This window comes from Actinoplanes palleronii, from assembly GCF_016862315.1.
In the GTDB taxonomy this organism is placed as follows: domain Bacteria; phylum Actinomycetota; class Actinomycetes; order Mycobacteriales; family Micromonosporaceae; genus Actinoplanes; species Actinoplanes palleronii.
On record NZ_BOMS01000031.1, the window covers coordinates 1 to 56,689 of the forward strand.

General features: G+C 70.2%; 51 protein-coding genes, 1 tRNA gene and 1 other RNA gene (1 of these 53 cut by a window edge). 29 read left to right on the forward strand and 24 right to left on the reverse strand.

Annotated elements, in window-relative coordinates:
* Positions 1-493 precede the first annotated feature (493 nt).
* A complete protein-coding gene (locus tag Apa02nite_RS11400; protein ID WP_067689115.1) occupies positions 494-721 on the reverse strand; it encodes a helix-turn-helix domain-containing protein in 228 nt (75 codons plus the stop codon).
* Positions 722-893: 172 nt separating this feature from the next.
* Between Apa02nite_RS11400 and Apa02nite_RS11405 the strand changes: the two genes are divergently transcribed.
* Positions 894-1,424, forward strand: coding sequence for a DUF6912 family protein (locus Apa02nite_RS11405; RefSeq protein ID WP_203825026.1), 531 nt, complete (start codon positions 894-896; stop codon positions 1,422-1,424).
* 151 nt (positions 1,425-1,575) lie between these two features.
* Here the strand turns inward: Apa02nite_RS11405 and Apa02nite_RS11410 are convergent, their stop codons facing one another.
* Positions 1,576-2,565 carry a hypothetical protein gene (locus Apa02nite_RS11410; protein ID WP_203825027.1) on the reverse strand — a complete coding sequence of 330 codons (990 nt, stop codon included), beginning with the start codon at positions 2,563-2,565 and terminating at the stop codon, positions 1,576-1,578.
* A 418-nt stretch (positions 2,566-2,983) separates the two neighbouring features.
* Between Apa02nite_RS11410 and Apa02nite_RS11415 the strand changes: the two genes are divergently transcribed.
* The 8 genes from Apa02nite_RS11415 (at position 2,984) to ssrA (ending at position 9,571) form a co-directional block, all read left to right on the forward strand.
* Positions 2,984-3,508: a PadR family transcriptional regulator gene (locus tag Apa02nite_RS11415; protein ID WP_067688960.1), complete on the forward strand. Its 525-nt coding sequence runs from the start codon at positions 2,984-2,986 to the stop codon at positions 3,506-3,508.
* 55 nt (positions 3,509-3,563) lie between these two features.
* A complete protein-coding gene (gene prfB / locus Apa02nite_RS11420) occupies positions 3,564-4,676 on the forward strand; it encodes a peptide chain release factor 2 (RefSeq protein WP_067688962.1) in 1,113 nt (370 codons plus the stop codon).
* Between the two features lie 140 nt (positions 4,677-4,816).
* On the forward strand, positions 4,817-5,497 hold the full coding sequence (gene ftsE, locus Apa02nite_RS11425) for a cell division ATP-binding protein FtsE (protein ID WP_014688049.1): 681 nt from the start codon (positions 4,817-4,819) through the stop codon (positions 5,495-5,497).
* A 65-nt stretch (positions 5,498-5,562) separates the two neighbouring features.
* Positions 5,563-6,438: a permease-like cell division protein FtsX gene (gene ftsX / locus Apa02nite_RS11430; RefSeq protein WP_067688971.1), complete on the forward strand. Its 876-nt coding sequence runs from the start codon at positions 5,563-5,565 to the stop codon at positions 6,436-6,438.
* A gap of 114 nt (positions 6,439-6,552) precedes the next feature.
* Positions 6,553-7,797: a M23 family metallopeptidase gene (locus Apa02nite_RS11435; RefSeq protein ID WP_203825028.1), complete on the forward strand. Its 1,245-nt coding sequence runs from the start codon at positions 6,553-6,555 to the stop codon at positions 7,795-7,797.
* Positions 7,798-7,908: 111 nt separating this feature from the next.
* Positions 7,909-8,385 (forward strand): SsrA-binding protein SmpB, encoded by a 477-nt coding sequence (smpB, locus tag Apa02nite_RS11440; protein WP_067688976.1) that lies wholly within the window; start codon positions 7,909-7,911, stop codon positions 8,383-8,385.
* Between the two features lie 74 nt (positions 8,386-8,459).
* Entirely contained in the window at positions 8,460-9,164 is a 705-nt protein-coding gene (locus tag Apa02nite_RS11445) for a cellulose binding domain-containing protein (protein ID WP_203825029.1), read from the forward strand.
* Positions 9,165-9,189: 25 nt separating this feature from the next.
* Positions 9,190-9,571: a transfer-messenger RNA gene (gene ssrA, locus Apa02nite_RS11450) on the forward strand.
* A 120-nt stretch (positions 9,572-9,691) separates the two neighbouring features.
* Here ssrA and Apa02nite_RS11455 read toward each other — a convergent pair.
* The 3 genes from Apa02nite_RS11455 to Apa02nite_RS11465 form a co-directional block, all read right to left on the reverse strand.
* Positions 9,692-10,066: a type II toxin-antitoxin system VapC family toxin gene (locus Apa02nite_RS11455; protein ID WP_203825030.1), complete on the reverse strand. Its 375-nt coding sequence runs from the start codon at positions 10,064-10,066 to the stop codon at positions 9,692-9,694.
* Entirely contained in the window at positions 10,063-10,314 is a 252-nt protein-coding gene (locus tag Apa02nite_RS11460) for a type II toxin-antitoxin system Phd/YefM family antitoxin (RefSeq protein WP_203825031.1), read from the reverse strand. Before Apa02nite_RS11460 ends, Apa02nite_RS11455 begins: the two co-directional genes overlap by 4 nt.
* Before the next feature lie 316 nt (positions 10,315-10,630).
* Positions 10,631-13,480: a M36 family metallopeptidase gene (locus Apa02nite_RS11465; protein WP_203825032.1), complete on the reverse strand. Its 2,850-nt coding sequence runs from the start codon at positions 13,478-13,480 to the stop codon at positions 10,631-10,633.
* 602 nt (positions 13,481-14,082) lie between these two features.
* Between Apa02nite_RS11465 and Apa02nite_RS11470 the strand changes: the two genes are divergently transcribed.
* Positions 14,083-15,612 (forward strand): Re/Si-specific NAD(P)(+) transhydrogenase subunit alpha, encoded by a 1,530-nt coding sequence (locus tag Apa02nite_RS11470; RefSeq protein WP_203825033.1) that lies wholly within the window; start codon positions 14,083-14,085, stop codon positions 15,610-15,612.
* 6 nt (positions 15,613-15,618) lie between these two features.
* Positions 15,619-17,037: a Re/Si-specific NAD(P)(+) transhydrogenase subunit beta gene (pntB, locus tag Apa02nite_RS11475; protein WP_067688985.1), complete on the forward strand. Its 1,419-nt coding sequence runs from the start codon at positions 15,619-15,621 to the stop codon at positions 17,035-17,037.
* 16 nt (positions 17,038-17,053) lie between these two features.
* Here pntB and Apa02nite_RS11480 read toward each other — a convergent pair whose 3' ends face one another.
* Complete coding sequence (locus Apa02nite_RS11480) at positions 17,054-17,872, reverse strand: metallophosphoesterase family protein (protein ID WP_239164254.1); 819 nt, start codon at positions 17,870-17,872, stop codon at positions 17,054-17,056.
* Positions 17,873-17,957: 85 nt separating this feature from the next.
* Here Apa02nite_RS11480 and Apa02nite_RS11485 point away from each other — a divergent pair, with 85 nt between their 5' ends.
* Positions 17,958-18,791, forward strand: coding sequence for a hypothetical protein (locus Apa02nite_RS11485; RefSeq protein WP_203825035.1), 834 nt, complete (start codon positions 17,958-17,960; stop codon positions 18,789-18,791).
* 36 nt (positions 18,792-18,827) lie between these two features.
* Here the strand turns inward: Apa02nite_RS11485 and Apa02nite_RS11490 are convergent, their stop codons facing one another.
* Positions 18,828-19,634, reverse strand: a complete 807-nt coding sequence (locus Apa02nite_RS11490) for an S-methyl-5'-thioadenosine phosphorylase (protein ID WP_203825036.1) — start codon at positions 19,632-19,634, stop codon at positions 18,828-18,830.
* Between the two features lie 127 nt (positions 19,635-19,761).
* Between Apa02nite_RS11490 and Apa02nite_RS11495 the strand changes: the two genes are divergently transcribed.
* A complete protein-coding gene (locus Apa02nite_RS11495) occupies positions 19,762-20,310 on the forward strand; it encodes a YqgE/AlgH family protein (protein ID WP_203825037.1) in 549 nt (182 codons plus the stop codon).
* Between the two features lie 85 nt (positions 20,311-20,395).
* A tRNA-Ala gene (locus Apa02nite_RS11500) sits at positions 20,396-20,468 on the forward strand.
* A 132-nt stretch (positions 20,469-20,600) separates the two neighbouring features.
* On the opposite strand, the gene Apa02nite_RS11505 is transcribed toward Apa02nite_RS11500, so the two are convergent.
* Genes Apa02nite_RS11505 through Apa02nite_RS11525 form a run of 5 tightly spaced genes read right to left on the reverse strand, consistent with a single transcriptional unit; the run spans position 20,601 to position 25,689 of the window.
* Entirely contained in the window at positions 20,601-21,221 is a 621-nt protein-coding gene (locus tag Apa02nite_RS11505; RefSeq protein WP_203825038.1) for a GTP-binding protein, read from the reverse strand.
* Positions 21,199-21,699, reverse strand: a complete 501-nt coding sequence (locus Apa02nite_RS11510) for a DUF742 domain-containing protein (RefSeq protein ID WP_239164255.1) — start codon at positions 21,697-21,699, stop codon at positions 21,199-21,201. Before Apa02nite_RS11510 ends, Apa02nite_RS11505 begins: the two co-directional genes overlap by 23 nt.
* Complete coding sequence (locus tag Apa02nite_RS11515; protein WP_239164256.1) at positions 21,696-22,178, reverse strand: roadblock/LC7 domain-containing protein; 483 nt, start codon at positions 22,176-22,178, stop codon at positions 21,696-21,698. Before Apa02nite_RS11515 ends, Apa02nite_RS11510 begins: the two co-directional genes overlap by 4 nt.
* A 12-nt stretch (positions 22,179-22,190) precedes the next feature.
* Positions 22,191-24,602: a sensor histidine kinase gene (locus Apa02nite_RS11520; protein ID WP_203825039.1), complete on the reverse strand. Its 2,412-nt coding sequence runs from the start codon at positions 24,600-24,602 to the stop codon at positions 22,191-22,193.
* Positions 24,589-25,689: a hypothetical protein gene (locus Apa02nite_RS11525; protein WP_203825040.1), complete on the reverse strand. Its 1,101-nt coding sequence runs from the start codon at positions 25,687-25,689 to the stop codon at positions 24,589-24,591. Before Apa02nite_RS11525 ends, Apa02nite_RS11520 begins: the two co-directional genes overlap by 14 nt.
* A 488-nt stretch (positions 25,690-26,177) precedes the next feature.
* Here Apa02nite_RS11525 and hemC point away from each other — a divergent pair, with 488 nt between their 5' ends.
* The 12 genes from hemC (at position 26,178) to Apa02nite_RS11585 (ending at position 40,267) form a co-directional block, all read left to right on the forward strand.
* Positions 26,178-27,095 carry a hydroxymethylbilane synthase gene (gene hemC / locus Apa02nite_RS11530; RefSeq protein WP_203825041.1) on the forward strand — a complete coding sequence of 306 codons (918 nt, stop codon included), beginning with the start codon at positions 26,178-26,180 and terminating at the stop codon, positions 27,093-27,095.
* Positions 27,096-27,408: 313 nt separating this feature from the next.
* Entirely contained in the window at positions 27,409-27,708 is a 300-nt protein-coding gene (locus Apa02nite_RS11535) for a hypothetical protein (RefSeq protein ID WP_203825042.1), read from the forward strand.
* Positions 27,705-28,721: a phosphate ABC transporter permease subunit PstC gene (gene pstC, locus Apa02nite_RS11540; protein ID WP_239164257.1), complete on the forward strand. Its 1,017-nt coding sequence runs from the start codon at positions 27,705-27,707 to the stop codon at positions 28,719-28,721. Before Apa02nite_RS11535 ends, pstC begins: the two co-directional genes overlap by 4 nt.
* Positions 28,721-29,875 carry a phosphate ABC transporter permease PstA gene (pstA, locus tag Apa02nite_RS11545; RefSeq protein ID WP_203825043.1) on the forward strand — a complete coding sequence of 385 codons (1,155 nt, stop codon included), beginning with the start codon at positions 28,721-28,723 and terminating at the stop codon, positions 29,873-29,875. Before pstC ends, pstA begins: the two co-directional genes overlap by 1 nt.
* Before the next feature lie 2 nt (positions 29,876-29,877).
* Positions 29,878-31,578, forward strand: a complete 1,701-nt coding sequence (locus tag Apa02nite_RS11550; protein WP_203825133.1) for a phosphate ABC transporter substrate-binding protein PstS — start codon at positions 29,878-29,880, stop codon at positions 31,576-31,578.
* Positions 31,575-34,040 (forward strand): hypothetical protein, encoded by a 2,466-nt coding sequence (locus Apa02nite_RS11555; RefSeq protein WP_203825044.1) that lies wholly within the window; start codon positions 31,575-31,577, stop codon positions 34,038-34,040. Before Apa02nite_RS11550 ends, Apa02nite_RS11555 begins: the two co-directional genes overlap by 4 nt.
* A 128-nt stretch (positions 34,041-34,168) precedes the next feature.
* Positions 34,169-35,149, forward strand: a complete 981-nt coding sequence (locus tag Apa02nite_RS11560; RefSeq protein ID WP_203825045.1) for a hypothetical protein — start codon at positions 34,169-34,171, stop codon at positions 35,147-35,149.
* Between the two features lie 20 nt (positions 35,150-35,169).
* Positions 35,170-36,747 carry an Ig-like domain repeat protein gene (locus Apa02nite_RS11565; protein ID WP_203825046.1) on the forward strand — a complete coding sequence of 526 codons (1,578 nt, stop codon included), beginning with the start codon at positions 35,170-35,172 and terminating at the stop codon, positions 36,745-36,747.
* A 93-nt stretch (positions 36,748-36,840) separates the two neighbouring features.
* On the forward strand, positions 36,841-37,848 hold the full coding sequence (locus Apa02nite_RS11570) for a WxL protein peptidoglycan domain-containing protein (protein ID WP_203825047.1): 1,008 nt from the start codon (positions 36,841-36,843) through the stop codon (positions 37,846-37,848).
* Positions 37,835-38,443, forward strand: coding sequence for a hypothetical protein (locus tag Apa02nite_RS11575; protein ID WP_203825048.1), 609 nt, complete (start codon positions 37,835-37,837; stop codon positions 38,441-38,443). The genes Apa02nite_RS11570 and Apa02nite_RS11575 overlap by 14 nt, the downstream gene beginning before the upstream one ends.
* A gap of 16 nt (positions 38,444-38,459) precedes the next feature.
* Positions 38,460-39,437 (forward strand): sortase, encoded by a 978-nt coding sequence (locus Apa02nite_RS11580; RefSeq protein ID WP_203825049.1) that lies wholly within the window; start codon positions 38,460-38,462, stop codon positions 39,435-39,437.
* A 14-nt stretch (positions 39,438-39,451) separates the two neighbouring features.
* Positions 39,452-40,267, forward strand: coding sequence for a phosphate ABC transporter ATP-binding protein (locus Apa02nite_RS11585; protein ID WP_203825050.1), 816 nt, complete (start codon positions 39,452-39,454; stop codon positions 40,265-40,267).
* Here Apa02nite_RS11585 and Apa02nite_RS11590 read toward each other — a convergent pair.
* Positions 40,248-40,658: a response regulator gene (locus tag Apa02nite_RS11590; protein ID WP_203825051.1), complete on the reverse strand. Its 411-nt coding sequence runs from the start codon at positions 40,656-40,658 to the stop codon at positions 40,248-40,250. The genes Apa02nite_RS11585 and Apa02nite_RS11590 overlap by 20 nt on opposite strands.
* Before the next feature lie 125 nt (positions 40,659-40,783).
* Between Apa02nite_RS11590 and Apa02nite_RS11595 the strand changes: the two genes are divergently transcribed.
* Entirely contained in the window at positions 40,784-41,626 is an 843-nt protein-coding gene (locus Apa02nite_RS11595; RefSeq protein ID WP_203825052.1) for an LLM class flavin-dependent oxidoreductase, read from the forward strand.
* A 40-nt stretch (positions 41,627-41,666) separates the two neighbouring features.
* Here Apa02nite_RS11595 and Apa02nite_RS11600 read toward each other — a convergent pair whose 3' ends face one another.
* The 9 genes from Apa02nite_RS11600 to Apa02nite_RS11640 all read right to left on the reverse strand — a co-directional run bounded on the left by Apa02nite_RS11600 (position 41,667) and on the right by Apa02nite_RS11640 (position 50,695).
* Complete coding sequence (locus Apa02nite_RS11600; protein ID WP_203825053.1) at positions 41,667-42,260, reverse strand: type 4a pilus biogenesis protein PilO; 594 nt, start codon at positions 42,258-42,260, stop codon at positions 41,667-41,669.
* Positions 42,260-42,964 carry a PilN family protein gene (locus tag Apa02nite_RS11605; protein ID WP_203825054.1) on the reverse strand — a complete coding sequence of 235 codons (705 nt, stop codon included), beginning with the start codon at positions 42,962-42,964 and terminating at the stop codon, positions 42,260-42,262. The genes Apa02nite_RS11600 and Apa02nite_RS11605 overlap by 1 nt, the downstream gene beginning before the upstream one ends.
* A complete protein-coding gene (gene pilM / locus Apa02nite_RS11610; protein WP_203825055.1) occupies positions 42,961-43,986 on the reverse strand; it encodes a type IV pilus assembly protein PilM in 1,026 nt (341 codons plus the stop codon). The genes Apa02nite_RS11605 and pilM overlap by 4 nt, the downstream gene beginning before the upstream one ends.
* 40 nt (positions 43,987-44,026) lie before the next feature.
* On the reverse strand, positions 44,027-44,812 hold the full coding sequence (locus Apa02nite_RS11615; protein WP_203825056.1) for a prepilin peptidase: 786 nt from the start codon (positions 44,810-44,812) through the stop codon (positions 44,027-44,029).
* A gap of 73 nt (positions 44,813-44,885) precedes the next feature.
* A complete protein-coding gene (locus Apa02nite_RS11620) occupies positions 44,886-45,410 on the reverse strand; it encodes a prepilin-type N-terminal cleavage/methylation domain-containing protein (protein ID WP_203825057.1) in 525 nt (174 codons plus the stop codon).
* Between the two features lie 130 nt (positions 45,411-45,540).
* The gene (locus Apa02nite_RS11625) at positions 45,541-46,773 is read right to left on the reverse strand and encodes a type II secretion system F family protein (RefSeq protein ID WP_203825058.1); all 1,233 of its coding nucleotides are present in this window, start codon (positions 46,771-46,773) and stop codon (positions 45,541-45,543) included.
* 2 nt (positions 46,774-46,775) lie between these two features.
* Complete coding sequence (locus tag Apa02nite_RS11630; protein ID WP_239164258.1) at positions 46,776-47,894, reverse strand: type IV pilus twitching motility protein PilT; 1,119 nt, start codon at positions 47,892-47,894, stop codon at positions 46,776-46,778.
* Positions 47,895-47,974: 80 nt separating this feature from the next.
* On the reverse strand, positions 47,975-49,642 hold the full coding sequence (locus tag Apa02nite_RS11635; RefSeq protein WP_203825059.1) for a GspE/PulE family protein: 1,668 nt from the start codon (positions 49,640-49,642) through the stop codon (positions 47,975-47,977).
* 69 nt (positions 49,643-49,711) lie between these two features.
* Positions 49,712-50,695: a GlxA family transcriptional regulator gene (locus Apa02nite_RS11640; protein ID WP_203825060.1), complete on the reverse strand. Its 984-nt coding sequence runs from the start codon at positions 50,693-50,695 to the stop codon at positions 49,712-49,714.
* A gap of 47 nt (positions 50,696-50,742) precedes the next feature.
* Here Apa02nite_RS11640 and Apa02nite_RS11645 point away from each other — a divergent pair, with 47 nt between their 5' ends.
* A complete protein-coding gene (locus Apa02nite_RS11645; RefSeq protein ID WP_203825061.1) occupies positions 50,743-52,032 on the forward strand; it encodes an MFS transporter in 1,290 nt (429 codons plus the stop codon).
* A 188-nt stretch (positions 52,033-52,220) separates the two neighbouring features.
* On the opposite strand, the gene Apa02nite_RS11650 is transcribed toward Apa02nite_RS11645, so the two are convergent.
* On the reverse strand, positions 52,221-52,535 hold the full coding sequence (locus Apa02nite_RS11650) for an STAS domain-containing protein (protein ID WP_067689029.1): 315 nt from the start codon (positions 52,533-52,535) through the stop codon (positions 52,221-52,223).
* Positions 52,536-52,630: 95 nt separating this feature from the next.
* Between Apa02nite_RS11650 and fxsT the strand changes: the two genes are divergently transcribed.
* The gene (gene fxsT / locus Apa02nite_RS11655; RefSeq protein WP_203825062.1) at positions 52,631-55,051 is read left to right on the forward strand and encodes an FxSxx-COOH system tetratricopeptide repeat protein; all 2,421 of its coding nucleotides are present in this window, start codon (positions 52,631-52,633) and stop codon (positions 55,049-55,051) included.
* A gap of 61 nt (positions 55,052-55,112) precedes the next feature.
* Here the strand turns inward: fxsT and Apa02nite_RS11660 are convergent, their stop codons facing one another.
* On the reverse strand, positions 55,113-56,689 hold the 3' portion of the coding sequence (locus Apa02nite_RS11660) for a putative bifunctional diguanylate cyclase/phosphodiesterase (RefSeq protein WP_203825063.1). It continues 103 nt past the right edge of the window; the window shows 1,577 of its 1,680 coding nt (coding positions 104-1,680); its start codon lies beyond the right edge, outside the window; it ends in the stop codon at positions 55,113-55,115.

The following is a 56,689-nucleotide window of genomic DNA, read 5'->3' on the forward strand; positions in this document are numbered from 1 at the left end:
ACAGAGCAGCCGGGCCGGACAGAGCAGCCGGGCCGGACAGAGCAGCCGGGCCGGACAGAGCAGCCGGGCCGGACAGAGCAGCCGTGCCGGACGAAGCAGCCGGGCCGGGCAAGCCAGCCGCGCCAGACGGGCCGCCTCCGCCAGGCGACGGGCCGCCACCCGGCAACCCCGGGCCGCCCTTCCTGCCCACCGGAGGGCCCGCTGGAGGGCCCGCTGACGGCCTTCGCACCGGCCGTGGCCACTCCAGGGCCAACTGCTGCTCCGGCGACCACACCTGAGCCGTCAGCCCGTCGTCGAACGGGGGTTCATACCCGGGGATCGGCCGCAGGTGAATCGCCGGCCGGGACCCGGTGGGTGCACTGTCGACCGCCGATCGCATCTCCACCGCCAATCCTTGCGTTTGGCTTCGTTTGCCTTCGATAGCCTCAGTCTGGCTCCACCCGCGACCGGCGGTCAATCCCGATCGGAGCATCCGAGAAGAGGCACAAAAGGCTCACTCCGGCTCCCGCTCCGCGAGCGGGTTCTCCCGCACCCACGCGGCGGTCTCGGTGTACTTCCCCTGGATGTATTCCTCCAGCTTGGCCCGCTCGACCCGCCACTGCCCGCGCCCGCCGATCTTGATTGCGGGCAGCTCGCCGCTGCGCACCATGTGATAGACCTGCGAGTCCGAGACGTTCAGCTCGGCCGCCACGTCGGACAGCAACAGGAACCTGGCCTCCACCGTCGCCACCCACTCTCGTTGATTACGGCAGCCTGAGTTTGCCACCGTTTGCCCCCGAAAGCCGAGCCCGGCACCATGAAGCCCGGCCCGGCGTAAGCCCGGCCCCACCCGATCCGGAGACGCCTGGTGGAATGGGCTTTTCCCGGGCCGCGGCGGCGGTGTACTGACCGGGATGGCAAAGCTGGAGGAAGACGTGCCGATCACCGACCTGGTCCGGGTATACGTGCCGGCCACCGTGCCGATGCTGGCGGACCTGCGGGCGAAGGGCCGGCTCGGTGACGAGGCGACCGCCGCGCACGCGGTGACCCCCGCGCTCCGCGAGTGGTATGCCGAGGGCGACGAGGAGGAGCTGGAGTACGTGGCCTTCACCCGGGCTGCCCAGGGCGCTCTGCGGCTGCTCCGGCAGGACGCCGAGGCGCCCCGCCGCCGGGTGGTGGTCTCCGCCGACGTGCCGGCGTCCGCGCTGGTCCGGGAGGACGTGGAGCTCGGTTCGAGCACGGTCCGGCTGCCCGAGCCGGTGCAGTTGTCGCAGGTGGCGAGCATCCACGTGGACGGCGCCTCGGTCGCCGAGGAGATCGCGGCGGCCGCCGACGTGGTCGAGGAGGCGCTGGCCGGCGACCCGGACGCGCAGTTCACCGTCGACGGCGCGGAGGACCACGAACTCGAGTGGTACGCGGTCACCGAACTCGACGAACTTCTTTAAAATCAAAATCTGGATGTCGTGCGTCCGCCGGGGTGCGGATCGTCGCTCCCGCCGGGACCCCTGCGGGCTTCGCTGGCCGCTGGCGCGTCCAGAACGCGAAGCCCTCCGGGGCGACGTCCGTGGGTGGGCGCGGTCAGAGCAACGGCAAGACCTAGCTCGTCCGCTCCCCGGTAACCGGCTCCTCGGCGCCTGCCGATAAGGAGGCCGGGGCGTCGTCCTCGTCGTCCGCGGCGGGGGAGAGGGTCCGTCCGACCGCGACCATCGCCGCGAACGCGCCGATGAAGAGCACGATCAGCGCGCTGTTGAGCCGGTTGGTGCTGAGGATCTGCTGCACCGACGTCTCCAGCTCGCTGACCTTGCCGGCCAGTTCGAGCACCTGGGCGCCGGCCGTCCGGGTCAGGATCTCGGAGATCACCAGCATGATGCCCGGCCCGGCCCCGGCGATCAGGTAGAACGGCCACCGCAGACCCGGCCCGCCGTCGGCCGCCCGGCGCCCGGCATGCCGCAGGACCGCGAAGGCGATCAGACCGGCGGCGAGCCCGCTGAGCGCCGACTGTCCGTACGAAAACATCTGGTTGGCATTGGCGGCCGCCTCGGTGGAACCGTTGCCGAGAAGGTCGAGCACCGGGCTCTGGACGTGCTTGTTGTTCAGCACGAAGCCGACCAGGAACGTGCCGAGCGTCGCCCAGCCAGCCGCGGCGACCACCGGCGGGATCCGGAAGCCGGCCAGCGCGCCGCCGATGGTGGCGGCCGCGGCCACCGTGCCGCCGACCGCCGCGTAGATCGTGCCCTCGGTGTTGATCGTGACGATCGGCACCGCGCAGAGCACGCCGACCAGCAGGCCGCTGGCGGTGGCGACGGCGAACCGGACGGTCGCGCCGACCACCCGCCACCCGCTGAGCAGGGTGAGCGCCAGCAGGGCCACCACCGCGCCGGCCACCATGGCGGCGGAGACCGCACCGGGCATCGCGTACGCCGTGGACGTGACCTCCATCGCGACGTCCGCCCGGCCGGTGATGCTGGCCCGGGCCGACTGGAGCATCGCGGCCGTCCACGCGAGCGCGGCGACGGCCAGCAAGATCACGGTGAGCCGCGAGACCTCGCGGGTCTCCGGTGCGGACTGGCGCTCGGGGTCGGTCATGGCGTCAGGGTAACCGGCGAAGCTGCGGGCCCCTGACCTGCCGTCGGTGGAGTGTGACGATGGACGGACGGGTGTTTCGGCACCACCGTGGAGTCGTCCGGCGGCGTCACCGGGTCACTCCACGCACGATCGAGGGGCGGGCCCCTGCCCCGGAAATGGGCCGCTGGGGTGGTTGTACGAGATTGTCCGAATGCGCGTGGCGACTCGCCCAGGAATGGGCGTTTCCTGCCTCCGCCTGCCTGTCTGACCGATTGAGTGCTCCATTTTAGCTGGTCAACTACGTCGCGGGGCGCGAAACGCCCGAGCTGCGCGCTCGTTGTCGGACTGTCTGTGCGGGACAGTCGTTTGTGGAGGCGCAAACTGGACGGATCGTGCGAAATCCTGGACGCCGGACCGACAAAGTGGCAGCTTAGAAGGCATGCCCGACTTGCAAATCAATCCGACGGCTGCCGCCTTGCTCGGCCTGCTTCACGAGGGGCCGATGACCGGCGGACAGCTCATGGCGGCTGCCGAACGCCGCCTCGGGCCCTACTGGTCGATGACGCGGAGCCAGGTTTACCGCGAATTGCCGGTTCTGGCCGAGATGGGGTTCGTGCGCCTCGGGAAGCCGGGCCCGCGGTCCAGCCAGCCCTACGCGATCACCGCCTCCGGGAAGCGGGCCTTCAGCCGCTGGCTCACCGAGACGCCCGGTCGCGATGCACTGCGTAATCCCGTCGCGCTGCGAGTCGCCTTCGGCCAGCAGCACAACCCGGACCAGTTGCAGACGCTCTACACCAACGCCAGCCAGTACCACGCGGAGGCGCTGGCGATGGTGAAGGAGCAGGCCAAGGAGGCTAAAAAGAACGACGACCCGTACGGCGCGGCCGCGCTGGAGTTCGCCGTGGCCTATCACAAGGCGGCGCTCAGCTGGCTGAAGACCGTCCCGGCCGAAGCGGCCAGATGACCAACTGTGACCTGCCCGGCCAGTATTCTGGCCGGGCGGCGTACTGTTGAGTGTCGTGACCGCTGCCGACTTCCCTGAGCAACTCAAAGCGCTCGACGCCACCCTTCGCAACATCGAGAATGTCCTGGACGTCGACAAGCTGCGCCGCGACAAGGCGGATCTCGAGGAGCAGGCCTCCGCTCCCGACCTCTGGGACGACCAGGCGCGGGCGCAGGACGTCAACAGCCGGTTGTCGTACGCCGCCGGTGAGATCTCCAAGATGGAACGCCTGCGCTCCCGGATCGACGACGCCGGCCTGCTGCTGGAGATGGCCGAGGCCGAAGGCGACGAGGGTTCGGTCGCCGAGGTCGCTGCCGAGATCGTCGCGCTCGGCAAGGCGATCGAGGAGGTCGAGGTCCGCACCCTGCTCTCCGGTGAGTACGACTCCCGTGAGGCGCTGGTGGCGATCCGCGCCGGCGCCGGTGGTGTTGACGCCGCCGACTTCGCCGAGATGCTGATGCGGATGTATTTGCGCTGGGCCGAGCGCCACGGTTACCCCACCGAGGTCTACGACACGTCGTACGCCGAGGAGGCCGGGCTCAAGTCCACCACCTTCGCGGTCAAGGTGCCTTACGCGTACGGCACCCTGAGCGTCGAGTCGGGTACCCACCGGCTGGTCCGGATCAGCCCGTTCGACAACCAGGGCCGCCGGCAGACCAGCTTCGCCGGTGTCGAGGTGATGCCGGTCGTGGAGGCCATCGACCACATCGAGATTCCGGACAATGAGCTCAAGACCGACGTGTACCGGTCGTCCGGCCCGGGCGGGCAGAGCGTCAACACCACCGACTCGGCGGTGCGGCTCACCCACATCCCGACCGGCATCGTGGTGACGTGTCAGAACGAGAAGTCCCAGCTGCAGAACAAGGCGTCCGCCCTGCGGGTGCTCCAGGCCCGGCTGCTCGAGCGCCGGCGCCAGGAGGAACGGACCAAGATGGCCGGTTTGAAGCAGGACACCACCGGTTCGTGGGGCGACCAGATGCGTTCGTACGTCCTGCACCCGTACCAAATGGTGAAGGATTTGCGCACCGAGTTCGAGGTGGGCAACCCGACGTCGGTCTTCGACGGCGATGTGGACGCCTTCATCGAGGCCGGTATCCGCTGGCGCAAGCAGAATCAGGTCTCGGCCTAGGCATATTCATCACGGTGAGCGACCCTGTCTGAACGCTCGGTCAGGCTCGGGTCGCTCCGTTTTGCCGTTCCCGCAGGTAGTCAAGATTCACGACCCCGGCGGGCTTGGCGTTTCCGTTACACCGCGTAGACTCCAGTCCCGTGATTCAGCTCGAGAACGTGACGAAGACGTATCCGAAGGCGTCTCGGCCGTCGTTGGACAATGTCAGCGTCGGGATCGAGAAGGGTGAGTTCGTCTTCTTCATCGGCCCCTCCGGTTCCGGTAAGTCGACGATCATCAAGCTGCTGTTGAAGGAGGTCCAGGCGACTCGCGGCAAAGTGGTCGTGAACGCCAAGGACGTCACCTCGCTGCGCTCGTGGAAGATCCCGCACTTCCGCCGCTCGATCGGTTGCGTCTTCCAGGACTTCCGCCTGCTGCCCAACCGCACCGCGTACGAGAACGTCGCGTTCGCTCTCGAGGTGATCGGCAAGACCAAGGCCGTCGCCCGGCGCGTCGTTCCCGAGGTGCTGGAGCTGGTCGGCCTCGGCGGCAAGGAACACCGTTACCCGCATGAGCTGTCGGGTGGTGAGCAGCAGCGTGTCGCAGTGGCCCGGGCCTTCGTGAACCGCCCGCTGATCCTGCTCGCCGACGAGCCCACCGGTAACCTCGACCCGGACACCTCGATCGAGATCATGCGACTGCTGGACCGGATCAACCGGACCGGCACGACCGTCGTGATGGTCACGCACGACTCCAACATCGTCAACCAGATGCGCCGCCGGGTCATCGAGATCGAAAGCGGACGAATCGTCCGTGACCAGGCCCGTGGTGTCTACGGCTGAGACTGGCTCCGCCCACCCGAGCAACGCTGAACCAGTGACACGCGGAGTCCCGGAAGGATCCCCCGATGCGCGTGAAGTACGTCCTCAACGAGGTCCTGGTGGGCCTGTGGCGAAACGTCACGATGACGGTCGCCATGATCATCACCATGTCGGTCTCGTTGACCATGCTGGGCGCCAGCGTGCTGATGTACATGCAGGTCGACCGTATGAAGAACTTCTACTACGGAGAGATCGAGGTCTCGATCTTCCTGGCTGACAACGTCACCGACGGGCAGCGCCAGGCGATCAAGGCGAAGATTGACGAGAGCCCGCTGGTCAAGGAGAGCTCGTACGAGACGAAGGAGCAGGCTCTCGAGCGCTTCAAGGTGCTCTACGCCGACTCCCCGGACTTCGTGGCCGCGGTCAACGTGAGCAGCCTGCCGGAGTCGTACCGGGTGAAGCTGACGAATCCCGAGGATTACGACAAGTTCGCCAAGCAGATCGAGGGCGAGCCGGGAATCCAGCGGATCATCGACCAGCGCGAGTTGTTGCAGAAGGTCTTCAACATCTTCAACTCGGTCCAGTTGATGTCCCTGGTGGTCGCGGCGGTGATGGCCTTCGCCGCGTTGCTGCTGGTCGGCAACACCATCCAGGTGGCCGCGTACAGCAAGCGCCGAGAAGTCGCGGTGATGAAGCTGGTTGGCGCCTCGAACTGGTTCATCCAGGCGCCGTTCGTGCTCGAGGCGGTGGTCGCCGGCCTGATCGGCGCGCTGCTCGGGTTCGTCGCGCTGTTCATCGGGAAGATCGTCCTGCTGGACAACAAGCTGCAAGCCCTGACCGCGATCCTGACACCCGTGCCGACCGGCAACGTCTGGTTGATGTTGCCGCTGCTGGCTGGGGTCGGAGCACTGGTCAGCGCCGGAACCGCCTGGGTCACCCTGCGGTTCTACCTCAAGGTCTGACGCACTCCGAGACCTTTTCGTACCGTTGGCCGCGACCCTGCCGGGTCGCGGCCTTCGCTGCCTTCGGGCGGTTTACGGCTTTGAGGGCGTTTAGTCAGAGTACGGTGACTCCCCGTGAGGTACCGCCGACCGAACTCGCTGCTGTCCGCCTGTCTCTGTCTGCTCAGCGTCGCCGGGCTCGTCCTGGTCGCGCCGGCCCCGGCGACGGCCGACCGGAACGACGCCGCGCGGGCCGCCGCAGCGGTACGCCGGGCCGAGGCGCTGCTGGAGAACGCCGGTGCCACCGCCAAGGCCGCTGCCCGCCGGCTCGCCCTGGCCTCGGCCGCCCTGCCGACCGCACAGCACCGGGTGGCCGCCGCCCGCGGCACCGTGATCGCCACCCGGGTCGAGGCGAGTTCCGCCCGCGGCCGGGCCGAGGCCGCCCGGCAGAGCTATCAGCGGATCTCCACGGACTGGGCGGCCGCCGAGGAACGGGTGGCCGGCGCCCGGCAGCGCGTCGAGGAGATCGCCCGCACCAGCTACATGGGCAGCCCGGTGACCCGCTTCAACCTGCTGGTCTCGGCGAGCGGCCCGGTCGACTTGATGGACCGGATGAGCCTGGTCGACGAGATGGTCCGGCAGGAGAACGACGACGTACGCCAGCTGATCGGCGCCCGGCGGACGGCCCGGATCGCGCAGGACCGGGCCGGTGTGGCGAAACGGTCCGCGGAGGCGGCCGAGGCCGAGGCCGCTGCCAAGCTCCAAGCCGCACAGACCGCCCAGGTGGACGCGGTCCGGGCCCGCCGGGACGTCTACCAGCTGGTGCTGGCCCGGCGGACGGCGCTGAGCGCGGCGAACGCGCAGCGGGCCACCGTGCTGGCCCAGTACCGGGTGGCGCTCATGGCTGAGCGCAAGACCCGTACCGTGCTGCGGACCCGGGAGACCCGGGCCGGCTACCCCGGGCGGTACCACGGCCAGCTGCTGATGCCGGTGCACGGCTGGAAGAGCAGCGACTACGGCAACCGTTACGACCCGTACTACCGGGTCTGGCAGCTGCACGCCGGCACCGACTTCGCCGCCGGGTCGGGCACCCCGATCCGGGCCGCCGCGTCCGGGCGGGTGATCCAGGCCGGCTGGCGGGGTGGCTACGGCAACTACACCTGCGTCAGCCACGGGCGGGTCATGGGTACCAGCTTCTCCACCTGTTACGGCCATCAGTCCCGGATCTACGTCCACGTCGGCGAGTACGTCCGGCAGGGGGACATCATCGGTCTGGTCGGCAGCACCGGGGCCTCGACCGGTGCGCACCTGCACTTCGAGACCCGGTTCGCCGGTTCGCCGCGTAACCCGCTGAACTACCTGCCGCCCTGCCTCTGCTGAACCGCCGTCGCCGTCACCCGGGCTCTGCCCGGCCGCCGGATTGCCGTTGCCCGGTGGCGAGATAGGATCGACCGGCCCGACCGCCCGGATCGTTGAAGGAGACCGCTGGTTATGCCACGCGAACAGGGGCGCAAGCTCGTCGCCTCGAACCGCAAGGCGTACCACGACTACGCGATCACGGACACCTACGAGGCGGGCATGGTGCTCACCGGCACCGAGGTGAAGTCGCTGCGCGCCGGGCGCTCCTCGCTCGTCGACGCGTTCGGCCACGAGAACAACGGCGAGATCTTCCTGCACGGCATGCACATCCCGGAGTACACGCAGGGCACCTGGACCAACCACGAGCCTCGCCGGGTCCGCAAGCTGCTGCTGAAGCGCGACGAGATCGCCAAGGTGATGGGCAAGCTGCGCGACGACGGCGTCACGCTCGTCCCGCTCTCGGTCTACTTCCACAACGGGTATGCGAAGGTCGAGCTCGGCGTCGCCAAGGGCAAGAAGAGCTACGACAAGCGCCAGGACCTGGCCGAGCGGGACGCCAAGCGGGAGATCAATCGCGCCATGGGCCGTCGCGCCAAAGGCATGGGCTGACGGGGTATCCTGCGCCGCCAAGCTTGTTGATCACTTCGCTTTCGCTCGACCTCTGCCCCCGAGGAGACCGGCCGTTGTCCAAGCACAGAGACCGCCAGTTCTTCATCGCCCGATCGGTGTTCGGCCTGGCCGCCGCGTTTCTGGTCGGTCTGGTGATGTGGATCGCGATCCGGGCCGGCGGTCCGGCCTCGGCTGACGAGAACCCGGTGATGGTGCAGCCCTCGGCCGGCCTGCGCGCCGCCGAGTCCACCACGCTGCCACTGGTCACCGGTCCGCCGTCGGCCGTCGCGTCGCCGTCGTCCTCGGTCTCGGTGTCACCCTCCGCGTCGCCGTCCACCTCGCCCTCGGCCTCCGCGGCGGCCTCGGCCACGCCGTCGAAGAGCGCGGCCTCGCCGACCCCGTCCAGAACCTCGAAGAGCGCCTCGCCGACCCCGGCCCGGACCAGCCCCTCGCCGGCCGCGCCGAAGGATCTCAGCGCCACCTACGGCACCAGCGCCTCCTGGGCCGACGGCTTCATCGCCACGGTGAAGGTCACCAACACCGGCACGACGGCCCACGACTTCACCGTGACCCTGACCTACCCGTCCGGCGCCGGCGTCAGCGTCCGCGGCGCCTGGAACGGCTCGGCCAGCGGCAGCGGCAACCAGATCACCTTGCGCGGAAACTCGCTGGCCCCCGGCCGCAGCATCACCGTAGGCTTCCAGGCCAGCAAGGGAACAAAAGACCAGGTCAAGCCAAGTGGGTGCACGGTCGGTGGCGGAAGCTGCCAGGTGAGCTAAGATTGCCGAGCTGTCCACATATCCCGGGGGTGACTGGTTTCGACTTCGTACGTGGAGACAGGGGAAGCGAGCCGAGGAAGCCGACGTCGTCTCGAGAATCGGTCGTCGGAAACTTATAAGCGCCAACTCTAAGTTTGACGCTGACCAGTACGCTCTCGCCGCCTGAGGCGAGTAGCGTGGTCTGTCGGTCTGGGAGCGCCTCCGTCCCAGCTGCCGGCATCAGCTAGGAGGCTGGCCAACCGGTCCCGGTCGCGGGGACCGCACGGCGAGATTAATCTGCGACTGGGCCCATCGTCCGGACTTGCTCACGTGAGCCGGAGGGCCGAGTAGGGATGTAGTGAGCTGCGCTCGGAGAAGCCCTGACAAAGCAACGAAGGACCCGGGTTCGATTCCCGGCACCTCCACCCAGTGGGGGTTACTCGAAACCGCGGAAGCGGTGAGAGTTCACCTGGAGCGGCGGCACTGCCCATGCGGGCCGTGCCGCCGCTGCCGTTCCTGGTGTTTCCAGACTTCGCGAACGAGGTGCCTCACACCGCGAGGACGTCTACGTCGTACTTCGGTATCTCGGCGTCGCGGGTCACGAGAGTCAAATGTTCTACCTGAGCCTGAGCGATGAGCATCCGATCGAACGGGTCTCGGTGGATGAGTGGGAGCCGACCCGCGACGATGCCGTGCTCGGCGGTGATGTTCAGGTGCCGGAAGCCGCTGTCGCGGATGCGCTCCGGGAGATCGGCTGGTTTGTCGAGCTTGCCGATCGACTGCTTGATCGCTACTTCCCAGATCGTCGCGGGGCTGACGTAGACGTCCGGTTCGTGGTCGAGCCGTTCCTTGACCTCGGCAGCAAGCGTGGAGTCGTCCGTGAGCCACCACAGCACGACGTGAGTGTCGAGGAGCAGGCTCATGTGAGACCGAAATCCCGTGCGATGGACTCGTTCACCTCGGGTGAGTCCCAGTCGTCGGCTACGACGAGTTGACCGGCGAGGGAGCCTCGGCCGACCCTGTCAACCCCGCGGTTGAGCGGGACCACCCTGGCGACGGGTGTGCCGGCCCTGCTGATGATGATCTCTTCGCCGTGCTCGACGCGGTCGATGATTCGCGAGAGGTTCGTTTTTGCGTCGTGGATGTTGAACTGCGCGGCTGCTTCAGACATGGCGACCTCCTTAGCTAAGAGGTTAGCCCGGTATTGGAGTGCTGGGTGAAATCCAGTCGGTTACCCCGTCGATGGCCGTCCGCAGCGGTCGGGCCCGCTCTCCCAGGTTCAAGTAGGCGGTCAGTGCCTCCACTGGTGTGACGGCCCCCGGTTCGCGGAAAACGCGGACCGGGGGCCGTTTCGTTTTTCGGCCTGAGGGCGGAGGCACCCAGACCCCGCGTTACGCGGGGCGCGGTCCGGAGACCGTCGCTTGCAGTTTCCGGTAGAAAGTGATGGTGCCGGCTGCCCACCACGGGGCAACCGGCACCATCACTGGTCAGGCTGCTGGTCCGTAGACCGCCAGCTCGGTGGAGTCCATGAACCGGCAACCGTTCGCGGTGGCCGGCTGGCCGGCCGCGCAGAGTCCGGCATCCTGCGCCTGCGTGGTCAGCATCGTGTACCGGACGTACTCGATGGCGTCGCCGGTGCCCGCCGCCAGCGCGACCGGGGTGGCCGTGACAGTGCCGGCCGGGAAGTCCCCGCTTGCGGCGAGGGCCCAGGTGGTGCCGTCCTTGGACGTCTCGATCCGGTAGCCGCCGGTCGAGGCCGTCGCGTCGTCACCACAGGTGGCTGACGGGTTGACTGCCAGCTGCGTGACGTTGACGGCGCCGGACAGGTGGATCACGGCGTTCTGGCCTTCGGCCGCGACGTCGGAACCCCAGCCGGAGATCTGCGACTGGTCGAGCAGCTGACCCGGGCCACAGCCGTAGGCCGTGTAGTCCGGACCGGTGGCGCTGATGATGCCCGCGCCGCCGGAGGAAGCCGCCCAGTCGTAGCGGACCGCCCAGTTCTCCGCCTTGGTGCCCGAGCTGATCGACACCGTCTTGACGATCTGGTCGTAGCCGGCGCCCCGCGCGTACACCTTGGCGTACGTCCCCGGGATGATCCCGGAGATCTTGTAGGTGCCGTCCGCGGCGGTGGTGGCGCGGTAGTCACCGGCGAAGCCGGAGGCGTGCCCGCCGAAGGCGACGGTGAGGCCGGACACCGGGCCCTTGGTGTCCTGGTCGGTCACCGTGCCGGTGAGCGTGCCGCGCGGGGTGCTCGCGGCCGGCGGCGTCGAGAAGTCCTCGACCGGCTGGGCGTCGTCGCCGTCGATGGCGGCGGCGAAGTAGCCCATGCCCCGCTTGGCGAAGACCTTCCAGATGCTCTTGGCATTCTTGCCCCGGTTGACCACCAGGTCGGCCGCGATGATCGAGTTCCGCATGTCCAGGAAGGACGGGTTGTCCGGGGACAGTTCCATGCCGCGGGTGACGATCGACTCGGCCTTCTTGCTGCCGATGGCGCGGCGCAGGTCCCACAGCGTCTGGGCCCAGATCTCGCCGTCCGCGTGCACCTCGGGGCCACGCGACGAGACCTTGCCGAAGTCGCCGTACGTGTAACCGCCGGGGCCGGCCGCCGCGGTGCCGGGACAGGTCGGCGCGACGATACCGACGGTGCAGTCGAGACCCTCGCTGCGGATCGTGCCGCCGGCCGTCCAGTACTTGCCGATCAGCACGTCACCGGGCTTGGCGGTGTCCTTCTCGAGCCCCTTGGCGTGCAGGTAGTCCTCGGCGTACCAGTCGCTCCAGGCCTCGCCCATCGCGCCGCCCTGGATGTTGCTCAGGGTGGAGTTCCCGGCGGCGTCGATGACGAGCCGGTTCGACAGGCCGTGCGTGTACTCGTGGAACACGACGTCGGACTCGTCACCGGTGTTCGCGGCGACCGCGTCCGGGGCCGGGTTCAGCAGGTACATCTGCATGACCGGCGGGATGCCGTCCGGCGGGGTGTTCATGTTGGCGTTGTCGGTGTGGTCACCGTCGGGCAGACCGTTCAGGGTGTTGGCGCCGTCCATGGCCTGGCCCTGCACCGCGTCGCCGTCCTGCGCCTCGAAGTTGCCCGCCGCCCGGGTGAAGCCGATCGGCGAGGACGTGAGGTGGTCGTGGAAGGTGCCGAGGAACGTGAAGAGCTGCACCGCGTTCTGCTTGCGGTTGACCTGCCACGAGTTCGCCGTCTTCGGGTCCCACGAGCAGGGGTACGCGTCCGAGCAGAGGCCGCCCACCGTGTCGTTGAAGTCGACGAACGGGTAGTCCCACCGGTGCACGCCGCTCGGGCCGACCTCCTCGGTCGGGTCGGCCAGGTTGTTGTCGTTCACGTCCGAGTAGACGTGCGCGACGTTGCCGGACAGCTGACGCGCGTTGTTCGGCAGCCAGCCCTTGGCGGTCAGGTCGACCTTCTGCTGGACGCCGCCCTTGGGCGCGCCCGGATAGTTCTTCCACACCTCGGCGCTGTCGTTCGCGATCGTGCTGTGGCGGTAGAGCACCTCGCCGCTGGCCGCGTCGATCACATGCACGTAGCCCTCGTCGACAACGATCGTCTGCCAGGCCAGGCGCGGGCCCGAGACGGTCTGGAACCAGACCTTCTTGGCCGTGCCGTTGTCGCTGAAGGTGGTCGTGCCGGCCGCGGTCTTGGTGACCTTGGCGGGGGACGTGCCGAAAACGTCCTTGACCGCCGCGGCACGGGCGGCGGTGGCGGTCACCTTGGCGGCGCCCGCCGCGGAAGGCAGCGACTTGAGCGGCGACCCGTCCACCTGCACGAGGCGGCCGTCCTTGGTGACGTGGGCCTTCAGGCCGTTGCCGAACACCGGCACGCCGTCGGCCACCTGTACCCAGCTGAGGTGGTGGGTTCCCGCGACGTCGACATAGTCGCGGCGCAGCTCGAGCGTGGCGAGGTCGGCCGCGTCCAAGCCGAAGATCTCGGGGTGGGCCTTGATGTAGTCGAGCGCGACCGTGGTCGGCTTCTTGCGGCTCGGGCCGGTCAGGAAGCCGTCCAGCTTGGCGACCCGGCGTGGGGTGCCGGTAGCCCGATCGATGTCGACGATTCCCTGCACACCGAGCTGGTTGCGCATGGTCTGCACCGCCGAGGCAGTCGGCGCGGGCGCGATGGCGCGGCTCGATGCGGCACTCTTCGGTGCGGCTGCCGGCGCTTGTGCTTCAGTTGCGGCGACCAGGTTCGCGCGGGAGTCGTAATCGGCTCGCCGCTGCGCCTTGCTGTCGGTGTCCGCGGTCACGGCGCCTGGTAGCGGCGCGGCCTGTGCCTGCTGCGGCAGTAACGCCGCGAGCAGAACGACACCGGCGGCTGCCGCTCCCACCCGCCGGGTTGCGGACGGTACGGATAACGGTCTCAATTCAGCCCCTCTCGACCGGGCTAAGGTGCGACCCGACTCCGGGGTAAACCGGCGCCGGCTCGCACCTCACTTGTGTGGCCCGTCGATGGGTGATGCTCTTGTCCATCGGTACACATAACTAGAGGTGTATTTGGATCTTTACCAATTCGAGATCACGTCGCGGAGAAAATCGGACACATATGCCGCCCCGTTCGCAGAAACGCGAACGGGAGGAAGTTTCGGTTTTCCGGCTTCCGGTGCCGAGTCCGGCCCACGGTGGATCTGGCGACGGCCGCTGATCGGATCGAAAGATTTCGGTACGTGTGACGTGTCCGGGTGGGTCGGACGGCTCCTGTGGGGTGGCGGCCCGGGCGGCAGGCTGGGCGGATGACGGATGATGGAGTTGTGGTCACTGAGGGTGATGTGACGTGATGGGGTGCGACAGGGGTCATGCCGAACGTTAAGCTACCGGCGAGTAACAAGCTCATTCCTTGAACGCGTTCATGGTCGGCATCCGTGAAGACACTCACCTTCACGTTTCCGCCGTAGGTCCGGCAACGTCGCTTGAACTGCTGGGGAGTCGATTAATGATCATTGGTGTCCTGGGGGAGTCCGGTTCGGGGGAAACGCGGGTGGCAGCCACGCCCGCGACCGTGGGCCAGTTGCTCAAACTCGGTTATGACGTAGTGGTGGAGCCCGGCGCCGGGCAGCGGTCGTCGTTCTCCGACGAGGCGTACGCGGATGCCGGGGCGACCCTCGGCGATCCGTACCGGGCCGACGTGGTGTTCACGATCAACGCGCCGGAACCGGAACGGCTGGATCGGCTCGCCGCCGGGGCGACCCTGATCGGTGTCTTCAACCCGCGGCTCAGCGCGGAACTCGTCGAGGAGTTCGCGCGCCGGCCGATCACCGTGCTGTCGATGGACGCGGTGCCGCGGATCTCGCGGGCGCAGTCCCTGGACGTGCTCTCCTCGATGGCGAACATCGCCGGATACCGTGCGGTCGTCGAGGCGGCACACGCGTTCGGCCGGTTCTTCACCGGGCAGGTGACCGCGGCCGGCAAGGTCCCGCCGGCGAAGGTGCTGGTGGCCGGCGTCGGGGTGGCCGGGCTCGCGGCGATCGGCGCGGCCGGCAGCCTGGGCGCGATCGTCCGGGCCACCGACCCGCGGCCCGAGGTCGCCGACCAGGTCAAGTCGCTCGGCGGGGAGTACCTCGCGGTGCAGGCCGCGGACGTCGAGGTCTCGGCCACCGGGTACGCCAAGGAGATGTCCGACGACTACACCGAGCGGGCCGCCCGGCTCTATGCCGAGCAGGCCACCGACGTCGACATCGTGATCACCACGGCGCTGATCCCGGGACGGCCGGCGCCCCGGCTGATCACCGCGAAGATGGTGGCGAGCATGAAGCCGGGCAGCGTGATCGTCGACATGGCAGCCGCGAACGGCGGGAACGTCGAGGGCACCGTCGCCGGCGAGGTGGTCACCACGGCGAACGGGGTGACCATCATCGGCTACACCGATCTGGCCGGCCGGCTGCCCGCGCAGGCCTCCCAGTTGTACGGCACCAACCTGGTCAACCTGATGAAGCTGATGACGCCGGAACGCGACGGGCGGCTCGTGCTCGACTTCGAGGACGTCGTCCAGAGGTCGATCACCGTCGTACGACATGGTGAACTGACCTGGCCGCCGCCTCCCGTGTCGGTGTCCGCGGCACCGGCCACAGCGGCGCCGGTGAATGTCGCGCCGCAGGCCGCGGCGCAGCCGCAGGCCGCGAAGAAGAACCGCGGCCTCGTCCTGACCGGCACCGGAGCGGGCGCGTTGTTCCTGCTCGCGGCGTTCGCGCCGCCCGCGCTGCGCGGACACCTGACGGTCTTCGCGCTGGCCATCGTGATCGGCTACTACGTGATCGGGCACGTGCACCACGCCCTGCACACGCCGCTGATGTCGGTGACCAACGCGATCTCCGGGATCATCGTGGTCGGTGCGCTGCTCCAGCTCGGACACGGCGGCGTCGCGGTGACCACGCTGTCGTTCATCGCCGTCCTGCTGGCCAGTATCAACGTCTTCGGTGGCTTCGCGGTGACCCGCCGCATGCTCGCCATGTTCACCAGGAGCTGACCGAAGATGACCATTGAAACGGCGGCCCAGTCGGCGTATCTCGTCGCGGCCCTGCTCTTCATCCTGGCGCTGGCCGGACTGTCCCGGCACGAGAGCGCGCGGTTCGGCAACTACTTCGGCATCGCCGGCATGGCCCTCGCGCTGGTCGCGACGGTCGCGCTGGCCCTGGTCGGCGACCTGAGTGGCACCGGGCTGGTGCTGCTGCTGGTGGCGACCGGCATCGGCGCGACGATCGGCCTGTACCGGGCCGCCAAGGTCGAGATGACCGGCATGCCGGAACTGATCGCGTTGCTGCACAGCTTCGTCGGCCTGGCCGCGGTGCTCGTCGGCTGGAACGGATACCTGCACGTCGAGGGTGACCCGGACGGCGCCGAGGCGGCCCTGCTGGGCGCGCAGGACCTGCTCGGGATCCACAGCGCCGAGGTGTTCATCGGCGTTTTCATCGGCGCGGTCACCTTCACCGGGTCGATCGTGGCCTTCCTGAAACTGTCCGCCCGGATGCCGTCGCGTCCGCTGATGCTTCCCGGCAAGAACCTGCTCAACGTGGGCGCGCTCGTCGCGTTCGTGCTGCTGACCGTGTGGTTCGTGATCGACCCGCACCTCTGGCTGCTGATCGTGGTGACCGCGGTGGCGCTGCTGCTGGGCTGGCACCTGGTCGCCTCGATCGGTGGCGGCGACATGCCGGTCGTGGTGTCCATGCTGAACAGCTACTCCGGCTGGGCGGCGGCGGCCTCCGGCTTCCTGCTCTCCAACGACCTGCTGATCGTCACCGGGGCGCTGGTCGGGTCGTCGGGTGCCTACCTGTCGTACATCATGTGCAAGGCGATGAACCGGTCGTTCCTGTCGGTGATCGCCGGTGGGTTCGGTGTCGAGGCCGGGCCGTCCGGCGACACCGACTACGGCGAGCACCGCGAGGTCCAGGCGGACGCGGTCGCGGAGCTGCTCAAGTCGGCCGAGTCGGTGATCATCACGCCGGGGTACGGGATGGCAGTCGCGCAGGCTCAGTACGGCGTCGCCGAGCTGACCCGCAAACTCCGTGACAAGGGCATCGACGTGCGGTTCGGCATCCACCCGGTGGCCGGCCGGCTGCCCGGGCACATGAACGTGCTGCTCGCCGAGGCGAAGGTGCCGTACGACGTGGTCCTCGAGATGGACGAGATCAACGACGACTTCGCGCGCACCTCGGTGGTGCTGGTGATCGGCGCCAACGACACGGTCAACCCGGCCGCCATGGACGACCCGTCCAGCCCGATCGCCGGCATGCCGGTCCTCAAGGTCTGGGAGGCGGCCGAAGTGATCGTGTTCAAACGCTCGATGGCCTCCGGGTACGCCGGCGTGCAGAACCCGCTGTTCTTCCGGGAGAACAGCGCGATGCTCTTCGGCGACGCCAAGGAGCGGGTGAACGACATCCTGCGAGCGTTCTGACGCACTGGTGCAGAGATCAGCCGGCGGGCTCGAGCAGGATCGCCCGGGCGTCGACGTTCAGCACGTGGCCGTCGCCGAGCCGGGCCACCGGCTGGTCCCAGTGCACGTGCCCGCACACGGTCAGGCCCGGCGGGCGGGACTCGAGCAGCTCGCGGATCAGCGGGTTGCCGCGCTGGGCCTGATCCGTGCCGGTCGGGCCCTCGTGGAGCAGCAGCACGGCGGGCGGCGTCGCGGTGACCGCGCGGACCAGGCCGAGGAAATCCGGCTCGGGCCTGCGCATCGGCCGTTGCGGGTCGCCGGACACCCCGCTCACCCCGGCGACCGTGCACGCGCCCCAGCCGGTGCGGTCGCCGTCGAGCAGGGTGACGGCCGGGCCGTACCCGGCGACCTCGGCGGCGTCCACCTCGTCGTGGTTGCCGGCCACCCCGGCCACGAACGGGCAGCCGGCCGTGGCGAAGGCCCGCCAGACCTCGGCGACCGGGCCGGAGGCGCCGCGCTGATCGGCGCCCGGTGCGGAGAACAGGTCACCGGCGAGCAGCACGCCGAGCCGGTCCGGAGCGGGAAGCAGCTCCGACTGCGCCCAGATCTCCAGCTGTTCGGCGAACGCCTGGCCGAGCAGCACCGTCGCCCCGCTGAGCGGCGAGACCGCCACCCCCTGCAGGTCGCTGACGACGAGCACCGCGTCGCACCCGTCCGGCACCCGGTCGACCCGGAGCCGGTCGACCGGCAGCCGCAGGTGTTCGCTGCCGCCGCCGCGCCGCGCCGACCGATAGCCGAGCGAGGTGACCGGCTCGGTCTCCGTGCCGAGCAGGCGAAGCCAGGATTCCGTCGTCAACCGCCACCTCGTTCGAGTCGTGGTGCTTCTCGATACCACACCCGGACCAGTCCGGCGGGTTGCCGCAGGTCGGCACACTGAATGCATGTCGATCGATGGTTGGCGGCGGTGGCGCTCCGTGGCCGGGGCGGTGGCGATCGTGGCGATGCTCGTGGCGGTCCTGATGATCAACGGCGGGTACTTCGACCCGTCGTCGGGGGTGTGGACGTCCGTCGGGGTCGGCGATCCGGCGTACGACTCCCGGACGGACGGCTCCCGGACGGTCGTCACGGTCGAGGCGATCACCACGCTGCGGCTGTCGGCGGGCCGGACGGTCCCGTTCCCGCGTCAGGCCGCGAAGATCGCCTGGCGGGACTACCGCGGGTGGATCGACGTGCTCGAGGTGACCAGCGGGACGAAGGGCTCGCCGCCCACGCGGCAGAGCTGGCGGCGCGACGAGCTGGAACGGGCCTTCGGGTCGCGGCCGGACGGGCTCGACGAGGGGCGGGAGCCGCCGGGGCCGCCGACCGGCGCGGGCGGCGGGATGTACCGGAACACCACGGTGACGACCGTCCGGGAGGCCGAGGAGCGGCTGCGGGAGCTGTTCACCGGGCTCGGGGAGGACGAACTCCAGGTGGCCTCGGTGACGCCGCAGGTCAAGGGCCGGTCGCCGTGCGCCGGAGGAGCCTTCGACGCCTACGTCGTGCTCGACCTCACCCTGCCCGGGACCCGGGACGCGGAGGCGGCGCTGCCCGGCGTCGCGGAATACCTGGCCGCCGCGGGACTGGACGTCGCCACCGGAGATCTCGACGCCGGGCTGCCGTCGGTGGACGCGTCGTTCACCGACGGCGCGGGGGTGTCGGCGGTCGCGGCGGGCGGGGGCGAGCCGGATCCGCAGCACCTCCACTTCGGCGCCACCAGTGGGTGCCTCAGGGCGTGACTCAGGTCGTACCGAAAAAGGACCTCGACCCGAAGGTCACGGCAGGTCGAAAGGGAGTTTGATGCCCTGCAGGGCATCCTGACATCCGCAGGTGCGCTCGGCAGGCAGTTCGGTCACTGCTTTCAGGAGTACGTCGCGGAGCCGGGCGGTGTTCTCGCCGAAGACCCGGAACACCTCCTCGTGGGTGACGGCCTCGCCACCCTCGACACCGGCGTCCAGATCGGTCACCAACGCGATCGAGGTGTAGCAGAGGGCCAGCTCGCGAGCGAGCACCGCTTCCGGGTGACCGGTCATGTTCACGATCGTGCCGCCGATCGCGGTGAACCAGCGGGACTCGGCGCGGGTGGAGAACCGCGGTCCCTCCACGACGACCATGGTGCCGCCGTCGACCGCGTTCACCCCTGCGGCGGAATTCAGCACCGAGGCGCGCCCGGCCGGACAGTACGGATCGGCGAACGAGACGTGCACCGCGCCGGAGTCGTAATACGTCTGCTCGCGGCCACTGGTCCGGTCGATCAGCTGGTCCGGCACCACGAACGTGCCCGGCCCGAGCTCCGGCCGCAGGCCACCGACCGCGCACGGCGCGATGATCTGACGCACCCCCAGCGAGCGCAGCGCCCACAGATTCGCCCGGTAGGGGATCTTGTGGGGCGGGAACCGGTGGTCGCGTCCGTGCCGGGGCAGGAACGCCACCCGGCGGCCGCCGACGGAGGCCACAGTGATCTTGTCGGATGGCAGACCGTACGGCGTCTCCACCTCGTGTTCAATGGCGCCGTCGAGTAGTGCGTACAGGCCGGATCCGCCGATGACGCCGATCTCTGCTGCCGGGGGTGACGGGTTCATGTGCAGACCTTATCCGCGGCCTGAATCGCAGGCTAATGTGCTGGCATGGCGTTGACGTCGGACGGGCGGCAGGCATCTCGTGTTCGGTGAGGGACAGCAGCGAATCGGAGGCCGGTCAGTGGAATCGATGACCGGTCAGCTGCTGGTCGCCACGCCCACCCTCAAAGATCCCAACTTCGACCGTACGGTCGTGCTGCTCGTCGCGCACGAGCAGGGCGGCGCCCTGGGCGTCGTGCTCAACCGGGCCACCGAGGTGCCGGTCGCCGAGGTGCTCGGCAACTGGGGCGAGCTGGCCGGCGACCCCGCCGTGCTCTTCGAGGGCGGCCCGGTGCAGCCCGAGTCGGCGATCTGCCTGGCACGCACCCGCCCCGAGGTGAAGAAGCGCGTGACCGGTTTTCATCCTGTCTCCGGTTCCCTCGGCACCCTCGACCTCTCCGCCGACCCGGAACGCCTCCGGGAGAACGTGGCCGGCATCCGCGTCTTCGCCGGTTACTCCGGCTGGTCCGCAGGACAGCTCGAGGAGGAGATCGCCTCCGGCTCCTGGTTCGTCTTCGACGCGCTGCCCGGCGACCCGTTCGTCGAACGACCAGACGACCTGTGGGCCATGGTCCTGCGCCGGCAGGGCGACATCCTCGCTGCTGTCGCCCACTTCCCTCCGGACGTGTCGCTGAACTGAGGGGGGTGCTGCGGGGGCCTCGCGGGGGTGTGTAATATTTCCAGCGTGCCCGGGGGAAACGCCGGGGACGCAAGCAGTACGGCAAGGGGCTGTGGCGCAGCTGGTAGCGCACCACACTGGCAGTGTGGGGGTCAGGGGTTCGAGTCCCCTCAGCTCCACCCCGAGGTAAGGGCTTGATCGGATATTCCGGTCGAGCCCTTTACTGTTTGTGGGGATACCTCATCCTGTGAGATCTCACCGCCCGGCGAGTCGGTGAGATCTCACGCCACGTTCGGCGGCCTGTTCGACGGTCAGAGTGCTTCGGTCTGCAGCACCTTGTGCAGCGCCTGTTCGAGTACCACCAGCAGCGCGTCGCGTACCGAGGCGCGCAACCGGGCGTCGAAGGCCACGATCGGCACCCGGTCGTGGACGGCGAGGGCCCAGCGCACCTCGGCGAGCTGATGCGCCAGATGCCCATCGAACGTGTTCACCGCGATGGCGAACGGGAGCCCGGCCCGTTCGAAGTAGTCCACTGCCTGGTAGCAGTCGTCGAGCCGGGAGCTGTCCACCACCACGAGCGCGCCCAGCGCGCCGTGGACCATGGTGTCCCACATGAAGCCGAAGCGGTCCTGCCCGGGTGTGCCGAACAGGTAGAGCTTCAGACTCTGGTCGATGGTCACGCAACCGAAGTCCATGGCGACGGTCGTGGTGGTCTTGAGGCTCTCCGCACGCGGGTTGTCGACGCCGACGGACACCGAGGTCATCTCGGCCTCGGTGGTCAGCGGGGCGATCTCGGAGATCGCCCCGACCGTGGTCGTCTTGCCGACGGCGAAGCCACCAGCCACGATGATTTTCACGGGGACCGGGGGCCGCTTCGCCGGGACGCTGGGGACCACCGCAGCCGACGCGTCAGGAAATCGCACGAAGTCCATGCATCACTCGCAGAATGGTGTCGGAGGTGAGCGGGTTCAGGGTGTCGGTGACGTGCACGTCGAGGTAGCCGGCGGCGCGCAGATCAGCAACGAGGATCTTGGTGACGCCGAGGTGGAGGCGCAGCCGCGCCGAGATCTCCGCGACGGAGATCGGCTCGTCGCAGAGTGCCGCCATGGCCTGCATTTCCGGTCCCAGCGCGGTGAGCGGGACCCGGCCTCCCCACGGATCAGGAGGGCGCAGGGTGACCTGGGTCTCGACGTCGATTTCGTGGTCGACGGCGTTGACCCGGCCGCCGGTCAGGATGAACGGGCGCAGGGCGGCCGGGCGGCCGGCTGGTTGCCGGAGCTGCTCGCCGGTGTGGCCGGCATCGCGGCCCGGGGCCCCGATCGGGGCGGCGCCGTTCGGGGGAACTCGTAGGTACGGGGGGATTCTCCCGATCGGCTCGGGATCCGGTATGCCGCGCGGGTCGTCGTTCAATGGTGGACGGCGCTCTTCAGTTCCGCTATCAATCCGGGCGTCAGGGTCGCGCCCGCCCGTGTTCCGAACAGCGTCATCTCGTACGCCACCGTGGCGAGGTTCGCCGCCCGGCTCGCGACGACGCCCAGCATCGAGCCGCGGCTGATCGAAGTGATCACCAGGTAGCCCTCCGCTATGTCGACCACGACCCGGTTCAGCGCGCCCAGCCGGTACCACTCGCCCGCGCCGCCCGCCAGGCTGGCCATTCCGGACACCACCGCGGCCAGGCGGTCGGAGTCGGCCTGTTCCCGCTTGGAGGACCTCGCCATGAGCAAACCGTCCGAGGAGACCACGACCGCCTCTTGCACGCCGGCCGTCTTCGTGGCGAACGAGCCGAGCAGCCAGTTGAACGTCTGCACCTCGGCGCTGAGGTCCACGATCGGGGCGTCCAGCGAGTCCGGTGCCAGGCCAGCGGGGTGAGTTCGAATGCTGTCCATCATGCTTCTTCCTCGTCACTGTCGGTTGTCGGGTGAGGTGTCGTGAAGCGCCCGTGTCACGCCGTACTCGAACGCCTCCGCGAAGGCCCTCGCCGCTATCGCGTCGGCGACGACCGGCACGTGATCCGACACCGACGGCTTCGTCACCTCCGGCAGTTGAGCCCCGGGCACCCGCTGACGCAGGCCGGACATCGAGGTGGGTGCGGCGGTGGCGGGCACCGCGGCGCGCACCGGGCTGTGCGGCTGCCCGGCGACCGGTGTCTCCCGGCGGACGGGTATCCGGGTCGGCATCTCAGGAGGTGGGGGCGGCGATCCGGGCAAGCCGTGGGTCACCTCGAAGCCGTTCCAGGGGTGTTGATCCCTCATCACGTGCTGGACGCGGTTCATCGCCTCCCGGACGTCGGACTGCTTCTCCACGGGGTGCCGGGGCACCGGCTCGAGCGATGACCGGTCCGGGGCCGGCGCGACCGCGGCAGGCCCGGTGTCGCCCCAGGCCGGCGGCGCCCATGCGACGGTGATCTGCCTCGGCTCCGGTACGGCAGCGGGCGCGACCGGTGCCGTGGACACGACGGCCGGCTCCCCGGCGAGCAGGGCGTCGCCGATGCTCACCTCGACCGTGACCCCTCCACCGGGAGTCTGTGACAAGGCGACGGTCAGGTTGTGCCGCCGGGCCAGGCGACCGACCACGAACAGTCCGAGCACCTGGGTCGGTACGAGGTCGAGCCGTTCCCGGCGGGCGATGCGGGCGTTCTCCTCGGCGAGTCGCTCGCCGGGCATGCCGATGCCGTGATCGGCGACGATCAGCCGGACACCGCCGGGCATCGTCCGGGCACTGACCCGGACCCGGGTGTGCGGGGGCGAGAAGTTGGTGGCGTTCTCCAGCAGCTCACCGCAGATCAGCACCAGGTCGCTGACGAGGGCCGGTGCCATCGACAGCCCGAGGGGGATGTCCACGTCGACGCGGTTGTACTCCTCGATCTCGGCGAGGGCGAGACGCGCCACGTCGACGAGCCGGACCGGTGAACGATGGATCTCCTCCCGGTCGGCTCCGGAGATCACGACGAGGCTGTCGGCGCTACGGCGCAGGCGATTGGCGATGTGGTCGAGCCGGTACAACTTGGCCAGGCGTTCCGGGCTGGTCTCCTCGTTCTCCAACTCGTCGATCAGGCTCACCTGCCCACCGACCAGGTTCTGGGTGCGCCGGCCGATGTGGCCGAACATCTCCGCGACGTTGCGCCTGCTGAGTACCTGCCGTTCGACGAGCAGTGACGCGGTGTTCTGTACGCGTTCGAAAACGCGCGCCAGATCGCCGATCTCGTCGTGGGAGTTCATGTCGAGATCTTCGAAATACACCGGCTCGACGGTTTCGCTCTCGTCGTCGGCGACCCGCTGGAGTTCCGTCTCGCCTGCTTCCGCCACCCGGGCAGCCGCCAGGCTGAGCTGGGTCAACGGCACGGCCACCGCCCGGGCCACGACCGCCACCAGGATCAGGACGATCAGCAGGACCATGACCACGAGAGCACCGGCCCCGTACGCGGCGGTGAGCTGCTGCTGCCGTTGCCGGGCGACCGACGAGGTGACGTCGTCGACGAGACCCTTCTTGACGAAGGTGCCGAGAACACTGAACGACCTGAGCGCCGGGAACAGCGTGGCGACCGGCAGCGCCGCCATCGTCGTGGTCGGATTGGCCACGAACTTGGCGTCGAAGTCCTTGCCGAGGCGGTCCCGGAAGGCGGCAGCCACCAGGCTGTACAGGTCACGTTCGCTCGAGGTGGCGAATTCGTCGAACCGGTCGAGATAGGTCTCGTACTCCGTGCGCTCCTCGCGGTAGCGGACGGAGTGGTCCTTCACCTTGCCGCCGGCCATGACGGCGAGCAGTGCGGTGCTCTCGGTGTTCGATTCGTCCAGGCGCAGCAGTGCGTCCAGCGCGTTGAGTTGCCGTCCGGCGTCGGTTCCGGAGTCGGCGTACTCGGGCAGCCGGAGAGAATCGATCATGTCGTCCAGCAGGGGGGTGAACTCGTCGAGGACCTGATCGGGCGTCGTGGTCCTGGACAGCACTCGTTGCCGTAGCGGGTTCAGCTTCGCCACCCCGCCGATCTCGGCACGTACCTGGGACGGCAGGGTGCTGCCTAGTTCCTGCTGCACGTCGTGGGCGCGATCGGTGGTCGCCGCGCTCTGCAACTCGAGATCGTCCTTGGTCACGACGCCGAGCAGGTAACCGATCGAGAGCAGCCGTTCGCGTTGCAGGTCCGCCAGCAGTGAGCCGACCCGTCCGGCCACGGTCGTGGCGACGTCGATCTCGCGCGCCTGGCCGGCGTCGTTGACCAGGCTACGGATGATCGGCAGGGCCAGGCCGGCCATCGCCAGCAGCGGAATGACTACCAGCAGCGTCAGCTTGCCGCGGATCCGGAGCCTACTGAGGAACACCGAATCGTTCCCTTCGTGAGTGCTCGGCATCGGACGGGTGCTGCGGCCTGGGCTCGTGCCACGGTGCCCGCGCCGGGCCCGCCGGGCTCCCGGCCGCCGTCGTGACCGGCAGGTACTCCGGCACCTGCGGGCCAGGACCCTGCGGAGGTCTCCTCGAATCCCTGCGTCGCCGAGCCGCCAGAGCCATCCCGGCCGGTACGAGTGCCAGCAGTACCGACACCACCAGGATTCCGACCGCCAGCAGGCGGCGCTGGCTGAGCGACGAGAGGCGGTCCCGGAGGGCGATGTCGATCTGGGAGAGCAGCGCCGCGGAGAGGTCTGCGGCGGCGACCTGCATCTCGTCGCGCGCCGCGATGGTCCGGTCCGCGTTGACGCCGCCCTTCCCGGCCAGCACCGGTGACATCAGGGGCAGCAGAGTGTCGATCGAACGATTGAAGCGGTCGAGCTTGCTGAGCAGCGCGCTGCCGAGGTCCTTGCTGTCGCTGCCTTCCACGGCGAGCCGGACGTCGTCGGAGAGGTCACGCGCGTTGCCCGCCAGGTCGGAGCCCGCGGCATTGATGTCGACTGCTGCCTTGGCCCGGTCGGCGGCGGACAGTCCGGGCACGCCAGCCAGCAGGTTCGTGTACCGGGAGGCCGCGATGATGGCCTCCGGGAGTTCCTGAGCCGCGCCGTCTTCCAGGTAGTAGGTGTCCGCCACCGGGTCACGGATCAGTTTGGAGTTGTTGCGCACTCGCTCGATCAGCGCCAGCAGCAGGTCATTGGCGCTGCCGTAGGCGGCGGTGACCGCCGCGTCGTTGCCACTGACGGGCAGAGACTCGATCTTGGCGCGGAGCCCCTCCCACCGGTCCTGGGTGCCCAACTGGTCGCGGAGTCCGCTGTCGGCGAGGGCGACGACGCTGACCGCCTGGGCGAGTGCCTCGGGTTTCGCAGCACCGCCGTTGGCAGCGATCGACTCGGCGTTCGTCAACGCGATCTCCAGCGGGCCCAGCGCCTGGATGTACCGGACGCCGGCCCGTTCCAGCGTGGCGAACGAGGACTGCTCCTCGGTCGACTGCAACACCATGGAGAACAGCACGGCCACCGACATGGTCATAACCAGTGGCAGCAGTAGCCGCACGGCGGCGCCGACCGGCCGCCCACGTTGATGTTGGCGGGCCCCTGATGTCATTATCGCCCACTTTCTGGGCAGCATGGAACGTCAACGCCGCGCTGCCCTGGAAACGCTCCACCTGCGAAGACTTACAGGTTGTAGGGGACAAGCTACGGCCCCGGGGCTGCGTGGAGTCACGGCGACTCGACCGATTGTGACAGCGCAACAGTTGAAGATCGGTAGCGTTCGGGTGGCTGTGCGCTGCTACCCCTTGCCGAGTGAACATGTGACTCATATCATCCGCGACCTGTCGGGACTCGGCTGGCGAACCCCTTCTCGGCGCTCCGGGCGCGGCATGCCGATGAGAACCGCCTGGAGCCGGCGAGGGGCAGCTGTGCCCCGGCGGCACTCGGCCGGGCGCCCGCTGGTGGCGCCGGCCCCATGCTGCGGCCCGGTCGCCCGCCCCCAGCGATAGGCTGTCCGCCATGCCCGGTTCCCGCATCCTGCGCGTCGGCACGCGCAACTCGCCGATGGCGCTCGCTCAGGTTGAACGTGTGCGGAAGATGCTGGCCGATCGGCATCCGCGGGTTTCCGTCGAGGTCGTGTCGATGACCACCTCCGGGGACCGGTGGCAGGGGCGGCTCGCCGACCTCGGCGGCAAGGGCGCGTTCACCAAGGAGGTCGACGCGGCGCTGCTCGCCGGGGACGTCGACGTGGTGGTGCACTGCGTCAAGGACGTTCCCGGTGACCGGCCGACGCCGGCCGGCACGGTGATGGCCGCCTACCTGCGGCGCGACGACGTCCGGGACTGCCTGGTGCACCCGGCCGGCACCCGGGTCGAGGAGCTGCCGCCCGGCGCCCGGATCGGCACCTCGGCGGTGCGCCGGGTCGCCCAGCTCGCGCTGCACTGGCCGGAGCTGACGCCCGTGCCGATCCGCGGCAACGCCAACACCCGGCTGGCCAAGCTCGACGCGGGGGAGTACGACGCGCTGATGCTCGCGGTCTCCGGGCTGGGCCGGATCGGCCAGCCGCACCGGATCACGCAGATGTTCGACGTCGACGTCATGGTGCCGGCGGTCGGCTCGGGGACGCTGGTCCTGCAGTGCCGGGAGGACGACGTCGAGATCCGGGACCTGGTCGCCACGCTCGGCGACGACGCGGCCCGCCGGGAGACGCTCGCCGAGCGGACCATGCTGCACATCCTGCAGGGCTCCTGCGACTCGCCGATCGGTGGGTACGCGCGGACCGAGCCTGACGGCCGGATCAGCCTGCGCGCCCGGGTCGCGTCGCTGGACGGCAAGACCGTGCTCGACGTGCACGAGTGGGCGACCGACCCGACAACGCTCGGCACCTCGGTGGCGGCCGCGCTGATGCGTCAGGGAGCACTCGACCTGCTCCGCTGAACGGCCTTTACGTCTATCCACCCTTCGGCTTATTTACGATTCTTTATCGGCAGTCCGTAGCTCGGCGACCGTATTGGTAATGCGTTACTTGCGGCCGTTGCGGGCGCTTCGGCGTCCTCCGACTCTTCCGCTGCGTCTCCTGTTAACCGGTTGTGTGTCGGCTGTGTACAGAGGCTCTTCACCGTGTGCTTCGCACGCGTGACGTTCTCTCTCGGTTCCGCGTGTCCCCTTTTCTCAGGCAGGCGGAACTGTGGCTGCGGCGCGTTTCGGATTCCTACCGGTCCGGTCTCACAACGGGGTCGGCTGGCGGCTCTTGACCACCAACAATCGTGACCTGGGACGTTCGTACACGTCGTACCCGGATCTGGCTTCCTGCCGGAGCGCCGCGCACCTGGCGCGGGAGCAGGCCGGGCAGATGCGGGTCGCCCTGGTCCGGTCCAGCGCGACCGCCTGGCGCTGGCGGCTGCTGACCGGCGACACCGTGGTGGTGGTCGCCAGCCGCGACTACCACCGCCGGTTGCAGGCCGAGCGGTCCGCGTCGGTGATGCTGAGCCTGCTGCCCGAGGCCGAACTGCTCGAACTCGGCCTCCAGCGACCACGGACGTGGTCATGACCGACACCCTGGTGATGCCGGCGGTGACGGCCGAGGCGCCGGAACAGCGGCGCCGGGTCCGGCCGTCCGGCGGCGTCGACCGGTTCTACCGGGTCGTGCTCCGGCTCGGCGGCGGCCTGGTGCTGGTGCTGATGACCCTGGTCGGCGTCTTCCTGTTCCAGAAGGCGGGTCCGGCGCTGAAGCTGGCCGGCTGGTCGTTCCTGACCACCGAGGCCTGGGAGCCGGAGTCCGGCCGGTTCGGCATCGCGGCCGTGCTCGTCGGCACGGTGCTGATCGCCGGAGTGGCGATCCTGATCGCGGTCCCGCTGGCCACCGGGATGGCGCTGTACGTCTCCGAGTACGCCCCGCGTGGCCTGCGCCGCATCCTGGTCGGCCTGGTCGACCTGATGGCCGCGGTGCCCAGCGTGGTGTACGGCCTCTGGGGTTTCGCCTTCCTCCAGGGTCACGTGATCGGCCTGGCCCGCTGGCTCGCCACGTACCTCTCCTGGATCCCGCTGCTGGAGGTGACCGGCGCGGATCCGCGGGACCCGCTGGCCACCGAGACGGTCTACACGTCCTCGACGTTCATCGCCGGGATCGTGGTCGCCCTGATGATCGCGCCGGTGATCTGCTCGATCATGCGCGAGGCGTTCACTCAGGCGCCGATCGGCGAGCGGGAGGGCGCGTACGCGCTGGGCGCCACCCGCTGGGGCATGATCCGCTCGGTGGTGCTGCCGTTCGGGCGGGGCGGCATGATCGGCGGCACCATGCTCGGGCTCGGCCGGGCGCTGGGCGAGACGATCGCCGTCTACCTGATCATCTCGCCGGTCTTCGTGATCCAGCCGCACGTCCTGCAGAACGGCGCCAACTCGGTCTCCGCCCTGATCGCCCTCCGGTACGGCGAGGCCGGCGAGGTCGCGCTCTCCGCGCTGATGGCCGCCGGCGTGGCGCTCTTCCTGATGACGCTGGTGGTGAACTTCGGCGCCGCGATGATCGTGGCCCGGAGTCGCTCCGGCGCGGAAAGCGACTCGTGATGCCGGAGCCGCGCCGCAACACCGCCACCCTGCGCCAGGAGGACGTGCTGTCCGCGCTGGGCGCCGCGGTCGCCGCGTTCTGCCTGACCGCCCTGGTCTTCTACTGGATCGCACCGTTCACCGGCGTGCTCGGGTTCATGGTGTGCTGGTTCCTCGCCTTCCTCGGGCTCTTTGCCGCGCTGGTCTGGCTCGATCGGGACGGTCCGGCGGTACGGGACCGGCTGGTCTCGGTGGTGGTGCACGGCATCGCGATCCTGCTGCTGTCCGCGCTGGTCTTCGTCGTCGGGTTCACCATCATGCGCGGGTTCGCCGCGCTGGTGCACCCGAACTTCTACGTCGAGGACCTGGGGGTGACCGGCCCGCTGGACCCGCTGTCGGAGGGCGGCGCGGTGCACGCGCTGATCGGCTCGCTGGAGCAGATCGGCCTGGCGCTGCTGATCACCATCCCGACCGGGATGCTCTGCGCGGTGTTCCTGGCCGAGATGCGGGGCCCGTTCCCCCGGCTGGTGCGGACCGTGGTGGAGGCGATGACCGCGCTCCCGTCGATCGTCGCGGGACTCTTCATCTACGCGACGGTCCTGCTCATGCTGCACTTCGAGCAGTCCGGACTGGCCGCCTCGCTGGCGATCGGCGTGATGATGCTGCCGATCATGGTGCGCGCCGCCGACGTGGTGCTGCGGCTGGTGCCCGGCAACCTCAAGGAGGCGTCGCTGGCGCTGGGCGCGAGCCGCTGGCGGACCGCCTGGCACGTGATCCTGCCGACCGCCCGCCCGGGTCTGGCGACGGCGGTCATCCTGGGCACCGCCCGGGGCATCGGTGAGACCTCGCCGGTCCTGCTGACCGCCGGTTTCAACAAGGCGATCAACGCCGACGCGTTCCACGACCCGCAGGTCTCGCTTCCGCTGGCCACGTTCATGTTGATCAAATCGCCGCAGTCCAGCATGGTGGCCCGCGGGTTCGGCACTGCCGCCCTGCTGCTCCTGCTGGTGCTGCTGCTCTTCCTGATCGCCCGGCTGATCGGCGGCCGTGGCCCGCAGGACCTCACCGCCCGGCAGCGGCGGGCCCGGGCCCGCGCCTCGGCCCGGGATCTGGCCCGCTACCAGCGGCGGACTCCGCCGACGACTCCCATCGCAGTGACAGAAGAGGTGCAGTGACCATGTTGAGGCGCGCGTTCCGTGCGGTGTCCGCGGTGCTGGCGGTGCTGGCGCTCACCGCTGCCGCACAACTGGCCGGCGCCCTGCCGGCTGCCGCGGTCGTCTACGTGCCGATCACCGGGGCCGGCTCGACCTGGAGCAGCAACGCGATCGACCAGTGGGCGTCCAATGTGAAGCAGTACGGGATCACGGTGAACTTCACCGCCAACGGCTCCACGGCCGGGCGCAACCAGTTCGCCAGCGGCTTGCTCGACTTCGGCATCTCGGAGATCGCGTACGGCAAGGACGACGCCGGTGCCTCCGAGGCCAAGCCCAAGTTCAAGTACGCCTACATGCCGATCGTGGCCGGTGGCACCGCGTTCATGTACAACCTGGAGGTCGGCGGGAAGCGGGTCACCAACCTTCGGCTCTCCGGTGACACCGTCGCCAAGATCTTCACCAACGCGATCACCTACTGGAACGACCCGGTGATCAAGGCGGACAACCCCGGCCTGGCGCTGCCGGCCCGCAAGATCGTGCCGGTGGTGCGTTCCGACGGCTCGGGTACGACCGCCCAGCTCACCACGTGGATGAAGGCGCGCTACCCGGCACTCTGGGACGCGTACTGCGCGAAGGCCGGCCGGGCCACGCCGTGCGGGGTGACCTCGCTCTACCCGACGATCCCGGGCAGCGCGATGACCGCGCAGAGCGGCTCGCAGAACGTCTCCGGGTACGTGGCGCAGAAGTCCAGCGTCGGCGCGATCACCTACGTCGAGTACTCGTACGCCCGGAACGCCCGCTTCCCGGTCGCGAAGATCCGGAACGCCAAGGACTTCTACGTCGAGCCGACCGCGAAGTCGGTGGCGGTGGCCCTGCTCGCCGCGAAGATCAACAACAACGAGAGCTCGACCGACTACCTGACCCAGGACCTGAACGGGGTCTACGCCTACGACGACCCGCGGACGTACCCCCTGTCCAGCTACAGCTACATGCTGGTGCCCACGGTGCAGACCGACCGGTTCACCACGACCAAGGGGCAGACGCTCGGCGCGTTCGCCTACTACTTCCTCTGCGAAGGCCAGCAGCAGGCCGACGAGCTCGGCTACTCGCCGCTGCCGAAGAACCTGGTCGAGGCCGGGATGGAGCAGATCCGGAAGGTGCCCGGGGTGACCGTGAAGGACATCAACCTGTCCGGCTGCCACAACCCGACGTTCTCCAAGGACGGCTCGAACACCTTGGCGAAGAACGCGCCGTACCCGCAGGCCTGCGACAAGGTCGGTCCGACCCAGTGCACCACCGGCACCGGCGGGGCCACCGCGCAGACACCGACCAGCGGCGGCGGCAAGACCGGCACCGGTACGGGCAGCAGCAGCGGCAGTGGCACCGGCAGTGGGAGTGGCAGCGGCACCGGGACCGGGGGCAAGACCGGGACCGGCACGAAGACCGGCACCGGAGCCGCGGCCGGTGGCACCGGCGGGAACACGTCCAACGGCGGCGTGACCGGCGGTGGCGGCGCGGTCGACCCGGACACCGGGCTGGCGGTCGGTGGCTCCGGTGGTGGCACCGGCGTGGACTCGGCGCTGGCCGTCCCGGTGCCGGTCGGTGTCCAGATCGACTCCACGCTGCGGACCGTGCTGATCGCGGTGGCCTGCGCCCTGCTGGTCGGTCTGACCGTCGGCCCGCCGCTGATCGCCCGGATGCTCCAGCGGGGCGGCAAACGATGATCCGGCGTGCGGCCGCGGCGGTGCTCACCGTCGTACTGATGATGGTTTGTGCTCCGGTCGGTCCGGCGGCAGCGGCGGACAGTTCCGCGGTGACGGTCTCGGGCCGCGGGGTGTTCGGCGACCTGAAGGTGACCGTCAGCCAGACCAGCAACCTGATCAACCAGGTGGTGACCGTCTCCTGGACAGGCGGCCGGCCGACCGGGGACATCGCCGCCTACCAGGACTACCTGCAGATCATGCAGTGCTGGGGGAACGCCGCCGGCGGGCCGACCCGGGAGCAATGCCAGTTCGGCGCGCTCTTCACCGACAACCGGGGCGGGCTCTACACCGGCAGCCGGCGGCTGAACTACGCGTCCTACTGCGCACCGGCGGACGAGCAGGCCGGAAAGTGCACCGGGCTGCGCGACCCGCTGGAGACGGCCAAGCCGTTGCCGTCCAACGACCCGGTCTACGTGCCGTTCACCCCGGTCGAGGGCAAGGCGGTGCCCGGCCCGGCCGGCGGCGAGTACTTCGACTCGGCCACCACCAACGAGATGCCCTACGCCCGGACCGGCGCGGACGGCCGGGGCGAGGAGTTCTTCGAGGTGCAGACGGCCTCCGAGGCGCCCGGGCTGGGCTGCGGGACACAGCTCGCCAACGGCACCGGGCGGGCCTGCTGGCTGGTGATCGTGCCGCGCGGGGAGTCCGAGGTGGACGGCACCACCGGTGACGCGAAACCGCACCACGCACTGGACTCGTCGCCGCTGAGTGCGACGAACTGGGCGAACCGGCTGGTCGTACCGATGAAGTTCCAGCCGCTGGGCCGGGTCTGCCCGATCGGCGGCGCGGAGAAGCGCGCGGTCGGCGCGGAGGCGATGACCGAGGCGATGATCCGCTGGCAGCCGGCGCTCTGCGCGAGCCACTCCGACCGGATCTTCGGCTGGACCCAGACCACCGACGCGCAGGCCCGTGACCGCCTGGCCGGTATCGACCCGGGCCTGGTCTTCGTCAACCGGCCGGCCGCACCGGATCCGGAGCGGACCGTTGTCTACGCCCCGGTCGCGGTATCCGGGCTGGCCATCGCGGTCAACCTGGACTGGCAGTCCGGGCTCGGCGCGACCGCCGAGGAGCAGCTGAACGAGGGCAAACGGGTGCCCACCCTAAAGCTCACTCCACGGCTGGTGGCCAAGCTGCTGAGCCAGTCGTACCGGTCCGGCGCCGACCCGAAGCGCGAGTCGGTGCTGAAGAACCCGGAGACGATCAGCTACGACCCGGAGTTCCGCGAACTGAACCCGGACTGGGCGCCGGACGACCCGGAGAACGCCGCGACCGGCGCGCAGCTGCCGCTGGCGATCGGGGACGCGCTGATCGGAGTCGGACAGACCGACATGGCCACCCAGCTCTGGGAGTGGGTGCTGTCCGACCCGGAGGCAAAGGCGTTCCTGACCGGTACGCCGGACCCGTGGGGGATGGCCGTCAACCCGGTCTACCCGACCCTGACCTGGCCGGAGGACAGCTTCCCGAAGAGCGACCTGTACTGCACCAAGCTGCGCAACGACGCGCAGAAGGACGTGGACTGGTGCACGCTCGACATGCACCCGTACGCGAACAACATGCACGACGCGGCCCGGTCCGCAGCCCGTGGTGACACCCTGGTCCGCAACGCCACCGCGTTCGACAGCACCGGCGCGGTGATCGGCTGGAAGAAGGGCAACCCGCAGCCGCAGGGCAAACGGGCGGTGCTCGCGGTGACCGACGTCGCCACCGCCCAGCGGTACGGGATGCCGCTGGTCCAGCTGCGCAACGCGTCCGGCGCCTTCGTCGCGCCCACCACGGCGAGCCTGCTGGCCGGGGTGGCGGCGATGAAGCCGTCCACGGCCGTCGGCAGTGTCCTGACGCCGAACCCGGCCAGCACCTCGGCCGGGGCGTACCCGCTGACCTCGGTGATCTACGCGGCCACCGCGCCCAAGGAGATCGACGAGGAGCTCGGCCCGGTGTACGCGGCGCTGCTGCGCTACGCGGCCGGCGACGGGCAGACACCGGGCGTCAAACCTGGCACCCTGCCGTACGGATACGCGCCGCTGCCGGCCGCCCTGCGCGCCCGGACCAGGGCCGCCGCGACCACGATCGAGAAGACGGCCGGCAAACCGGTCACGGCGGTGACCCCCACGCCCACGACGACCGGCGGCTCCTCGGGCGGCGGCGGCTCGACCGGCGGCTCGGGATCGGGCTCCGGGTCCGGCACCGCGACCACCGCGCCCGCCACCGCGCCGGCCACCGGAACCGCCACACCCCCGGACGTGCCCGCCGCGACCCCGACCGGCATGGGCTCCGCCGTCCCGGTCGCGCAGGCCGACCCGACCCCCGGCAGCCCGCTCGGCAACGTCCGGTACGGGCTGGTCGCGGCGCTGGCCGCCGGACTGCTAGCCGCGCTGGCCGGCCCGATCCTGCTGCGTGTCGCCCGGACCCGGCGGGGCGGGTGATCGGCCCCGAAGACGTCTGTGGCCAGGAGCGGTAACTCCTGGCCACAGCACCGGCAGTTCGCAGCTGCCGGCGCAAGTGCGGCCGGACGACTGTCCGGCTCGCGAACGCAGAGAAAAGGATAGCCGCAGTGCAGAACAAACGGTTCCTGGCCATGGTCGGGGTCGGGCTCGTCGCGGCACTCGCCGTGACCGCCTCCCCGGCTCAGGCCGATCCCTCTGGTGCACCCACCTATCGCACGCTCGCCGGTGTCGGCTCGGACACCACCGAAGGTGTCCTGAACGGGCTGTCGGAGCTGGTCACCGACACCGCCGGCAACAAGCAGATCGCCTCCTACGACGCGTTCGGCTCGGAGGACATCAAGACCAAGGAGACCGGCTGCACGCTGAAGCGCCCCGCCGGTTCGGGCGCCGGTGTCACCGCTCTGGTCGCGTCACTCGACGCGAACAACGGCTGCCTCGACTTCGCGCGGTCGTCGAGCAACAACGCGTCGTCGTACCCGGGCAAGAACCTGACCTACATCCCGTTCGCGGTGGACGCCGTGACCTACGCGGTCCGGTCGGACAGCACCATCTCGCGCAAGCTCACCAAGGCGCAGCTCACCACGATCTACAACTGCGCGGGTGGCACGGCCTTCAAGCCGATGCTCCCGCAGTTCGGCTCCGGCACCCGCAGCTTCTTCCTCAAGTCGCTGGGCTTCACCGACGCCACCACGTTCACCCAGACGGCGAACCACACCTGCATCGGCGAGGCCGACGCGACCGGCGTGGCGCTCCAGGAGAACAACGGCATCCTGCTGACCGACCCGAAGCAGATCGTGCCGTACTCGATCGCCCAGTACCTGGCGCAGACCACCGTGGTCGTCGCCGACGTGCACGGCAAGACCGTGCTCGGCCAGCTCGACGGCATCGCGCCGACCGTGCTGAACACCGCCTCGACGATGGCCCGGGACGTCTACAACGTCGTTCCGACCGCGCGGCTGACCACTGAGGCGTACGCCTCGGTCTTCGTCGGCCCGACGTCGAAGGTCTGCGCGAACGCCAACACGATCAAGAAGTACGGCTTCGCGCCGCACACGTCCTGCGGCGACACCCTGCTGCGCACCCCCTGACCGAAGGCGAGACGACTCCGATGCAGCTCACATCCCGTACCGCCAAGGGCGCCCTGGTCGCCGTCGCGGCCACCGCCCTGGTCCTGCCGTTCGGCGCGGCGGCGCAGGCAGCCCCGGCCGCCGGAACCCTCGGCAGCTGGACCACCACCCCGGCCACCGGCCTCGACACCTCCGGCCCGAAGGTGCACACCTCGGCCGGCTGTTCGACGGACTCCGACTCCTACTGGGCCTACCTGTACGGCCCGGGCAAGTTCGCCGACGGCTACCTGATCGCCCAGCCGCAGGACGTCGGGTTCTCCACCACCTCCGGGTTCGACGTCCAGCTCGGCGTCAGCTTCAAGGACGCCGCCACCGAGCTGGGCACGGTCATCGTGCCCGGCCAGTACGACCTCGTGATCAGCTGCGTGGACGGCTTCGCGCAGGTGGTCAAGGGCACGTTCGGCGGAGCCTTCTTCTTCACCACGGCCACCGCGTGGACGACCACCGACCCGAACCAGTCGACCGCGTCGACGACGGTGCTCACCGTCGCCCCGACCGGCCCGGTCACCGCCGGTGACGAGGTCACCCTGAAGGCGGCCGTCACCCCGGCTACCGCCGCCGGCACCGTGCAGTTCAAGGACGGCAGCGCGAACCTGGGCAGCCCGGTCACCGTCGCGGCCGGCGCCGCCGAGCTGAAGACGTCGGCGCTGACCGCCGGCGACCACTCGCTCACCGCGGTGTTCACCAGCACCACGACCGGCGTCGCCGGTTCCACCTCGGCGGCGGCCACCCTGGTCGTCACGGCGGGCGTGGCGCAGACCACCAGCACCGCGCTGGCGGTCAACCCGCAGGGCTCGGCGGAGAAGTTCTCGCCGGTCACCCTGTCCGCGTCGGTGACTCCGGCCACCACGGCCGGCAAGGTCCAGTTCACCGACGGTGGCAAGGACCTCGGCGCGCCGGTCACCCTGGCCGGCGGCACCGCCACGCTGACCACCAGCAGCCTGGCCGAGGGCGACCACGGCTTCACCGCCCGGTTCGTGCCCGCCGACGCGACCCGGTTCGCCGGTTCCGAGTCGGGCTCGGTCGCGCTCACCGTCACCCCGTTCAAGGGTGGCAGCGCCTCGCAGACCATCTCCACCACTGTGGAGAGCGGCGCGCTGACGATCAGCGTGGCGAACAGCACCCCGGTGGTGCTCCCGGCACCGGCGCTCACCACCGACGCCGCGAGGCTGACCACCTCGGGCAGCCTCAACGCCCTGACCGTCACCGACACCCGGGCCGGTGACTTCGGCTGGAACGTCTCCGGCCAGGTCTCGGACTTCTCCGACGGCTCGAACCACTCGATCAACGCGGCCAACCTCGGCTGGTCGCCGAAGGTGCTCGACAAGTCGGCGTCGCAGACCGTGACCGCCGGCACCAAGGTCGACCCGGCCGACGCGATCGCCTCGGGCGCGGCCGCCCCGGCCGGCCTCGGCCTGGCCAGCGCCCGCACCCTCGCGGTTGCCGGCCGCGGCGCGGGCATGGGTACCGCCCATGTCACCGCCGACGTGTCGCTGCAGGCGCCGACCACCACCGTGGCCGGCACCTACACCGCGACGCTGACCATCACCGCCATCTGACCCACCTCCCGGTGCGGGACGGCCCCGGGGCCGTCCCGCACCACCCCCTCCGGCTCATCTGTTTCAAGTCCCTCTGCGTCAAGGACGGTCACCATGCGGCGTGCGGTCACGGCACTGCTCGGCATCCTCATCGGGCTCGGGCTCGCCGGCCCCGCGGTCGCGGCGCCGGCCGCCTCCGACGGCCGGGTCACCTTCGGGGTCCGCCCGACCGGCAAGACCGGTCCGGACAAAAGGTCCACCTTCGCGTACGCGGCGACACCCGGCGGCGTACTCACCGACCAGGTGGAGGTCTCCAACGCCGGGTTGAAACCGATCACCGTACGGGTCTACGCCAGCGACGCGTTCACCACCAGCGGCGGCGGCTTCGACCTGCTCGCGGCGAGCACGAAGTCGGACGACGCGGGCGCCTGGGTGACCGTGTCCAAGGGCTCGGTGACGGTGCCCGCCCGCGGCCGGACGATCGTGCCGTTCACCCTGCGCGTCCCGGCCACCGCCACACCGGGTGACCACACCGCCGGCATCGTCGCGTCGGTCTCCACCGTGCAGACCGACGCCAAGGGCAACCGGGTCGCGGTGGACCAGCGGGTGGGTTCGCGGGTCTACCTGCGTGTCAGCGGGGACCTGTCGGCGCGGCTGACCGTGGAGAAGCTGACCGCGACGTACCACCCGGACCGGAACCCGTTCAAGACCGGCCGGACCACGTTGACCTACCTGGTGCGCAACACCGGCAACGTCCGGCTGGGCGCCCACCAGAAGGTCAGCGTGAGCACGCTCTGGGGCGGCAAGCGGGAGGCCGACGGCGTCGCCGACGTGGCCGAGATCCTGCCCGGCGACGCGGTCACGATCACCGCCGAGGTCACCGGGGCGCTGCCCGCCGTGTGGCTGACCGGCGCCGTGCACGCCGACCCGCTGGCCCGGCCCGACGACCAGAAACTCCAGCTCAGCGCGGTCACCCGGGAGTACGGCTTCTGGGCCGTCTCGTGGACCACCGCCCTGGCCCTGGCGCTGCTGCTGGCGGCGCTGGTGACCGGTGGCCTGCTGATCCGGCGCCGCCGTCGCCGCGCCCCGGCCGCCCCGGTGGTACCGAGTGCCGCGGCCTGAGCGTGCGCTGGCGGTGCTCGCCGCGACGCTGCTGACCATAACGCCGTCGCCGGCCGGCGCCGCACCGGCCACCGGCACGGTCACCTTCACGCCTGCGGCCAGCATCGCCCTGGCGGCGATCAAGGTGCACACCTCGGGCGGCTGCCCGGCACCGGCGGACGGCTTCTACGCGACCGCGCGCGGCCACGGCTTCCCGCCGGACGGGCAGATCGTGACCGCGCCGACCGCGGCCGGAATGTCCCGGACGGCCGGCTTCGACGTCTGGTTCGCGCAGACGATGGCCGACTTCGCCACCGACAACCACACCGCGCTCAGCGGCCGGTACGACGTGACAGTGTCCTGCGTGGACTCGTTCAAGGGGGCGGTGTTCGCGCAGTACACCGGCGCGCTGGTGTTTACCTCGCCGACCTCCTATCAGAGCGGCGCGACCGCTTCGACCGCCGCACCGGCCGCGATACCAGCCGCTCTACCAGCCGCTTCACCGGCGGCCGTGCCCCGGTCGTTCCCGTGGTGGCTGCCGGTCACCGGCCTCGCCACGGTCCTGCTCGCCTTCGAGACCGGACGCCGCTTCGGCCGGCGTTCCCGCCACCCGTGACACCCCAGGAGGACCCGTGACGACCACGCTCGCCCCGGTCGAGCCGGCCCCGCCCGCGCCCCCGGCCGTCGTGGCGCCCACACCCGCACCGGCACCGGAACCACCCCCGCCGCCACCGGCCGCCGAGCCGGCGCCGCAGCCGGGACCGTTCTGGGCCCGGCTGACCGGCACCGCGCTCACCATCCTGGCCGCCGTCCTGCTCGGCTTCCTCGCGCAGTTCACCGTGCTCGGCTCGCTCGGGCACGACCGCGCGCAGACGGTGGCGTACGCGACGTTCCGTTCCGACCTGGCCCTGGCCGTCGCGCCGGTCGGCCACCTAAGCCCCGACGGCACGGCGCCGCTGGCCGAGGGCACCGCGGTGGCGGTGATCGCGATCCCGGCGATCGGCGTGCGCGAGGTGGTGTTCGAGGGCACCACCGGCGGGGTGCTGACCCGGGGGCCCGGGCACCGGCGCGACACCGTACTGCCCGGTCAGGCCGGGGTCAGCATCCTGATGGGCCGCCGGGCCGGTTACGGCGGGCCGTTCGCCCGGATCGGCGACCTGGCCGGCGGCGACCGGATCACGGTGATCACCGGGCAGGGCGAGCAGACGTACGAGGTGATCAGCGTCCGCCGGGCCGGCGAACCGCAGCCACCCGCGCTCGCCGAGGGCGCCGGCCGGCTGACCCTGATCACCGCCGACGGAGCCGCCTACCTGCCGGACGACGTGCTCCGGGTGGACGCGAAGCTCACCTCCGACGTGCGGGAGACACCGGCCCTGGCGATCTCCACCGCCCTGCTGCCGCCGGCCGACCTGATGATGGGCATCGAGCTGATGGCCCTGATCCCGCTGGTCCTCTGGGGACAGTTGCTGTTCGTCGCGGCGCTCGCGCTGGCCTGGGTCCGGCAGCGGCTCAGCCCCTGGCACGCCTGGCTGATCGGCGTACCGGTTCTGGCGCTGCTCGGCCTGCTGGTCGCCGGCCAGGTCACCCGTCTGCTGCCCAACCTGATCTGATCGAGGAGCCACCGATGACCGAATCCGCCGTTCTGACCCCCGTCCCGCGGTCCGACGCGCTGGCCCTGGAGGCCGAGGCGGTGTCCGCGTGGTTCGGCGACCACAAGGTCCTGGACCGGGTCTCGCTGACCATGCCGGCCCAGCAGGTGACCGCCCTGATCGGGCCGTCCGGCTGCGGCAAGTCCACGTTCCTGCGCATCCTGAACCGGATGCACGAGCTGGTGCCGAGCGCGTCACTGGCCGGCGAGGTACGGCTGGCCGGCGACGACATCTACCACCCGGGTGTGCGGGTCACCGACGCGCGCCGCAAGATCGGGATGGTGTTCCAGAAGCCGAACCCGTTCCCGGCGATGTCGATCTACGACAACGTGCTGGCCGGGTTGAAGCTCACCGGCACCCGGGCGCCCCGCGGCGTCCGGGACGGCCTGGTCGAGGAGTGCCTGACCCGGGCCGGGCTGTGGAAAGAGGTACGGGACCGGCTGCGCCAGCCGGGCGGCGCCCTCTCCGGCGGTCAGCAGCAGCGGCTCTGCATCGCGCGCTCGCTGGCGGTCCGCCCGAAGGTCCTGCTGATGGACGAGCCGTGCTCGGCGCTCGACCCGACCTCAACCCGGCGGATCGAGGAGACCATCACCGAGCTGGCCGAGGCGGTGACCATCGTGATCGTCACGCACAACATGCAGCAGGCCGCCCGGGTCTCCCAGCGGTGCGCGTTCTTCCTGGCCGAGCAGGGCACGCCGGGGCACATCGTGGAGGCCGGTGACACCGGGCAGATGTTCGGCGCGCCGGTCGACCCGCGCACCGAGGACTACGTCAACGGCCGGTTCGGCTGACCGGCCAGGCGGCCAGGTGGCGGCGGCTGATCAGGGCCTGCAGCTCGGCGACCAGGGTGGTCGGGGTGAGCGGCTTGGTCAGGTAGCCGTCCGCGCCGGAGATCAGGCCGGCGTCCACGTCGTAGGCGTGGCCGTTGCCGGAGACCATCAGGATCGCCATGTCCCGGGTCGCCGGGGTGCTCCGGGCCAGCTGGCACAGTTCCATGCCGTTCATGGCCGGCATCCGCACGTCGGTGATCATGCCGATCGGCTGGGCCCGGGTGAGGATGCGGGCCGCGGCCTGGCCGTCCTTCGCGCCGAGCGCGCGGTATCCGGCTGACTCCAGACTGACCGTGAGCAGGTCCCGGACGTCGGCGTCGTCGTCGGCGATCAGGATCAGGTTCTGGTTCATGTAGGTCCCGATCGGCAAATGTTTGCCGTGCAGCAGATATCTTCGGTTGCGGTCCGGTTGCGGACCGCGTCTGCCATCGGCAGAAGAATGCGGCGTACGACCGGACGGCTCGGCAGAATCCGCCCATGGCCACCTTCTCCCTGCAGGCACAGCCCACCGACGCCGCGGACTGGCTCGACCTGGCCCGGCGTGCCGAGACCGCCGGCTTCCACACCCTCTACGTCGCCGACCACCCGGGCAGCTGCGCGGCGCCGTTCGTGGCGCTGGCCGCGGCCGCCGCCGTCACGAGCACGATCCGGCTCGGGTCGTACGTGGTGAACGCCGGCGTCCGGGAACCGATCCTGGTCGCCGCGGACGTCGCCACCCTGGACGTGGTCTCCGGTGGCCGGGCCGTGCTCGGGATCGGCGCCGGGCACACCCCGGCCGAGTGGGCCGCCGTCGGGCGGGTGCGCCCCGGCGTTGCCGCGCGGGTGGATCACTGCATCGCGGTGGCCGAGGCAACCGTACGGATGCTGGCCGGTGACGGGCTGGCGAAGCCGCGCCCGGTGCAGGAGAAGGTGCCGCTGCTGTTCGGGGGCGGGAACACCCGGCTGCTGCGCTGGGCGGCCGGGCACGCCGACCTGATCGGGCTGTCCGGGCTGGGCCGCACCCTTGAGGACGGGCACATGCACGCCGCGCGGTTCCGGCCGGACCAGGTGGACGCGCAGGTCGAGCTGGCCGGCGGGACTCCGGTGGAAGCGCTGGTGCACTACGTGGAGGTGACCGACGACGCCGGGGCGACGTACCAGAAATGGGCCGAGAGCGCGGAGATCAGTGAGGCGGAGATGGCCGCGACCCCCTATGCCCTGGCCGGGACGGAGAGTGAGATCCGGGCGAAGCTGGACCAGAGCGAACGCCGGTGGGGTCTGACCCGGTACGCGATCCGCCGCCCGGCCTTCGAGGCGTGCCCGGCGCTGCTCGCGATGTGAGGCCGGCCGGGCCGCCCCGTGGCGGCCCGGCCGCGCCGGTCTAGTTGGTGGTGGTCACCGCGGTGGTCGTGGTGGCGACGTTGCGGAAGACGGTCAGCGCGAGGGACAGCTCGCTGCCGGCAAACCCGTCCGCCTTGACACCGTTGACCGTCAGCGTCGCCGAGTTGATCAGCGCCGCCCGCGGTTGCGTGTTCTGCAGTTGCTTCACGAGCTTGCTGATGTTGTCGACCTCGCCGGTCGCGCTGAGCGCGATCGACAGCTCCTCGACCGTGGCCACTGCCTTGGACGTGCTCCGGCCCGAGGCCGTGTACGCGTTGACGTCGACGTGCAGCTCGGTGCCCATGGTCTGCAGCTGCCGGAGGAACGCGGGAATGCTGTCGCTGGTCGGCAGCGCCTTGTTGTAGGTGTCCAGCGTCGCCTTGTAGTCGGGCAGGTTGGCGTTGTCCGCCTTCAGATCGGCCAGCTGCTTCTTGAGCTTGGAGAGCTGGGTGGTGGTGTCCTCGGCCTGGCTGCGCACGTCGGACGCCTCGGCGTACTTCGGGTTGATCATCAGGAACCAGCCGGAGACGACCAGGAGCGCGATCAGGGCCAGGCCGCCGAACAGCCAGATACGGTCGGAGCGCAGCGCGCCCATCAGTTACCTCCGGACGAGCACTTGATCTTGCTGAACTTGCCGCAGAGTGCCTTGTCGGTGATCGAGACGGTCAGCTCGAAGCTGACCGTGGACGTTCCGGACTCGTCCTCGGCGCTGTCGGTGCCGGAGACGGAGGTGACGAACGGGTCGGCGATCCCGTCAGCCTTGAGCTTGGCGAGCAGCTCGATGTATTTGGCGACCGCCTTCTTGTCCGGCGCGTTGCCGCTGATGGAGAGGGTGCCGATCTCGTCGCCGCCGGTCGGGGTGGTCGACATCTCGCCGCCGATCTCGGTGGTCTGCGCCTCCGCCTCGGCCCCGGTCGAGCGCACCAGGTCGAGCAGGATCTGCCAGGAGAGATCGTTCGCCATCAGTTTGGCCAGCTGACCCGACATCACCGTGTTGCTGTTCTTCGTGGTGGTCAGGTTGGTGTACTGGTTCTGCTGCCGCTGCACCGCGGCCACCTGCCGGGTGGCGTCCTCGAACTCCGACTCGGCGTCCCGCTTCGTCGTTGTCGCGTTCCAGTACCAGCCACCGAGCATGGCCAGGACCAGAACGACAGCGATCAGCACGACGGTCCGGGTGCGCCGGGCCCGCCGGCCGTCGCTGATGTCCCGGGGCAGCAGATTGGCCCGGATGGGCAGGATGCGGGTGGCATGCTGCGGTGAGGCCGCCGGGTCCACCGGCATCAGCGCGGTCGTGGTCATCGGGCGGCTCCCAGGGTCAGGCCGATCGATACGGCCGCCGACGGTACGAAACTGTCGAACCCGCGCTCCCGGGCCCGGCGGGTGTCGCGCAGCCGGGAGGTGCAGTCCGCGTACATCACCCCGATGCCGAGCTGCTCCTGCAGGTGCTCGGCGAGGCCGGGCATGAGCGCGCCGCCGCCGGACAGCGCCAGGCGGGTGACCTGCTTCTGCCGCTCGCCGGAGGCCAGGTAGGTGAACGAGCTGCGCAGTTCGCTGGCGAGCGGGCGGACCGCGTCGGCGATCGCGGCCACGCTGTCCGGGTTGCCGTCGCCGTGCAGGCCGTACCGGCACTTGAGCTCCTCGGCCTCGTTGGCCGGGACGCCGAGCCGGGTGGCGATGCTGTCGGTGATCTCCGAGCCGCCGCGCGGCAGGGTCCGGACGAACAGCGGCTCACCGTCGGCGTGCACCACCACGCTGGTGATGTCCGCCCCGATGTCGACGATCGCCTCGACCTGGGCGTCCAGCCGGGAGGCGGCGCGCAGCAGGGCGAACGACGCCAGGTCGACGCCGGTCACGTGCAGGCCGGCCTTCTCCACCGCCTGGACCAGGCCGAGCACCGCGTCCTTGGGCATGGCGATCAGCAGACCCCGGACGTTCGGGTTGTCGCCGGGCTGCTCCAGCGGGTAGAAGTCCAGCAGCGAGCGCTCGACCGCGAGCGGGAGCGCGTCCTTGACCTGGAACGGCAGGGCCTGGCGCATCTGGCTGGGCGGCAGGTTCGCGATCGACATCTCCCGGACCACCAGCTGCGGGTTGGTCACGCCGAGGGTGACCCGCTTGGTGCCGAACCGGGAGGCGGCCCAGAGCTGCTTGAGCGCGCTCGTCACGGCCGCCTGGTCCTGCACCACGCCGCCGTGCACAGTGCCCGGCTCGAGCGGGATCTGGCCGAAGTTGATCAGCGAGTAGTCGTCCTTGGTGCGACGGACCTCGACAGCCCGGATCGAGGACGAGCCGATGTCCAGCCCGATCGGTGTTGCGCCAGCCATCGGTTTCCCTTCGTGCCGCGGTTCTTACGGGGGCTATCGGTCAGTACGCGGAGGCGCTGAGCAACGTGCCGTACCAGTCACTGATCGGCACCGCGGCGAAGACCGCGAGGAAAGCGCCGGCCAGCATGTACGGCCCGAACGGGATCCGGCTCTTTCGCCCGGCGGACCGGGTGAGCAGCAGGACCGCGCCGGCCAGGCCACCGAGCAGGAAGCCGGCGAACGCGCCGATCGCCACCGCGCCCCAGCCGAGCCAGCCGAGGTAGAAGCCGAGCAGCGGGGCGAGTTTCACGTCGCCGCCGCCCATGCCCCACGCGCCGAGAAGGCGATAGAGCAGGTAGAGCAGGACCGCCGCGACCGCGCCGCGGAGCAACGCGCCCGGATCGCCGGTGAGCAGCGCGGCCGGGACGAGCAGGGCGACGGCCACCGGGTACGAGGGGAGGACGATCTTGTTAGGGAGCCGCATCACGTCCAGGTCGATCAGCGCCAGGGCGATCGCGATGGCCGCGAGGTAGAGGTAACCGGGCAGTTCCCAGGACCAGCCGAACCGGGCTGCCACCGCGACGAACAACACGGCGGTGCCGGCCTCTACCAGGGGATACCGGGCGCTGATCGGGGTGTTGCAGTCCGCGCACCGGCCGCGCAGCAGCAGCCAGCCGAGCACCGGGACGTTGTGCCGGTTGCGGATGGTGTGGCCGCAGTTCGGGCAGTGCGAGCCGGGGTGGACGAGTGACTCGTCCCGCGGCACCCGGTGGATCACGACGTTCAGGAACGAGCCGATCGCGAGACCGAGCACTCCGGCGATGACCAGCAGCGGGGCCAGTGGCATCTCATGCTCCTCTCCGGCGGACGTGGGCGGGTGACGCCACCGTGGTGGCGCCACCCGGTCACTGCTGGGTGGATCAGGCGCCGGTGCAGGCGGTCTGGGCGACGGTGACGCCGCTGGCGGTCTTGACCGATCCGCCGTTGACGCTCTTGTACACGTAGACCTTGCCGCTGCCGCCGGCGTTGGTCGCGCAGAGCACGTAGCTGCCGTCGGCAGTGATGTAGACGTAGGTCAGCTGGGTCTTGTCGGAGACCGTGATGGTGCCGACCACCGTGGTGCCGACCTTGAGGTCGACCTTGGTGTCGGTCACCGCGCTGGTGCCCGAGCCGCTGGTGATGCTGCTGAGCGTGCCGGCCGGGTACGCGTTGCCGTTGCTGGTGTAGTACTGCTCGATCGCACTGATGGCGCCACGCACGTCGGACTGGGCCGACTTGTCCGCCGCACCCTGGCGGTAGTTCAGATACACCGGCACGGCGATCGCGACCAGGACGCCGATGATGACCACGACGACCAGGAGCTCGATGAGGGTGAAGCCCTCGTCGTCCTTCTTGGCGCGGAGCTCGGCCTGCTTGGCGATCATGCGGTCGATGACGTTGTGCATGGTGGGGTGCCTCCATGGGCGAAGAGGGGTGGAGCGGGGAAGGGAGTGTCGGGCTCGGGTGCCCGGGGCGGTGCCTCCGGCCGTCGGGAGCGGCCGGGTATTTCCTCGCGTGCTTCTTCGCACGCCGGGGTCAGCTCGACTGGATGTTCTGGTAGATCGTGAACATCGGCAGGTAGAGGCAGACGACCATGCCGCCGACCACGGCGCCCATCACGAGCACCATGATCGGTTCGATCGATGCGGCCAGCGACTCGGCGGCGCTGTCGACTTCTCTGTCGTAGAAGTCGGCAACCTTGTCGAGCATCTGACTGATCTGACCGCTTTCTTCCCCTACTTCGATCATTTGCGTGACCATCGCGGGGAAAACCTTGTGATTGCGCATCGCCGAGGACATCGGCTGGCCGTTGCGCACGGTGCCCTGGATGTCCTGCATGGCGATGTTGATCACCTCGTTGCCGGTGGTCTCGCCGACCACGGCGAGGGCCTGCATGACCGGCACGCCGACGTTCAGCAGCAGGCCGAGGTTCCGGGCGTACCGGCTCATGGCGAGCTTCTGGAACAGCTGGCCGAAGACCGGCATGCGGAGTTTGAGCTTGTCCACCTTCAGCCGGAAGTCGGCGCTGGCCCGCAGCTGCCGCTTGTAGGCGATCGCCGTGCCGAACCCGATGCTCAGCGCCAGCGGCCCGATCCACCACATGTTGTGGCTGGTCGTGACGAGGAACTGGGTGATCGCCGGCAGTTCGCCGCCGAGATTCTTGAACATGCCTTCGAAGATCGGGACGATGAAGATCAACATCGCCGCGATCAGTACGAACGTGAAGCCCAGCACGATCGCCGGATAGGTCAGCGCGCTCTTGATCTTGCCGCGGAGCGCGGTGTCCTTCTCCAGGCTGTCGGCGATCTGTTCGAGCGCCTTGTCGATCATGCCGCCGGTCTCGCCGGCCCGGATCATCGCGATCATCAGGCGCGGGAAGATCCGGTCGTGCTTGGCCATCGACGTGGAGAGCCCGTTGCCGGCCGACACGTCCGCGCCGACCTCGGCGATCGCCTTCTTCAGTGCCGGCGACGAGGTCTGCTCTTCCATGATCGACAGCGAGCGCAGCAGCGACATGCCGGACGAGGTCATGGTGGCGAACTGCCGGGCGAAGACCGCCAGTTCCTTGAGCTTGACCTTGTTGCCGAACCCGGGGATCTTCAGCTCGCGCTGCAGCCCCTGCCCGGCCTCGATCAGGCCGAGCGGCGTCTCGCCACGCTGCTTGAGCATGTGGGTGGCCGCCGCCTCGTTGGGGGCCTCGATGGTCCCCTTGGCCTTCTTGCCCGAGGCGTCGACGGTGTTGTACGCGAACGTCTTGTTGTTGGCCATCGTCAGCTCCGCCCGACGAGCCGTTTGAGCTCCTCCGGCGAGTGACTGATCTCGGTGGCGGTCTGCATGGTGATGACGCCTTCCCGAACCTTCTCGGCCAGGTGCTGATCGAAGGCGAGCATGCCCTCGTTGCTGCCGGCCTGCATGAAGGACGGGATCTGGTGCGACTTGCCCTCCCGGATCAGACTCCGGATGGCCGGCGTCGCGGTCAGGATCTCGCAGATCACCGTCCGGCCCTTGCCGTCCGCCTTCGGCGCCAGCGCCTGGGTGATCACACCCTGGAGACTGGCCGCCAGCTGCGCTCGGATCTGCAGCTGCTGATGCGGCGGAAAGATGTCGATCACCCGGTCGATGGTCTGGGTGGCGCTCTGCGTGTGCAGCGTCGCCAGCACCAGGTGGCCGGTCTCGGCCGCGGTCAGCGCGGTCGACGTGGTGGTCAGGTCCCGCAGCTCACCGACCAGGATGATGTCCGGGTCCTGCCGCAGCGCGTGCTTGAGCGCGCTGGCGAAGGTCTCGGTGTCCGACCCCACCTCGCGCTGGTTCACGATGCTGCGCTTGTGCGGGTGGAGGAACTCGATCGGGTCCTCGATGGTGATGATGTGGTCGGCGCGGCTGCGGTTGGCCAGGTCGAGGATCGAGGCCAGCGTGGTGGTCTTTCCGGACCCGGTCGGGCCGGTGACCAGCACCAGGCCGCGCGGCAGGTGGGCGAAGCGGCCCACCGACTCCGGCATGCCCAGCTCGTCCAGCGGCTTGATCTTGTGGGGGATGGCCCGGAAGACCGCGCCGCATGAGGTGCGCTGCTTGTAGAGGTTGCCGCGGAAGCGGGAGACCCCGACGATGCTGTGCGCGAAGTCCATCTCCTGCTCGCGCTGGAACGTCTCCCACTGGGCCGGGCTGACCGCGGCGTGCGCCAGCAGCTCGGTGTCGGCGGCGTTCAGCTTGCCGTACCCGGGGATCGGGCGGAGCCCGCCGTCCACCCGCATCATCGGCGGGGAACCGACGGTCAGGTGCAGGTCCGAGCCGCGCGCTTCGACCAGCGTGACCAGCATCTGGTCGAGCACGGCGAGGTCGTCCGCGTTGGCGCCCGTCTCCGGCCGCACCTCGTGCTCGATCGTGTTCACTGTTCCCGCCCTTTCGTTACGTTCCGACGTTTGTTGAATCGGCACCGGACGGACCAGGTTTAGTAGCGGATCGGGTGCCGTCAGACTGCGACTCGGGACACCTCCCGGACCGAGGTCAGACCGCCGGTCGCTTTGGCCAGGCCGTCCGCGCGCAGGTCGTACATGCCCTGGGCGACCGCGACGTCGCGGATCTCACCCGAGGAGGCCCGCCGGATGGTCAGCGATTCGATCTCCGGGCTGATCGGCATCACCTCGTGGATCGCGATCCGGCCCTTGTATCCGGTGTTCGCGCAGTTGCGGCAGCCCACCGGGCCGTAGAGCACCTCAGGGAAGGCCAGGTCGTCGAGCGGCCAGCGGGCGCCGAGCACCTCCTGCTCGGTCGGCGTGTACGCCTCCTTGCACCAGTCGCAGAGCCGTCGCGCCAGCCGCTGGGCCAGCACGCAGTCCAGCGACGAGCCGACCAGGAACGGCTCGATGCCCATCTCGGTGAGCCGGGTGACCGCGCCGGGCGCGTCGTTGGTGTGCAGCGTGGAGAGCACCAGGTGACCGGTGAGCGACGCCTCGACGGCGATCTGCGCGGTGTTGCCGTCCCGGATCTCACCGATCAGCACGACGTCCGGGTCGGACCGCAGGATGGCCGGCAGCACCGCCGCGAAGGTCAGTCCGGCCTTCGCGTTCACCTGGACCTGGTTGACGCCGCGCAGGCGGTACTCGACCGGGTCCTCGACGGTGATCACGTTGACCTCGGGTTTGCTGATCCGGCCAAGGGTCGAGTAGAGCGTCGTCGACTTGCCGGACCCGGTCGGGCCGGTGACCAGCACCATCCCGTGCGGCTTGGTGAACGACGCGGAGAACCGGTCCAGGTTGTGCTGGGTGAAGCCGAGCTTCGCGATGTCCAGGTCGATGCCGCCGGTGTCCAGCACCCGGAGCACGATCTTCTCGCCCCAGACCGTCGGCAGCGTGGCGGTACGCAGGTCGACGGTGCGGTCCCGGATCAGCGCGGTGATCCGGCCGTTCTGCGGTATCCGCTTCTCGGTGATGTCGACGCCCGACATGATCTTGATACGGGAGGTCAGCGCCGCCGTCACACCCCGCGGCACGAGATCCACCTCGTGCAGCACGCCGTCGATCCGGTAACGCACCCGCATGTCGTCCTCGGTGGGCTCGAGGTGCAGGTCGGAGGCCCGGTTCATGACGGCCTGCTCGATCAGGCTGTTCACGTACCGGACGATCGGGGCGTCGTCCGCGCTGTTCTGCTGCGTGGCCATGCCGGCCGACTCGTTCAGCCCGGCGTCGGCCAGGTCACCGAGGTCGCTGTCCTCCCGCTGCAGCTTCTCGATGATCCGGCGGACCTCGCTGCGGGCCACCACGACCGGGCGGACCGTCATGCCGGTCGCCGCCCGGACGTCGTCGAGCGCCACCACGTCGGCCGGGTCGGTCACGCCGACCACCAGCTCGCCGTCGTTGATCGCCAGGCCGAGCACCCGGTGGCGCAGCACCACCGGCAGCGGGATGCGCTTGAGTGCGGTCGGGTCCGGGGTGAAGCCGACCAGGTCCAGGGTGTTGATCCCGAACGCGGCCGCCGCGGCCTGGGTCAGCTGCTCCTCGGTGACCACCTGGTCATTGATCAGAACCGCGCGTACCGGCCGGCCGCTGCGCTGTGCCTCCTCAGCCGCCGCGTCGATCGCGTGCGGATCGATGCCGATTTGCTTCAGCGCATCGAGCAGCGGTCGGAAGGTCTGATCCATGGAATCCTCAAGCGCGGCGGCACAGGCTATACACCCCTCCATCGGACATCCCGCCGCAAAACTGAGCCGCTACCCCGCGTGCCGGAACGTCCGTCGATATGCCGACGGCGCCACCCCGATCGTGGCGTGCAGGTGCTGCCGCAGCGCGGTGGCACTGCCCAGTCCGGCGCGCCGGGCCACCACGTCCACACCGAGGTCGGTCGACTCCAGCAGCAGGCGGGCGTGCTCGACCCGCTGGCGCAGCAGCCACTGCCGGGGGCTCGAGCCGGTCTCGTCGCGGAACCGGCGGGTGAACGTGCGCACGCTCATCCGGGCGTGCGCGGCCATCGACTCCAGGGTGACCGGCTCGCTCAGCCGGTCCAGCACCCAGGCCCGGGTCGGCTGGGTGCCGGCGCCGGCCGCGGGCGGCACCGGGCGTTCGATGTACTGCGCCTGGCCGCCGTCACGCCACGGCGGCACCACACACCGGCGGGCCGCCGCGTTGGCCACCTCGGCACCGTGGTCGCCGCGCACGATGTGCAGGCAGAGGTCCACCCCGGCGCCCACCCCGGCCGAGGTGAGCACGTCGCCGTCGTCGACGAACAGCACGTCGAAGTCCCAGTCGACCTGCGGGTAGAGCCCGCCGATCCGTTTCGCCCAGGCCCAGTGGGTGGCGGCCGGGCGCCCGTCCAGCAGGCCGGCCGCGGCCAGCACCGAGGCGCCGGTGCAGATCGACACGATCCGGGCGCCGCGCGCGCCCGCGGACAGCAGCGTGGCCCGGACCGCCTCGGGCAGGGTGCCGTCGGTGACCGGGCCGCCGGCGTGGATGCCCGGGATCAGGATGGTGTCGGCCCGCTCGGCGGCGCTCAGCGGATGGTCCGGGGTGACCGAGAAGCCGGCCTCGGTGCGGACCGTGCCCTCGCCGCAGTAGAGCAGCTCGTAGAGGCGGGTGCGCTCAGGCCCGGTACGTGACGAGCCGAAGACCTGTGCGGGGACACCGAGGTCGAACGGGACCACGCCGTCCATGACCAGGATGGCGATCACATGCGGAGTCATGGCTCGATTCTTGCGCATGATGGCCTTCCGGCCACTCGTGCGGACGTGCCGAGATCAGCAGAATCATGATCGTGAGACTTCGCCTGCATCCCGCCTGGTCGGTAGCCGCGGTCGCGTTCATCGCGCTGATCGGCGCGGCCGGCTTCCGGTCCACGCCGTCCGTCATGCTCGAACCGTTGCACAACGAGTTCGGCTGGTCCCTCGGCACGATTTCCGCCGCCGTCTCGGTGAACCTGCTGCTCTACGGCCTGACCGCGCCGTTCGCCGCGGCGCTGATGGCCAAGTTCGGCATCCGCCGGGTGGCCGCCGTCGCCCTCGGCCTGGTCGCGCTCGGCTCCGGGCTGACCGTGTGGATGAACTCCAGCTGGCAGCTGCTGCTCTGCTGGGGTGTGCTGGTCGGGCTGGGCACCGGCTCGCTCGCGCTGGGCTTCGTGGCCACCATCACCGGGCGCTGGTTCGTCAAGCACCGTGGCCTGGTCACCGGCGTGCTCACGGCGGGCGGCGCCACCGGCAACCTGATCTTCCTGCCGGTGCTGTCCCGGATCGTCGAGTCGAACGGCTGGCGGACCGCGGCGATCACCGTGTCGGTGGTCGCGCTCCTGGTCGTACCGTTGATTCTCTGGCGCCTGAGGGACCACCCGGTGGACCTGGGGGTGACCGCTCTCGGCGGGGTCACCGAGGTGCCGGCCAAGCCGACCGGCAACGCCGCCCGCACCGCGCTGACCGCGCTCCGCGACGCTGCCAAGACGCGGGCGTTCTGGCTGCTCGCGGGCGGGTTCGCGATCTGCGGGGCGACCACCAACGGCCTGGTCGGCACGCACTTCATCCCGGCCGCGCACGACCACGGCATGCCGAACACCACCGCGGCGAGCCTGCTGGCCCTGGTCGGCGTCTTCGACATCGTCGGCACGATCGCCTCCGGCTGGCTCACCGACCGGGTCGACAGCCGGATCCTGCTCGGCGGCTACTACGCGCTGCGCGGCCTGTCGCTGCTGGTCCTGCCGTCGATCCTGGCCGCGACGGCGCACCCCAGCATGCTGGTCTTCATCCTGTTCTACGGCCTGGACTGGGTCGCCACCGTGCCCCCGACGGTCACCCTCTGCCGCGAGTACTTCGGCGCCGCCGGCCCGGTCGTCTTCGGCTGGGTCTTCGCCTCGCACCAGTTCGGCGCGGCGATCGCCGCCACCGCGGCGGGCCTGGTCCGCGACCAGCTCGGCGCCTACACCTGGGCCTGGTACGGCGCCGGTGCCCTGGCCCTGCTCGCCTCCCTGCTGAGCCTGATGCTCTTCGCCGGCAAACACCTCAAACCGATCGCTCCGGGTCTAGGTCTGGCGGTCCCCGCAGCGAAGGCCTGACCCTCACGGTCCGCCATATCTGGTACGAATATGGAGCGCCCGCCCGCAGGCTACAAGCCGAGTCCCGTGATGGTCTCGCGCGACGTCCGCGCAGCGAGCGACCGCAGCGCGCCGCAAGGTCCCGGCTGTGCCTCAGGGGTGTCTCCGCAGCGCGGAGACACCCCTGAGAGCCAGCCACCATCCGGAAGCTATGGGGTGACCTGGACCACTTCCATCAGGCCGCTGAGGACCAGGATCTGGCGGACGTTGCTGGTCGGGCGGGCCAGCTGGAAGGCGATCGCCTGGTCGCGGGCCCGCTGGAAGCCGGAGATCAGCGCGCCCAGTCCGGTCGAGTCGATGAACGCGACGTCGGCCATGTCCACCACGATCTGCTGGGGCCGGCCGGCCACCGCCTCGCTCAGCGCCACCCGCACCTGTTCGACGGTGAGCACGTCTATCTCGCCACGCAGCGAGACGGTGGTGGTGCCACCGTCGGCATCCAGGCTCGTCACTTGTTCGATCACCGGGGGCCTTCCGTCTCGCCGGGCGTGTGCCCGCTTTGCTGTTGCGGGGGTTCCACGTACGGTAATCGGCATCACCAACACGTGAGGAGCACGGTGTGCCGATCCGTGGCGGTCTGCCGCCGCGCAATCCCCGCTTCGTAGGCCGTGAGGAACTCCTGACCCGCGTGCGTGGCCTGCTCGGCAACGGTCCGGTGGTGTTGCTGCCCAGTCCTGACCATCAACTGGGTGGTACGGGACGTACCCAGTTGGCGGTCGAGTATGCCTACCGGCACGCCGACAGCTATGACCTGGTCTGGTGGATCCCGGCCGAGCAGAACGCCGGGATGCGCGCCGCGCTCGCCGGGCTGGCCCAGAAACTCGGGCTACCCGAGGCGCGCGACCTCAACCGCACCCTGGGCGCGGTCCGCGACGCGCTGAGCCGGGGCGAGCCCTATCGGCACTGGCTGGTCGTCTTCGAGAACGCGAACCGGCCCGAGGACATCATGCCGTACCTGCCCTCCGGCGCCGGGCACGTTCTGGTGACCAGCCGCAACCCGCGCTGGACGGCCGAGGTGGCGCAGGCCCTGCCGGTGCCGGTGTTCGACCGGGCGGACGCGCTCGACCTGCTCGGCAGCCGGGCGCCGGAGCTCTCCGCCGACGATGCCGACCGGCTGGCCGAGCGGCTGGGCGACGTGCCGATCGCGCTCGACCTGGCCGCCGCGGTCCGTACCGCTACCGGCTGGCCGGTCAGCGAATATCTGGACCGGTTCGACCGGCACTCCGCCGAGCTCGCCTTCCCCACTCCGATCCGGGTCGCCTGGGGGCTGGCCGCCGGCGCGCTCGGCGAGGCCGCACCGGCCGACCGGGTGCTGCTCGAGCTGTGCACGTTCCTGGCCAGCGCCCCGATCTCCTGGCAGCTGCTCTGGGCGGCGCGCACCCTGCCGCTGGAGCCGGAGGTGGCCCGCACCGTCCGGGTGGAGCGCCGGCTGCGGACCGCGATGCGGCGGATCGCCCGGTTCGGTCTGGCCGGGCTGGACCCGTCCGGTGAGCGGCTCACCGTGCACCCGCTGATCCGCGGCATGTCCGGCCAGGAGCTCAGCTCGGAACGGCACGCGGAGCTGCTGCGGACCGTACGCGGGATGCTCGCCGCGGCGGACCCGGGCGACCCGGACAACCCGGCCGGCTGGTACCGGTACGCCGAGCTGGCCCCGCACCTGATCCACTCCGACCTGCTCGGCGGCGACGCCGAGGAGATCCGCCAGCTGGTGATCAACTGCATCCGGTTCCACTTCGCCCGCGGCGACTACGACTCCAGCCGGGAGCTGGCCGCCTCCGCGGTGGCCCGCTGGCGCGACGCGCTGGGCGAGTCCGCCGAGCAGACCCTGCTCGCCTCGTTCCACCTGGCCAACGCGCTGCGGGCGGTGGGCCGCGCGGCCGATGCCCGCAACCTCAACCTGCAGACCCTGCGCACCCAGCGGGAGGTGTTCGGCGCCGACGACGAGGCCACCCTGGCCACCGCGAACAGCGTCGGCGGAGACCTGCGGATGCAGGGCCACTTCGGCCAGGCCCGGCAGCTCGACGCGGACAACCTGGTGCGTTACCGCAGGCTCTTCGGCGAGAGTTTCCCGACCGCGCTGCGCTGTGCCAACAACCTCGGCATCGACCTGCGGCTGATCGGCGACTTCCGGGGTGCCCGGGCGCTGGACGAGCAGACCCTGCGGCACCGGCAGGCGATCTTCGTGGACGGCCACCCGGAGACCCTGGCGTCCCGGGCCGCGCTCGCCTACGACCTGTTCGGCCTGGGCGACTACGCCGGGGTCGGCGGGGTGCTGGCCGGGCACGCCGAGCAGGTCGCGCAGGACCATCCGTTCGCGCTCTGGGCCGGGCGGCTGACCGCGATGGCGGCGCACCGGCGCGGTGATCCGGCGGCCCGGGAGCTGGCCACCGCGAATCTGGCCGCCTGCCGGCAGCGGTTCGGTGACCTGAACGTCGACACGCTGGCCACCGCGGTGTCGCTGGCCAACTGCGCCCGGGCGGCCGGTGACCTGGACGACGCGCACGAGCTGCTGGAACGTGCGGTGATCCGGTTCCACGCGGTGCTCGGCGACGAGCATCCGTTCACGCTGGCCGCCTCCGCCGGGCTGGCCGGGGTGGTACGCGCCTCCGGCCGGTTCGCCGAGGCCCGCACCATCGACGAGGAGGTGCTCGGTGGGCTGCGGCGCAGCGTCGGCGCCGACCACCCGTTCGCTTTGAGCTGCGCGAACGGTCTGGCCGGCGACCTGTTCGCGGCCGGCGAGGCGCAGCCGGCCCGGGAGCTGGCCGCGGACACCCTGCGCCGGTCCCGGGTGGTCCGCGGCGCCGACCACCCGGACACGGTGGCCTGCGCGTGGAACCTGGCGCTCGCCGACGACGACGAGGCGGCCCGGCAGCAGGCGCTGGGCGCCCTGGCCAAGGCGTACGGCGACGGCCACCCGGTGTTCCGGGTGACCGCCGCCGGCCATCGTCTGGAGACCGATATCGATCTGCCGCCGCTGTAAAAGCCTTGGTAAAAGCCCCTTCACCAGCCGTCCCTCGGAAGGCCGTCGCTCGGGAAGCGGGTCAGCCGGCCAGCGGGATCTCCTTGTCGGCCTGCTTGTCGAGCAGCTCGGTGACGCCCAGGGCGGGCATCGGCCGGGCGAAGTGGTAGCCCTGCGCCCGGCTGCACGCCAGGTCTCGCAGCCACTCGGCCTGCGCGGCGTCCTCGACACCCTCGGCCACCGGCGCGAGGTTGAAGGTCCGCGCGATGTGCAGCACCGCCTCGGCCACCGACGCCCCGCCGCTCTCCGGCATCGCCTGCACGAAGGACCGGTCGATCTTGACGACGTCCACCGGCAGCGCGCTCAGATGACTGAGCGAGGAGAAGCCGGTGCCGAAGTCGTCGAGGGCGATCCGCACGCCGAGCGATTTCAGGTCGGTGAGCACCCGTGCCGACTCCACCAGGTCGGTCAGCGCGACCGATTCGGTCAGCTCCAGCACCAGGTGCTCCGGCTCCAGGCCGGTGCGCTCCAGCACGCCGCGGACCTCGGCGACCAGGTTCGGGTTGCTGAGCTGTGACGCGGACAGGTTGACGTTCATCTCGAAGCCGGGGAACTGCCGCTGCCAGCGGACCGCCTGCAGGCAGGCCTCCTCCAGCACCCAGCCGCCGAGCCGGGGCAGCAGGCCGAGGGACTCGGCCATCTCCAGGAACGCGATCGGCGCGACCAGGCCGCGTTCCGGGTGCTGCCAGCGGACCAGCGCCTCGACGCCGACGGTCTGCTCGCCGTCCAGGTCGACGATCGGCTGGTAGTGCACCTCGAACTGGCCCTCGTCCAGGGCGCGGATGATGTCGCCCTCGGCCTTGCGGCGCTGTTCCTCCAGGGCGAACAGTGCCGGGTCGAACCGCCGGGCCGCGCCGCCGCCGTCCAGCTTGGCGCGGTGCAGGGCCTGGTCGGCCTCGCGCAGCACCAGGTCGATCCCGTCGCCGCCGGGGGTGATCGCCACGCCGGCGCTGGCCCGGACGTGCATGGTGATGCCGTCCACCTCCAGCGGCCGGTGCAGTTCGAGCAGTACCCGTTCGGCCACCGCGAACGCGGCCTGCTCGTCCTCCAGGCCGGGCAGCAGCACCACGAACTCGTCGCCGTCGAGACGGGCCACGGTGTCGTTGGCGCGGACGTTCGCGGCGAGCCGCTCGGCCGCGGCGCGCAGCAGGTTGTCGCCGACCTCGTGGCCGTGCAGGTCGTTCAGCTCGCGGAAGCCGTCCAGGTCGACCACGATCACCGCGGTCATCGTCCGGCTCGCCTCGGCCAGCACGTGCTCGGCCTGCTCCAGGAACATCTTGCGGTTGCCGACCCCGGTCAGCGGGTCGCGGTAGGCCTGCCGGGCCAGCAGCGCGCGCTGCGTGGTCAGATCGTGGATGATCGCCACGTCGGTGCCGGCCCCGGACCAGCGGCGGATCAGCACCGCCACGGCCATCCCGAGGAGCAGCCAGATTGCGCCCGGCGCCAGCTCACCCTGGATGTGCCGGATGCCGCTCACGGTCAGCGCCGCGGCGGTCGGCGCGAAACGCACCAACGGCCGATCCGGCGCCACCAGCAGCATCGCCATGCCGAGGCAGAGGGCCGCGGCCAGTGGCACCAGCCGGGCCGTCAGCGTTGTGT

Excerpts from the sequence above, each read along its gene's own strand:
- Apa02nite_RS11550 (WP_203825133.1), top strand. The coding sequence starts at position 29,878 with ATGTTGAGGCGCGCGTTCCGTGCGGTGTCCGCGGTGCTGGCGGTGCTG.
- Apa02nite_RS11485 (WP_203825035.1), top strand. The coding sequence starts at position 17,958 with ATGTCGATCGATGGTTGGCGGCGGTGGCGCTCCGTGGCCGGGGCGGTG.
- Apa02nite_RS11645 (WP_203825061.1), top strand. The coding sequence starts at position 50,743 with ATGATCGTGAGACTTCGCCTGCATCCCGCCTGGTCGGTAGCCGCGGTC.
- Apa02nite_RS11585 (WP_203825050.1), top strand. The coding sequence starts at position 39,452 with ATGACCGAATCCGCCGTTCTGACCCCCGTCCCGCGGTCCGACGCGCTG.
- Apa02nite_RS11570 (WP_203825047.1), top strand. The coding sequence starts at position 36,841 with ATGCGGCGTGCGGTCACGGCACTGCTCGGCATCCTCATCGGGCTCGGG.
- Apa02nite_RS11600 (WP_203825053.1), bottom strand. The coding sequence starts at position 42,260 with ATGGGCGCGCTGCGCTCCGACCGTATCTGGCTGTTCGGCGGCCTGGCC.
- ftsX (WP_067688971.1), top strand. The coding sequence starts at position 5,563 with ATGCGCGTGAAGTACGTCCTCAACGAGGTCCTGGTGGGCCTGTGGCGA.
- Apa02nite_RS11515 (WP_239164256.1), bottom strand. The coding sequence starts at position 22,178 with ATGATGGACAGCATTCGAACTCACCCCGCTGGCCTGGCACCGGACTCG.
- Apa02nite_RS11565 (WP_203825046.1), top strand. The coding sequence starts at position 35,170 with ATGCAGCTCACATCCCGTACCGCCAAGGGCGCCCTGGTCGCCGTCGCG.
- pntB (WP_067688985.1), top strand. The coding sequence starts at position 15,619 with ATGACCATTGAAACGGCGGCCCAGTCGGCGTATCTCGTCGCGGCCCTG.
- hemC (WP_203825041.1), top strand. The coding sequence starts at position 26,178 with ATGCCCGGTTCCCGCATCCTGCGCGTCGGCACGCGCAACTCGCCGATG.
- Apa02nite_RS11620 (WP_203825057.1), bottom strand. The coding sequence starts at position 45,410 with ATGCACAACGTCATCGACCGCATGATCGCCAAGCAGGCCGAGCTCCGC.
- Apa02nite_RS11525 (WP_203825040.1), bottom strand. The coding sequence starts at position 25,689 with ATGTCGGTGGCCGTGCTGTTCTCCATGGTGTTGCAGTCGACCGAGGAG.
- Apa02nite_RS11590 (WP_203825051.1), bottom strand. The coding sequence starts at position 40,658 with ATGAACCAGAACCTGATCCTGATCGCCGACGACGACGCCGACGTCCGG.
- Apa02nite_RS11405 (WP_203825026.1), top strand. The coding sequence starts at position 894 with ATGGCAAAGCTGGAGGAAGACGTGCCGATCACCGACCTGGTCCGGGTA.
- Apa02nite_RS11555 (WP_203825044.1), top strand. The coding sequence starts at position 31,575 with ATGATCCGGCGTGCGGCCGCGGCGGTGCTCACCGTCGTACTGATGATG.
- pstC (WP_239164257.1), top strand. The coding sequence starts at position 27,705 with ATGACCGACACCCTGGTGATGCCGGCGGTGACGGCCGAGGCGCCGGAA.
- Apa02nite_RS11455 (WP_203825030.1), bottom strand. The coding sequence starts at position 10,066 with ATGAGCCTGCTCCTCGACACTCACGTCGTGCTGTGGTGGCTCACGGAC.
- Apa02nite_RS11595 (WP_203825052.1), top strand. The coding sequence starts at position 40,784 with ATGGCCACCTTCTCCCTGCAGGCACAGCCCACCGACGCCGCGGACTGG.
- Apa02nite_RS11615 (WP_203825056.1), bottom strand. The coding sequence starts at position 44,812 with ATGCCACTGGCCCCGCTGCTGGTCATCGCCGGAGTGCTCGGTCTCGCG.
- Apa02nite_RS11625 (WP_203825058.1), bottom strand. The coding sequence starts at position 46,773 with ATGGCCAACAACAAGACGTTCGCGTACAACACCGTCGACGCCTCGGGC.
- Apa02nite_RS11640 (WP_203825060.1), bottom strand. The coding sequence starts at position 50,695 with ATGCGCAAGAATCGAGCCATGACTCCGCATGTGATCGCCATCCTGGTC.
- Apa02nite_RS11460 (WP_203825031.1), bottom strand. The coding sequence starts at position 10,314 with ATGTCTGAAGCAGCCGCGCAGTTCAACATCCACGACGCAAAAACGAAC.
- Apa02nite_RS11505 (WP_203825038.1), bottom strand. The coding sequence starts at position 21,221 with ATGGACTTCGTGCGATTTCCTGACGCGTCGGCTGCGGTGGTCCCCAGC.
- Apa02nite_RS11490 (WP_203825036.1), bottom strand. The coding sequence starts at position 19,634 with ATGAACCCGTCACCCCCGGCAGCAGAGATCGGCGTCATCGGCGGATCC.
- smpB (WP_067688976.1), top strand. The coding sequence starts at position 7,909 with ATGCCACGCGAACAGGGGCGCAAGCTCGTCGCCTCGAACCGCAAGGCG.
- Apa02nite_RS11605 (WP_203825054.1), bottom strand. The coding sequence starts at position 42,964 with ATGACCACGACCGCGCTGATGCCGGTGGACCCGGCGGCCTCACCGCAG.
- Apa02nite_RS11415 (WP_067688960.1), top strand. The coding sequence starts at position 2,984 with ATGCCCGACTTGCAAATCAATCCGACGGCTGCCGCCTTGCTCGGCCTG.
- Apa02nite_RS11410 (WP_203825027.1), bottom strand. The coding sequence starts at position 2,565 with ATGACCGACCCCGAGCGCCAGTCCGCACCGGAGACCCGCGAGGTCTCG.
- Apa02nite_RS11495 (WP_203825037.1), top strand. The coding sequence starts at position 19,762 with ATGACCGGTCAGCTGCTGGTCGCCACGCCCACCCTCAAAGATCCCAAC.
- Apa02nite_RS11635 (WP_203825059.1), bottom strand. The coding sequence starts at position 49,642 with ATGGATCAGACCTTCCGACCGCTGCTCGATGCGCTGAAGCAAATCGGC.
- pstA (WP_203825043.1), top strand. The coding sequence starts at position 28,721 with ATGCCGGAGCCGCGCCGCAACACCGCCACCCTGCGCCAGGAGGACGTG.
- pilM (WP_203825055.1), bottom strand. The coding sequence starts at position 43,986 with ATGGCTGGCGCAACACCGATCGGGCTGGACATCGGCTCGTCCTCGATC.
- Apa02nite_RS11470 (WP_203825033.1), top strand. The coding sequence starts at position 14,083 with ATGATCATTGGTGTCCTGGGGGAGTCCGGTTCGGGGGAAACGCGGGTG.